At 61.5% G+C, this 57,259-nt stretch carries 50 protein-coding genes and 1 pseudogene (1 of these 51 cut by a window edge); 25 read left to right on the top strand and 26 right to left on the bottom strand.

The features are described from left to right. Together VC35_RS05380 and VC35_RS05375 are read right to left on the bottom strand one after the other, a co-directional pair. On the bottom strand, positions 1–629 hold the 5' portion of the coding sequence (locus VC35_RS05380) for a hypothetical protein (protein ID WP_046038255.1). 25 nt of this gene lie to the left of the window's left edge; the window shows 629 of its 654 coding nt (coding positions 1–629); it begins with the start codon at positions 627–629; the stop codon falls past the left edge of the window. Between the two features lie 276 nt (positions 630–905). Beyond that, on the bottom strand, positions 906–1,184 hold the full coding sequence (locus VC35_RS05375; RefSeq protein ID WP_008001371.1) for a DUF2790 domain-containing protein: 279 nt from the start codon (positions 1,182–1,184) through the stop codon (positions 906–908). 817 nt (positions 1,185–2,001) lie between these two features. On the opposite strand from VC35_RS05375, the gene VC35_RS05370 reads away from it, so the two are divergent. The 5 genes from VC35_RS05370 (at position 2,002) to VC35_RS05350 (ending at position 8,035) form a co-directional block, all read left to right on the top strand. Then, a complete protein-coding gene (locus VC35_RS05370) occupies positions 2,002–3,252 on the top strand; it encodes an OprD family outer membrane porin (protein ID WP_046038253.1) in 1,251 nt (416 codons plus the stop codon). A gap of 160 nt (positions 3,253–3,412) precedes the next feature. Continuing rightward, positions 3,413–4,774: a spinster family MFS transporter gene (locus VC35_RS05365; RefSeq protein ID WP_046038251.1), complete on the top strand. Its 1,362-nt coding sequence runs from the start codon at positions 3,413–3,415 to the stop codon at positions 4,772–4,774. An 85-nt stretch (positions 4,775–4,859) separates the two neighbouring features. Continuing rightward, positions 4,860–5,834: an AraC family transcriptional regulator gene (locus VC35_RS05360; protein ID WP_046038250.1), complete on the top strand. Its 975-nt coding sequence runs from the start codon at positions 4,860–4,862 to the stop codon at positions 5,832–5,834. A 96-nt stretch (positions 5,835–5,930) separates the two neighbouring features. Further along, the gene (locus tag VC35_RS05355) at positions 5,931–7,037 is read left to right on the top strand and encodes an NAD/NADP-dependent octopine/nopaline dehydrogenase family protein (protein WP_046038248.1); all 1,107 of its coding nucleotides are present in this window, start codon (positions 5,931–5,933) and stop codon (positions 7,035–7,037) included. Further along, positions 7,037–8,035: a 3-hydroxybutyryl-CoA dehydrogenase gene (locus tag VC35_RS05350; protein ID WP_046038247.1), complete on the top strand. Its 999-nt coding sequence runs from the start codon at positions 7,037–7,039 to the stop codon at positions 8,033–8,035. The genes VC35_RS05355 and VC35_RS05350 overlap by 1 nt, the downstream gene beginning before the upstream one ends. 57 nt (positions 8,036–8,092) lie before the next feature. Here VC35_RS05350 and VC35_RS05345 read toward each other — a convergent pair whose 3' ends face one another. After that, positions 8,093–8,794 (bottom strand): EthD domain-containing protein, encoded by a 702-nt coding sequence (locus tag VC35_RS05345; protein WP_046038246.1) that lies wholly within the window; start codon positions 8,792–8,794, stop codon positions 8,093–8,095. A gap of 515 nt (positions 8,795–9,309) precedes the next feature. Here VC35_RS05345 and crcB point away from each other — a divergent pair. Together crcB and VC35_RS28665 are read left to right on the top strand one after the other, a co-directional pair. Next, positions 9,310–9,690, top strand: coding sequence for a fluoride efflux transporter CrcB (crcB, locus tag VC35_RS05340; protein WP_046038245.1), 381 nt, complete (start codon positions 9,310–9,312; stop codon positions 9,688–9,690). Between the two features lie 14 nt (positions 9,691–9,704). After that, complete coding sequence (locus tag VC35_RS28665) at positions 9,705–10,046, top strand: DUF190 domain-containing protein (protein ID WP_080925270.1); 342 nt, start codon at positions 9,705–9,707, stop codon at positions 10,044–10,046. Between the two features lie 114 nt (positions 10,047–10,160). Here VC35_RS28665 and VC35_RS29900 read toward each other — a convergent pair. After that, a pseudogene (locus VC35_RS29900) lies at positions 10,161–10,253 on the bottom strand (GNAT family N-acetyltransferase); the annotation flags it as partial. Positions 10,254–10,377: 124 nt separating this feature from the next. Between VC35_RS29900 and VC35_RS28660 the strand changes: the two are divergent. Beyond that, entirely contained in the window at positions 10,378–10,743 is a 366-nt protein-coding gene (locus tag VC35_RS28660; RefSeq protein WP_080925269.1) for an NIPSNAP family protein, read from the top strand. 216 nt (positions 10,744–10,959) lie between these two features. Here the strand turns inward: VC35_RS28660 and VC35_RS05330 are convergent, their stop codons facing one another. The 4 genes from VC35_RS05330 to VC35_RS05315 form a co-directional block, all read right to left on the bottom strand. Continuing rightward, on the bottom strand, positions 10,960–11,991 hold the full coding sequence (locus tag VC35_RS05330; RefSeq protein WP_046038241.1) for a flavin reductase: 1,032 nt from the start codon (positions 11,989–11,991) through the stop codon (positions 10,960–10,962). A gap of 292 nt (positions 11,992–12,283) precedes the next feature. Then, positions 12,284–13,318, bottom strand: coding sequence for a 4-hydroxy-2-oxovalerate aldolase (gene dmpG, locus VC35_RS05325; protein ID WP_046038239.1), 1,035 nt, complete (start codon positions 13,316–13,318; stop codon positions 12,284–12,286). Between the two features lie 22 nt (positions 13,319–13,340). Then, complete coding sequence (locus VC35_RS05320) at positions 13,341–14,228, bottom strand: acetaldehyde dehydrogenase (acetylating) (RefSeq protein WP_046038238.1); 888 nt, start codon at positions 14,226–14,228, stop codon at positions 13,341–13,343. A gap of 32 nt (positions 14,229–14,260) precedes the next feature. Next, complete coding sequence (locus tag VC35_RS05315) at positions 14,261–15,088, bottom strand: fumarylacetoacetate hydrolase family protein (protein WP_080925268.1); 828 nt, start codon at positions 15,086–15,088, stop codon at positions 14,261–14,263. A gap of 271 nt (positions 15,089–15,359) precedes the next feature. On the opposite strand from VC35_RS05315, the gene VC35_RS05310 reads away from it, so the two are divergent. Beyond that, on the top strand, positions 15,360–16,157 hold the full coding sequence (locus tag VC35_RS05310) for a DODA-type extradiol aromatic ring-opening family dioxygenase (protein ID WP_046038236.1): 798 nt from the start codon (positions 15,360–15,362) through the stop codon (positions 16,155–16,157). Here VC35_RS05310 and VC35_RS05305 read toward each other — a convergent pair. The 13 genes from VC35_RS05305 to VC35_RS05245 all read right to left on the bottom strand — a co-directional run bounded on the left by VC35_RS05305 (position 16,154) and on the right by VC35_RS05245 (position 28,995). Further along, positions 16,154–16,537, bottom strand: coding sequence for a nuclear transport factor 2 family protein (locus tag VC35_RS05305; RefSeq protein WP_223465059.1), 384 nt, complete (start codon positions 16,535–16,537; stop codon positions 16,154–16,156). The genes VC35_RS05310 and VC35_RS05305 overlap by 4 nt on opposite strands. A 196-nt stretch (positions 16,538–16,733) precedes the next feature. Continuing rightward, entirely contained in the window at positions 16,734–17,942 is a 1,209-nt protein-coding gene (locus VC35_RS05300; protein WP_185754742.1) for an MFS transporter, read from the bottom strand. 7 nt (positions 17,943–17,949) lie between these two features. After that, entirely contained in the window at positions 17,950–18,702 is a 753-nt protein-coding gene (locus VC35_RS05295; RefSeq protein WP_259674426.1) for an enoyl-CoA hydratase/isomerase family protein, read from the bottom strand. Between the two features lie 79 nt (positions 18,703–18,781). After that, positions 18,782–19,549, bottom strand: coding sequence for an enoyl-CoA hydratase/isomerase family protein (locus VC35_RS05290; RefSeq protein WP_046038230.1), 768 nt, complete (start codon positions 19,547–19,549; stop codon positions 18,782–18,784). Then, positions 19,546–20,718 carry an acetyl-CoA acetyltransferase gene (locus VC35_RS05285; protein ID WP_046038229.1) on the bottom strand — a complete coding sequence of 391 codons (1,173 nt, stop codon included), beginning with the start codon at positions 20,716–20,718 and terminating at the stop codon, positions 19,546–19,548. Before VC35_RS05285 ends, VC35_RS05290 begins: the two co-directional genes overlap by 4 nt. Then, the gene (locus tag VC35_RS05280) at positions 20,715–21,095 is read right to left on the bottom strand and encodes a Zn-ribbon domain-containing OB-fold protein (RefSeq protein WP_046038227.1); all 381 of its coding nucleotides are present in this window, start codon (positions 21,093–21,095) and stop codon (positions 20,715–20,717) included. Before VC35_RS05280 ends, VC35_RS05285 begins: the two co-directional genes overlap by 4 nt. Beyond that, entirely contained in the window at positions 21,088–21,555 is a 468-nt protein-coding gene (locus VC35_RS05275) for a MaoC/PaaZ C-terminal domain-containing protein (protein ID WP_046038225.1), read from the bottom strand. The genes VC35_RS05280 and VC35_RS05275 overlap by 8 nt, the downstream gene beginning before the upstream one ends. Continuing rightward, positions 21,552–22,031 (bottom strand): FAS1-like dehydratase domain-containing protein, encoded by a 480-nt coding sequence (locus VC35_RS05270; protein WP_046038224.1) that lies wholly within the window; start codon positions 22,029–22,031, stop codon positions 21,552–21,554. Before VC35_RS05270 ends, VC35_RS05275 begins: the two co-directional genes overlap by 4 nt. Positions 22,032–22,044: 13 nt before the next feature. After that, positions 22,045–24,162, bottom strand: a complete 2,118-nt coding sequence (locus VC35_RS05265; protein WP_046038222.1) for an acetate--CoA ligase family protein — start codon at positions 24,160–24,162, stop codon at positions 22,045–22,047. A gap of 33 nt (positions 24,163–24,195) precedes the next feature. Beyond that, positions 24,196–24,954 (bottom strand): SDR family NAD(P)-dependent oxidoreductase, encoded by a 759-nt coding sequence (locus tag VC35_RS05260; RefSeq protein WP_046038221.1) that lies wholly within the window; start codon positions 24,952–24,954, stop codon positions 24,196–24,198. Positions 24,955–24,971: 17 nt separating this feature from the next. Beyond that, positions 24,972–26,102, bottom strand: coding sequence for an acyl-CoA dehydrogenase family protein (locus VC35_RS05255; RefSeq protein ID WP_046038219.1), 1,131 nt, complete (start codon positions 26,100–26,102; stop codon positions 24,972–24,974). Beyond that, the gene (locus VC35_RS05250) at positions 26,103–27,131 is read right to left on the bottom strand and encodes an acyl-CoA dehydrogenase family protein (RefSeq protein WP_052960541.1); all 1,029 of its coding nucleotides are present in this window, start codon (positions 27,129–27,131) and stop codon (positions 26,103–26,105) included. Positions 27,132–27,249: 118 nt separating this feature from the next. After that, positions 27,250–28,995, bottom strand: coding sequence for an FAD-dependent oxidoreductase (locus VC35_RS05245; RefSeq protein ID WP_046038218.1), 1,746 nt, complete (start codon positions 28,993–28,995; stop codon positions 27,250–27,252). A 340-nt stretch (positions 28,996–29,335) separates the two neighbouring features. On the opposite strand from VC35_RS05245, the gene VC35_RS05240 reads away from it, so the two are divergent. The 13 genes from VC35_RS05240 to VC35_RS05180 all read left to right on the top strand — a co-directional run bounded on the left by VC35_RS05240 (position 29,336) and on the right by VC35_RS05180 (position 47,572). Then, positions 29,336–30,979 carry a DUF1302 domain-containing protein gene (locus tag VC35_RS05240; RefSeq protein ID WP_046038216.1) on the top strand — a complete coding sequence of 548 codons (1,644 nt, stop codon included), beginning with the start codon at positions 29,336–29,338 and terminating at the stop codon, positions 30,977–30,979. A gap of 70 nt (positions 30,980–31,049) precedes the next feature. After that, entirely contained in the window at positions 31,050–32,399 is a 1,350-nt protein-coding gene (locus VC35_RS05235; protein ID WP_046038214.1) for a DUF1329 domain-containing protein, read from the top strand. Between the two features lie 323 nt (positions 32,400–32,722). Then, positions 32,723–33,835, top strand: coding sequence for a WD40/YVTN/BNR-like repeat-containing protein (locus tag VC35_RS05230; protein WP_080925267.1), 1,113 nt, complete (start codon positions 32,723–32,725; stop codon positions 33,833–33,835). A 57-nt stretch (positions 33,836–33,892) separates the two neighbouring features. Further along, positions 33,893–36,418 carry an efflux RND transporter permease subunit gene (locus tag VC35_RS05225; RefSeq protein WP_046038212.1) on the top strand — a complete coding sequence of 842 codons (2,526 nt, stop codon included), beginning with the start codon at positions 33,893–33,895 and terminating at the stop codon, positions 36,416–36,418. A 71-nt stretch (positions 36,419–36,489) separates the two neighbouring features. Beyond that, complete coding sequence (locus VC35_RS05220; RefSeq protein ID WP_046038211.1) at positions 36,490–37,263, top strand: SDR family NAD(P)-dependent oxidoreductase; 774 nt, start codon at positions 36,490–36,492, stop codon at positions 37,261–37,263. Positions 37,264–37,267: 4 nt separating this feature from the next. Next, positions 37,268–38,512, top strand: coding sequence for an NADH:flavin oxidoreductase (locus tag VC35_RS05215; protein WP_185754741.1), 1,245 nt, complete (start codon positions 37,268–37,270; stop codon positions 38,510–38,512). Between the two features lie 160 nt (positions 38,513–38,672). Continuing rightward, positions 38,673–39,824: a helix-turn-helix transcriptional regulator gene (locus VC35_RS05210; RefSeq protein WP_185754740.1), complete on the top strand. Its 1,152-nt coding sequence runs from the start codon at positions 38,673–38,675 to the stop codon at positions 39,822–39,824. Positions 39,825–40,154: 330 nt separating this feature from the next. Continuing rightward, positions 40,155–41,006 carry an alpha/beta fold hydrolase gene (locus VC35_RS05205; RefSeq protein WP_046038208.1) on the top strand — a complete coding sequence of 284 codons (852 nt, stop codon included), beginning with the start codon at positions 40,155–40,157 and terminating at the stop codon, positions 41,004–41,006. A 71-nt stretch (positions 41,007–41,077) separates the two neighbouring features. Beyond that, complete coding sequence (locus VC35_RS05200) at positions 41,078–42,109, top strand: ferredoxin--NADP reductase (protein WP_046038206.1); 1,032 nt, start codon at positions 41,078–41,080, stop codon at positions 42,107–42,109. A gap of 41 nt (positions 42,110–42,150) precedes the next feature. Next, positions 42,151–43,038 carry a VOC family protein gene (locus tag VC35_RS05195; protein ID WP_046038204.1) on the top strand — a complete coding sequence of 296 codons (888 nt, stop codon included), beginning with the start codon at positions 42,151–42,153 and terminating at the stop codon, positions 43,036–43,038. 114 nt (positions 43,039–43,152) lie between these two features. Beyond that, on the top strand, positions 43,153–44,355 hold the full coding sequence (locus VC35_RS05190; protein ID WP_080925265.1) for a flavin-dependent monooxygenase: 1,203 nt from the start codon (positions 43,153–43,155) through the stop codon (positions 44,353–44,355). Between the two features lie 124 nt (positions 44,356–44,479). After that, complete coding sequence (locus tag VC35_RS05185; RefSeq protein WP_046038201.1) at positions 44,480–45,670, top strand: 3-ketosteroid-9-alpha-monooxygenase, oxygenase component; 1,191 nt, start codon at positions 44,480–44,482, stop codon at positions 45,668–45,670. A gap of 135 nt (positions 45,671–45,805) precedes the next feature. Then, the gene (locus VC35_RS05180) at positions 45,806–47,572 is read left to right on the top strand and encodes an FAD-binding protein (protein WP_046038372.1); all 1,767 of its coding nucleotides are present in this window, start codon (positions 45,806–45,808) and stop codon (positions 47,570–47,572) included. A gap of 255 nt (positions 47,573–47,827) precedes the next feature. On the opposite strand, the gene speB is transcribed toward VC35_RS05180, so the two are convergent. The 4 genes from speB to VC35_RS05160 all read right to left on the bottom strand — a co-directional run bounded on the left by speB (position 47,828) and on the right by VC35_RS05160 (position 53,571). Further along, positions 47,828–48,784, bottom strand: a complete 957-nt coding sequence (speB, locus tag VC35_RS05175; protein WP_046038200.1) for an agmatinase — start codon at positions 48,782–48,784, stop codon at positions 47,828–47,830. 146 nt (positions 48,785–48,930) lie between these two features. Next, positions 48,931–50,640: an amidase gene (locus VC35_RS05170; RefSeq protein ID WP_046038198.1), complete on the bottom strand. Its 1,710-nt coding sequence runs from the start codon at positions 50,638–50,640 to the stop codon at positions 48,931–48,933. A 118-nt stretch (positions 50,641–50,758) separates the two neighbouring features. Further along, complete coding sequence (locus tag VC35_RS05165) at positions 50,759–52,048, bottom strand: polyamine ABC transporter substrate-binding protein (protein ID WP_259674425.1); 1,290 nt, start codon at positions 52,046–52,048, stop codon at positions 50,759–50,761. Between the two features lie 323 nt (positions 52,049–52,371). Next, positions 52,372–53,571: an agmatine deiminase family protein gene (locus VC35_RS05160; protein ID WP_223514614.1), complete on the bottom strand. Its 1,200-nt coding sequence runs from the start codon at positions 53,569–53,571 to the stop codon at positions 52,372–52,374. Positions 53,572–53,707: 136 nt separating this feature from the next. Between VC35_RS05160 and VC35_RS05155 the strand changes: the two genes are divergently transcribed. Next, on the top strand, positions 53,708–54,610 hold the full coding sequence (locus VC35_RS05155) for a LysR substrate-binding domain-containing protein (RefSeq protein WP_046038197.1): 903 nt from the start codon (positions 53,708–53,710) through the stop codon (positions 54,608–54,610). 184 nt (positions 54,611–54,794) lie between these two features. Here the strand turns inward: VC35_RS05155 and VC35_RS05150 are convergent, their stop codons facing one another. Then, positions 54,795–55,460 carry a LuxR C-terminal-related transcriptional regulator gene (locus tag VC35_RS05150; protein WP_046038196.1) on the bottom strand — a complete coding sequence of 222 codons (666 nt, stop codon included), beginning with the start codon at positions 55,458–55,460 and terminating at the stop codon, positions 54,795–54,797. A gap of 201 nt (positions 55,461–55,661) precedes the next feature. Between VC35_RS05150 and VC35_RS05145 the strand changes: the two genes are divergently transcribed. Continuing rightward, positions 55,662–55,949 (top strand): PilZ domain-containing protein, encoded by a 288-nt coding sequence (locus VC35_RS05145; RefSeq protein WP_046038195.1) that lies wholly within the window; start codon positions 55,662–55,664, stop codon positions 55,947–55,949. Positions 55,950–56,038: 89 nt separating this feature from the next. Then, positions 56,039–57,259 (top strand): VCBS domain-containing protein (locus VC35_RS05140; RefSeq protein WP_221174475.1); only part of this gene is annotated, 1,221 nt, incomplete at its 3' end.

The following is a 57,259-nucleotide window of genomic DNA, read 5'->3' as shown; positions in this document are numbered from 1 at the left end:
CCTGCTGACCAGGTGCCTTGCTCCTTACGCGCTTCGGTGTCTCTGTCTTTTGCCCAGGCAGTGAGCAGTACCATCGCCCCAAAGCCGCCGACGATGAGAACCGGATAGGCTGCCAGCAACTCCACCAGCGAGTACTTCCAGGCCAGCGGACGACCAACACCCAGCATGGCGGCATAGAACCACGACACGCCAGAGAGGGCGCCGGAGAACAGCGCCAGCATGCGCAGGCTGAAGGAGAGTTTGAGTAACGAACCGGCTTTTTTCAGCGCCGGCAATACAGCGCTATGCAACAGGTAGCCGTTAAAGGTCAGCAGCACAACGATGCCAATCTTGGCTTGCAATTTTGGATTGAGGAAATACTCCATCCCCTTGCCGGCATAATCGATCCCGACAATGCCAATGCCCGTAATCCAAAGCGCTACCAGTGCAAGCGATACGGTTTTTTGAAGGCTTTCCATGTGCGCGTCATCTTGGTGACCTGACGCATCCCCCTTCAGGAGTTGCTTGACCATTGCAATATCACTGGTCAAAACCAGCCCGATTGCAACGCAGCAGGCGATAAGATGAAAATATACAACGCCCAAACGCACATATTCCACGGTGGACGAAGAGAACATACTAAGTTCCATGGTGACCTCTTGGCTTCAATAGTGAATCAACTTGGCTTTCGGCACGGCTTGATTGGGATTTACCGTTGCTGACTGCCATTTAGATCCAGCAATTGTTATCAGTTAATCTTGCGACATTATGCCGTCAAGATAATAGTGAGTTTCGCGAATGAACTATTAGTCATTCGATCATGTCCATTTTCAGGTAACAAAAAACATCATCCGCACTAAGTGCATATGAGGTTTAACTTCCGCTTCTGGGGGGCTGAGAGGCCCGGAACCCGATCGACTGGTTGATCAGGCAATGCTGGTTGGGTCGGCGGGGCTTCCACCCCATTCGAGGAAACGGATCTTGTGAACCTCGCCTTCGCTGTCTTCGTAGACCAGGGTCACCGGTACCACGCCGGTCTTGTCGGATGTATCGGTGCGCTGCAATACCCGCTTCACATCGATCTCCATTCCGTAGTGGTATTCGACGGCGGAGACATGCGCGCCGGGTTCTTGCAGGCTGTTCTGGTCGAAGACACTGGGTGCGAGACTGGAAATCACTGCACTGACGATTGTGGCCATGCTCATAAGGCTGTACCTCCACTGACGTTTGCTTGACAAGGACCTAATGTGACACGTGGTGAAAGTGAAGTTCATTTCACCGCGACGAACGTGCCCGCCTGAAAAGCCTGTAGTGGCTGCAAACTCCCGGCAATTCCCCGCGCTTGACGCCTCTCGACCATTCGTCCTTTAACCCCCGTATTTGTTGGTCAAAGTCCGTTTCTGAAGGAGGTCATGACATGTCATGACTGATTTTCACGCAAGGTGAATCATGCTTTCAGGCAGGGCACCAGGCTGTAGTTGGCTTGTACTTCGACGATACGCAGTTTGCACCGTGGCGGCAGTGCTCAGGCTGTCTGCATCAGGCTGCGCAATTGGAGAATCGCCTGCGCAATCGGGGAGGTTGGCGGGCAGTGCAATCGCTAGTTTAGGGCCCATCCAACAACAAGACCTCGCTGAAGGAAGGCTTATGCAATACAGGCTTGCCATCTCCCACTGTGTGCCCTGCGCTTTTGAGTCGACTAAGGGAAACCTTTAGCCGGGTTGAAGTTTTCCCCCCTACGGATGCTGTTCATCTCGATATCGGCGCGGCGCCTGCTGGCTTACCTTGGGTAGACAGGAGGCGTGTCGTCGTGGCGGACTGTTCCATTGAGCCCGCCTGGCGTTTTACCCCATAACAACAATAGGCCTGACAATGCTCGAACCCATCGTCCTTTATATCCCTGATGCAATCCGCCTTCCTGCGCAAGAAGGCTCGGTGTTCGGCTGCCGGCATTTTTAGTTTTTAGTTCAAATCTGCTCCTATAAATACAGTGCCCAGCACATACAGATGTGGAGAAGTTAGATGTTTCAGGTAAAACAATCTTGCCGTGGGCTCGGTATTGCCAGCGTGTTGGGAATTATCTGTTCGCCATTGGCAGCCTATGCCGATGTTGTTGATGACAGTCACTTGAAGGTGGATACGCGCAACTTCTACTTGCACCGTAACTACACCAATACCAATGCGCCGTTTTCGCAAGTGCATAGTTGGTCTCAGGGTTTCGATGCGCAGTTTACTTCCGGTTACACCGATACGGCCCTGGCGATCGGTCTTGATGTGGATGCGCAATACGCCGTGCGCCTGGATTCGTCGGGCAACGACGGGTCGCTGCCCTTCAGCGTCCACGACCAGCAGACGGCCGATGATTACAGTCGCGCCGGTGCAACCTTCAAGATGCGCTACAGCAAGACCGAGTTGAAGGTGGGTGACCTTCGCCCACAATTGCCGGTGGCGTACGATGACACCAGTCGGCAACTGGATACGATCTATCAAGGGGCGGTGGTCGAGTCCAAGGAAGTCGATGGGTTGACAATGACCGGTGGCCGGTTCTGGTCTGCCGTGACACGGGAATCTTCCAACCACGAGAAACTGTACAAGTTTGGCTCCACCGATAATCTCGACAGTGACGGCCTGGACTTCGGCGGCGCAACTTACGACATTACCAAGAGCCTGCAAGCCAGTTATTTTTATGGCGTGTTGCACGATATTTATCAGCAACACTATTTCGGCCTGATGCATATGGCTGACTTGGGTAATGGCTACAAACTTAAAACCGACTTGCGCTACTTCAATAACAATGAAGATGGCAATGCCTTGAACGGTGAGATCGACAACCGTTCCTACGGTGGCTTGTTCACCTTGCTCAAAGGCGCCCACATGTTTGGCCTCAGTTACCAGCGCATGCTCGGTGACAGCGTGTTCCCGACGATGAACGGTTTTATCCCGCAACCTTACCTGGTGCACTGGTCGTCCCTGGGGTTTGTCCGCCCGGGTGAAAAGTCCTGGGGCGCGCGCTACAGCTATGACTTTGCCGGGATGGGCATGCCGGGGCTGAAGCTCTACACCCGCTACATCAAGGGTACCAACTGGAACCGTGGCAACAACCTGAGCGACAACCAGGAAAGCGAACGTTTTCTGGGGCTCAGCTACGTGGTACAGAGCGGGGCGCTGCAAGGCCTGGGGCTGGACCTGCGCAACATCGATGTGAAACAGAAGTACGGCTACGACTACAACGAATTCCGTGTCGCCACGACCTACACCTGGAAGTTCTGGTAAGCCCGGTCCATTCAGAGTTTGACCCCATAACAATAAGAGGCCTGACCATGTTCGAACCCTTTGTCCTTTACATCTGCCCCGCAACTTCCCAGTCGGTGTGCTGTGCACCGTCACCCGGCGCGCTGCGCGCATGAGCGGATTCCAAGAGGAGCAAACACTAGTGAATATCCAGGTCGATAACGCGGTCCTGCAACGGCAGAAGAAGAAAACCTACATTTACGAGTGGTACGTGGTCGGCTTGTGCATGATCGCCTACATCTTTTCATTTGTGGATCGGCAGATTCTGGCGCTGATGATCGAACCGATCAAAGCCGACCTGCAGATCAGCGACACCCAGTTCAGCTTGCTGCACGGGCTGGCCTTTTCGTTGTTCTACGCCTTCATGGGCATGCCCATCGCCTACCTGGCGGACCGCTTTTCCCGGCCGAAGATCATCGCCGTCGGCGTGGTGTTCTGGAGCCTGGCGACTGCCGCCTGCGGCATGAGCAAGAACTTCCTGCACATGTTCCTCGCCCGCATTGGCGTCGGCGTCGGCGAAGCGGCCCTGTCGCCTTCGGCCTACTCGATGTTCAGCGACATGTTCCCCAAGGAAAAACTCGGCCGCGCAGTGGGCATCTACTCGATCGGCTCGTTCGTCGGTGGTGGCCTGGCCTTCCTGGTGGGCGGCTATGTGATCGCGATGCTCAAGGACATGAACACCATCGAGGTCGCCTTTCTCGGTGCGATGAAGGCCTGGCAGCTGGCGTTCTTCATCGTCGGCTTGCCCGGTCTCGTGGTCGGCCTGTTGATCTGGCTCACCGTGCGCGACCCGGCGCGCAAGGGGCTGCAGGTCGATGCGCAGGGGCGGGCGAAGAAGGTCGCGATGAGCGATGGCTTGCGTTTTCTCGGCCGCCACCGTGCCACCTTCACCTGTCACTATCTGGGCTTTTCGTTCTACGCCATGGCCCTGTTCTGCTTGATGAGCTGGAGCCCGGCGCTGTACATCCGCAAGTTCGGCCTGTCACCGATGGAGGCGGGCTACATGCTCGGCACCGTGCTGTTGGTGGCCAACACCGCCGGGGTACTGTTCGGTGGATGGCTCACCGATTATCTGGCCAAGAAAGGTCATCAGGACGCTGCCATGCGCACTGGCGTCATTGGTGCCCTCGGCATGGCGGTGCCGGCCGTGCTGTTCCCGCAAGTCGATCAACTGTGGCTGTCGGTGACCCTGTTGGTGCCAGCGATGTTCTTCGCCTCGTTCCCGATGCCAGCGTCCACGGCGGCGATGCAGATCCTCGCGCCGAACCAGGTGCGCGCACAGGTCTCGGCCGTGTTCCTGCTGATCAGCAATCTGCTGGGTCTGGGCCTGGGCACTACGCTGGTGGCGCTGCTGACCGACCGCTACTTCGGCTCGCCCGCGGCGGTGGGGTCGTCGATGTCGCTGGTGATCTGTGGCGCATCGGCGTTGACCGTACTTCTACTATGGCGTGGTTGCCGTCATTTCCGCGAAAGCTATGCCCGTGAGCACCCAACCCGGGCTTGATTGGTCATAGTCCACGATCGGCGCCCCGGCCTCGCTCCTGTTAAAGGGAGCGGGGCCGAGGTGCTCCAGGTCAGGAGAACCCTTGATGTTGAATGATGTACACCTGTTGGAACGGCACAGCCTGCTCAGCTCGGCCGATTACCGCGAGATCAAGGATAAGGTCAGCCAATACCTGTGCCCGCACAGCTTCAACGTGCTGCGTGACGAGCCCATTTACACTCGGCTCAACGGCGTATTCTTCGGCGATTCGGCGCTGCTCGACCTGCGCTATGGCGCACCGGTGGAGATCACCATCGGCGACATTGCCGATCAGTACCTGTTTCGCATTACCTTGCAGGGGCATTGCGAGGTTGCCCATGGGCGGCGCAGCGCGGCGATGCAGTCGGGCTATCTGAGCGTTTCCTCGCCGTTCGCGCAAAGCCGCATCGTCACCGATGGCGAGTGCCGCAACCTGATCCTGCGCGTCGACCGTGATGCCCTGGAGACCCAACTGCAACGCCTGCTCGGCCGCAGCCTGCGGCAGTCGGTGATCTTTGATGTCAGCGTCGACCACCTGGGGGCCGGCGTCGTCAGCCTCTATCACACCCTGGACTACATTTGCCGGTTGTACGGCAGCGGCGTGGACGGTTCGCGCCTCGCCAGCGGCCTGTCCGAATACCTGATGCAACTGCTGCTCACACAGTTGCCGCACAACTACTCGGCGGATCTGTTGATCGATTCGCGCGCGCCGCTGCCGCACCACGTGAAGAAGGCCCGTGACTACATCGAGGAACACCTCGACGAACCGATCAGCCTGATGACCTTGAGCGAGCTGTGTGGCGTCTCCGTGCGCACCTTGCAGAACGGTTTTAACCAGTTTCTCCAGCAGGCGCCGGTCGAGTACATCCGCGACCGGCGCCTGGCGGTGATCCACGAGTCGCTCAAACAGGGCAGGGCCGGTGAAACCGTCACCGATATCCTGTTGCGACACGGCATCAACAGCTTCGGGCATTTCTCCAGCGCCTATCGGCATCGCTATGGCTGTCTGCCGTCGGACACACTGCGGCGGCAGAAGCACTGAGACTCCTGCGCAATCCGTCATTCGGCTGCGCAATCGGATGAGTCTGTGGCGGTGCGGCTCGATAGGATCGAGTCTCTAACAAAAAGGAGTATCTGCATGAATATTACTGTGCTGGGTGGTGGTCACGGCTGTTACGCCGCTGCTGTCGAAATGGCTGAAAAGGGGCACCAGACCCGCCTGTGGCGTAGAGACTCCGCCGCGCTCAAGGAACTGCTGGCCATCGGCAGCCTGACCATCAAGGACTACAAGGGCACTCGCAAATTGTCCGTCGGAAAGCAGGGCGACAAGCTGTCGTTCACCGACGACCTGGCCGAAGCCCTGGGCGATGCGCAACTGGTGATCATCCCGCTGCCGTCGACCTCCCACGAAGACCTGGCCAAACACGTGGCGCCGCACCTGCACGACGGTCAGGTGGTGTTCCTGCCGCCGGGCACTTTCGGCAGCTTCGTGTTTGCCAAGGCCATGGCCGATGCGGGCAACCGGAGCAAGGTTGCCTTCGCTGAAACCGGCACGCTGCCGTACCTGGTACGCAAACACGGCGCCAGCGACCTGGTGATCAGCGGCTACGCCACCCGCCTGCCGACCGGCGTATTCCCCAGCAATCTGTCCGAGCATGCTTTTGCGGTGCTGCGTGAAGCCTACCCGAGCGTCGAGCCGATTGAAGATGCCCTGAGTGGTGCGCTCATGAACGCCGGCCCCATCATCCACCCGCCGCTGATCATGATGAACGCAGGTCCCCTGGAGCATTTCGAGGCCTGGGACATTCACAACGAAGGCACCCAACCGTCGATTCGTCGCGTGACCAACCAACTGGATGCCGAGCGCATGGCCGTGCGCGAAGCACTGACCTACGGCGCGCCGCACTTCCCGCTGGCCGATCACTACAACACCACCGAAGGCGATGAGTGGATGTACGGTCGCGGTGCCCACGGCAAGCTGACCGACAGCGGTGACTGGCGCGAAGACATCGACCTGCAGAAACATCGCTACATGCTCGAAGATACCCGCCTGGGCCTGTCCTTCCTGGTGTCCGTCGGCCGCTGGGCCGGTGTGCCGACTCCGGTGGCGCAGGGCTTGCTGAGCATTGCCTCGGTCGTCGCGGGTCGTGATCTCTACGCCGAGGGCCGCACCCTGGAAAACCTCGGTCTGGCCACGCTGAACCGGGCGCAGATGACCGAACTGCTGACCAAGGGCTACAACTGATGAACGCCGCGCTGCCCCAAGTCAGCGTGGTCGGCGCTGGCCGGATGGGCGAGGGCATTGCCCTGGCGTTCATCCATGCGGGCCTGCCGGTGACCCTCATCGATATCAAGGATCGCGCCGAGGAAGAGCGGCACGGCTACTTCGAGCGTGTGCGCAACAACATCCGCAGCGAATTGCAGATGCTGGTAAGACTCGGCGTGCTCCAACTGGAACAGGCGGACATCGCATTGTCCCGGTTGACGCTGCAATCCAGATCAGAGGCCGTAGAAGCTTTGCGCCAGTGCGACCTGGTGTTCGAAGCGGTACCGGAAGTCATCGCGGTCAAGCAGCAGACCTTCGCCTGGGTCAGCGAGCATGTCCCGGCATCGACCATCATCGCGTCGACCACCTCGACGTTTCTGGTCACCGAGTTGAGCGAAATGGTCAGTGAGCCGCAGCGCTTTGTGAACGCGCACTGGCTCAATCCGGCGTACCTGATGCCGCTGGTGGAAGTCAGCCGCAGCGAAGCGACCTGCCCGCAGGTGGTCGAACGGTTGCTGCAACTGCTCAAGCGTATCGGCAAGGTGCCCGTGGTGTGCAATCCGGTGGCTGGCTACATCGTGCCGCGCATCCAGGCATTGGTGATGAACGAAGCCGCACGGATGGTGGAAGAGGGCGTGGCCAGCGCAGAAGATATCGACACGGCGGTACGCGTCGGGTTTGGTTTGCGCTTCTCGGTGCTGGGCCTGCTTGAGTTCATCGACTGGGGCGGCGGCGACATTTTGTACTACGCCTCGCGTTACCTGAGTGGAGCGCTGTCACCGCGCTTCGAGTCGCCACAGGTGATCGCCGACAACATGCAAAACGGCCGCAATGGCTTGCGCGATGGCCAGGGTTTCTACGACTACCGAGACATGGACGTGGACGCCTACAAGCAGCAGCGCCTCGGCGACTTTGTGCGCAAGCTGGAGTTGTCGGGATTGACGCCAGCGTTCGATGGCGCCTTGAAGCAGGTTTGAGCATCAGGGCCCGGAGGCTGGGCCCTGACACGCTTCACGCATGACGATTTCCCGCTCCTACAGACAGTACTGGCTGGTGGGCAGCACGTCGATCTTGTCGAAATCGATGAAGTGGCTGCAGCTGTCCATCATCGCCGCCAGGTTGCGCTGGAATTTTGCTTCGTCTCCCGCCGCATCGAAAAAGGCCATGGGATCGGTCATGGCCGCTGGCGGAAAACACTCTTCGACGATGGCATCGATCCGTGGGGCGCCGTGGGTCAGTGCCGACACCACCAGGTTTTGCACGTACTGGAAGTTGGCTTGCGTGTCCACGGCCACTGCCGTGTGATGGTTGCGCCAGATGTCCAGCCAGGCCTCTGGGGTCAGGCGTGGAGGGCGGGTCAGCAGGGCCAGTTGGGCAAACCCGTGGGTACGCTCACCGGGTGTTGCAGGGAAGCGAGTATTGGCGATGGCGACCGACTCGCAGACCAGGTAGGCGGCCATGCGCGCGGTTGCCGCGCTGATCAATTGGTCGAACGGGAGACGAGCCGGCCCGTTGGCACTGTCCAGCCACAGCGACAGGCTACCATCGGGCAATGGCCGGTTGTTTTCCTGGCGCAGGCCGGCGGCTGGCTGCACATCGGCATCGGCCAGGTTCAATTGCACACCACGGGCACCGAGTGCCTGCAATTGCCCGGCGACCTCACTGCGCAGGCGACGGGCGAAGGTATCAGGACTGACTTGAGTATCACGCCACAGCAGATAGATGACTTTTTCCACAGCTATCAAGCTCCTCGTTGCGGTTGATGGATGGCGCAGCGGTCGTGCTGCCTGGTGCATCCGGATGACCGAAAATCCTCGGCGTCATAGTCAATCAAGGGCAGCCCCGGGTAATACCTCAAACAGACTATTGACCCGCAATATGAGGGCAATGGCTGAGGCTTCAGGTTCGGGCTCGACGCCGGGCAGCCCTGGAGAACAGCAGCTAAGCTCTCTTGCGCCGGGGCGACAGTGGAAGTATTGCCTCGGGATGTCTATTTCCGGCAAGGGGGCCACCCGTCATGAGTGCCGAACAGCGTCATTACAGTCCGCCGACCCTGCTGGTGGTCGATGACACGCCTGATAGCCTGATGCTGATGATGCCTACGTGAACCCTGGACAGGGTGCGTAGGTATGTCGCCCTGTCCTCCAACTTAGGACAGGATCGTGATTTCAATCTCCCCGTTCATCCCCCATCTGTTCATCCAGTTGTCAGAGATTTCTCGCCTGTTCATGCCGATAGGAGACGCGCAGCTATGCTGAAGTCATTGCTCGTTATCGCTATCGGCGCATCACTTGGAGCCTGGTTACGCTGGTTGCTGGGTATCAAACTCAATGCCCTGTTCCCAACTGTTCCGCCGGGCACCCTGATTGCCAACATGGTTGGGGGATACATCATCGGTTTAGCGATTGCCTTCCTGGCAGCAACGCCATCGCTGAGTCCCGAATGGCGACTACTGATCATCACCGGCTTCTGTGGGGGGCTGACAACCTTCTCTACGTTCTCAGCTGAAACTGTCACCTTGATTCAGGAGGGCAGATTGTTTTGGGCGATTGGTGCCATATCGCTCCACGTCGCTGGCTCACTGGTGATGACTGCCGCAGGGCTTCTCTCGTTTCAATTTGGCACACGCTAAAGAGGTGATCAGTCATGAAAGGGTTTCTGGTGATTTTCTTTACCCAACAGAACCGCCGTCATCATGGAAAAATGCTCGGTGACTGGCTTGTCGATCTGGCCAAAGAAATGGGGCTGCGTGGAGCCACTCTGGCAACCGGTATTGAAGGCTTCGGACATTCGGGAAAACTGCATTCCTCGCATTTTTTTGAGCTGGCTGATCAGCCAACCGAGATCCGTCTGGCAATTACTGAAGAAGAGTTCACTCGCTTGTTTGAGCGCCTTGAGGCCGAGGAAATTTCCTTGTTCTACATAAAAGCCCCAATTGAATTTGGAGCCGTTGGCATGCGGGCTGATCCAGACGATCGCGCAGGTTGAAATGTGAGCATATGGATTGCTGCAAGGAGATGCCTGCTTTTGGCCGATTTCTGCCTGCCACGACCGGCTGAAACCGACCCGTTGCGGTCGCTCATATGAAGGGAATCCCCCCTGCACGCGCATTCCCATCTCGAGTGCACGTGTCTCAAACCCCAACTCTGTGTACAGGCGCGTGGCTCGTGCATTGAACGTCCACACAGACAGCCTTCGATTGCCGACGCAGCGGGCGAGTGAGATTACGCAGCTGCTGCCGCACAACTGGACTCCAGCCAAATAACGTAAGCTGGGATGTACGGATGCTCACGTTGAAACTCCACATGGAAGACTTGGAATGACTCGAATTATTGAAATCCTGATGTACACCTTGAAGCCAGGATCGGGATTGGATTTTCATCGAATAATGCAGAATGTAAGTGTTCCGCTTCACCTGGAAGCTGGCATAGATGTCGTTTCTTATGGCGGCTCATTACATGATTGTGACAGCTATCACCTGATTCGCTCCTATGAAAGCGAGAGCCATCGCCTAGCATCTCAAGATATTTTTTATGCAAGCGCTGCCTGGAAACAGGGCCCGCGAGCAGACATTATCAGTCGGATTGAAGTCAGTACAACGACAGTTATGGCGCTCACTCGAGACGTAATTGATGCCGTCAGAGCTTCCGTAGTTCTATCTAAAACCGATGCTCAATCAGCGTAGCCATCGGCAAAAGTATCAGGACGGTAGCCTCTCGGCGGTCAGTGCTGGTGAAGCAGTGTGCCGGCATCCGAGCTGAGCGATGCGCTCAAGCAGATTCGTGAATTGCAGCGGATGCTGGGCATTCAGTACCAGGTTCATACAAAGACTCAGTGTTGCGAGCTCCAGCGATGTGAACCGTGAGATCAAGGTTTCTTTCGCAGAGCTAGCGGGACAGCCTCAGAACCAGCGATAGGGGATAAGCGGACTGTGGATCCTCACGAAGCGACTCAGTAGGGTACGTAGCGCAATGGTCTCGGGGACTCCGAGCTGTCGCATCATCGTTTCCTCCACCTGCTGACTCTGGCTGATGATGCGAGCGACGACTTTCTTGCCTTCAGGTGTCAGGAAAATTTGCGCGTGGTCCTCATCGTCCGGTGAGGTGCGTTCGTCATCGATGCGAATCAACCCTCTCGCTGCCAGGTCGTTTAACGATTCAGGGCCGACTTCCCGTCCGGTGTACGCGGCGAGGGAAATCAACTCGTGGTAGGTGCGTCCTTCCCGCGTACCCAGTGCACTGAGGACCAGGTACTCGATGTTGTTGAGTTTGAGCTCAGAGGCATGTTCCTGCGTCCTGGCGGAGAAGTGCAGGTATGCGCTGGCCAGCAAATAGCCAAGGGGGCTGGCTTCGCTGACGTTACGAGGGTCCTCGTCAGGAGGTGGCATGATGGTTTGCGCGGTGCTGGTGGCGATGGCGTAGTTGCCACTCTGGAATACCAGCGGAGGGGTATCGGACTTGTCGAACTTGAGTACTTCGCCCACCAGGATGATGTGGTCGCCGCCATCGTAGATATGGGCCGTGCGGCACTGCAGCCGAGTGGTGCAGCCGGCCAGCAGCGGCGCCGAGCCCAGGCCGCCCTCGTACTCGATTCCGTCGAACTTCTCCGGCCCGGAGACGCTACGGGCGAAACGCGCCGAGAGTTCGCCCTGGTCGTGGGCGAGGATATGCACAGCCCAGTGGCTGGCGTTTTCGAAGGTGGCGAGGCTCTGTGATTTGCGAGCCAGGCTCCAGAGCACCAGTGGAGGGTCCAGGGACACAGAGTTGAAACTATTGGCCGTTACGCCGACGGGGGCATCGTCCTGGTCGCGAGCTGTAATGATGGTGACACCCGTGGTGAACGTCCCCAGAGCGTGGCGAAACTCCCGGGGATCCAGTGTGGTACTGCCATGTTTCAGCTGGCCGGCTTGTGAGCGTTGTGCGTTGTCATTCATGCCCGTTTTCCTCTGGTACTGGGAGCCGTATCTGTGGCTTGAATTGTCTAACGTGCAGCACTTTCCAGCATGGTCAGAACGGACGATGTTTGTTGATATCGAGGTGATTTCAAAACTGCGTGAGGGCCAAGGAAAGCGGGCATGGACGAGACTTTTGTGGCTCAGGCTGGATGTCGATTGAAATGGACCTGATCTGCGCGATTTCGTGTGCGCTGGACATTGATTTCATGGGAAAAAAAGCCCCCGTAAGGGGGCAGGGGTAAACGATGTCTGATGTCGGGACCTGACAGCGTCAGTGGCTGATTGCGCGTTCACGCGCCATGTCCAGTGCCAGGTCCTCGATCATGTCCTCCTGGCCGCCGACAGTCTTGCGTCGGCCCAGTTCCAACAGGATCTCGTGGGAGGGCACGCCGTACTTCTTTGCGGCACGTTTGGCGAACAGCAGGAACGAGGAGTAGACGCCAGCGTACCCTAGCATCAGCGAGTCACGGTCGACCCGGACGATGTGCTCCATCATCGGGAACACCTTCTCTTCGGCGACATCAGCGAGCTTGAACACGTCCACGCCCGTAATGATGCCCAAGCGATCGCAGACCGCATTGAAGACTTCCAGCGGCGTGTTGCCGGCACCGGCACCTAGGCCGGCGGCGGAGCCGTCGATGCGATTGGCACCGGCTTCAATGGCTGCCAGCGAGTTGGCTATGCCCATGCCGAGGTTGTGGTGGCCGTGGAAGCCCAGTTCGGTTTCCGGTTTCAGCGCCTGGCGAACCGCGTCGATGCGTACGCGAACGTCTTCGGGCAGCATGTACCCGGCCGAGTCCGTGATGTAGAGACAGTTGGCGCCATAACTTTCCATCAATTTGGCCTGTTTCACCAAGCCGTCGGCGTCGAGCATGTGTGCCATCATCAGGAAACCGACCGTATCCATGTCCAACTTGCGGCCGTACTGGATGTGCTGCTCGGAAACGTCGGCCTCGGTGCAATGGGTTGCCACGCGAATGGTGTGTACGCCGCAGTCATGTGCCATCTGCAGGTGATCGACGGTGCCGATACCGGGCAGCAGCAGGGCCGATACCTTGGCCTGTTTCATTTGCGCGATGACCGCCCGCAGGTACTCCTCGTCGCTGTGTGCCGCAAAGCCGTAATTGACGGAGGCGCCGCCCAGGCCATCGCCGTGGGTGACTTCGATCAGTTGAACACCGGCTGCGTCCAGGCCGGTGGCCACATCCACCATCTCCTGCAGGGTGATCTGGTGGCGCTTTGGGTGCATGCCGTCGCGCAATGACATGTCGTGCAGTTTGATTTGCTTGCCGCGTAAAGAGGTCATGGCAATTTCCATTCGAGAGTGGTTAGGCGTTCAGCATGTCTTCGGCAAACATTTCCGCGGTACGGGCGGCGGCCGCGGTCATGATGTCCAGATTGCCGGCGTACTTGGGCAGGTAGTCGCCCAGGCCCTCCACCTCCATGAAAATCGACACGCGATTGCCATCGAATACCGGTCCGTTTTTCAACGTGTAGCCGGGCACATACTTCTGTACTTCCTTGATCATTGCGTGCACCGATTGGGTGATAGCCTCGCGATCCGGTTCGCTTTCGGTCAGGCAGTGAATGGTGTCGCGCATGATCAGCGCAGGTTCGGCCGGGTTGATCACGATGATCGCCTTGCCTTCCCTGGCTCCACCGACCTTGACCACCGCGCCGGCAGTGGTGCGGGTGAACTCGTCGATATTCTTGCGGGTGCCGGGGCCGACCGAACGCGACGACACCGTCGCCACGATCTCGCCATAGGCAACGGGCTGCACACGTGACACCGCGTGGACCATGGGAATGGTCGCTTGTCCCCCGCAGGTCACCATGTTGACGTTCAGCACCTGCTTGCCCAAGTGATCGGCCAGGTTTACCGGTGGCACGCAGTACGGGCCGATGGCCGCAGGCGTGAGGTCGATCATCAGCACGCCCAGTTCATTGAGCTTGCGCGAGTTCTCGGCATGTACGTAGGCGGAGGTCGCGTCAAAGGCGATCCGGATGTCGTCGGCCTTGACGTGGGGCAGGAGCCCATCGACGCCTTCGCAGGTGACGTTCAGGCCCATTTCCCGGGCGCGCTTCAAACCGTCGGATTCGGGGTCGATCCCGACCATCCAGACCGGCTCCAGCACTTTGCTGCGTTGCAGTTTGTAGAGCAGGTCGGTACCGATGTTGCCGGGTCCGATCAGGGCGCATCTGATTTTGCGTGTCATGGCCAGTTCTCTCGCATCTAGGGAGGGCAGAGTCAGTCGGTGAAGCGAATCGAGGCGCAACCGATACCCGTAATGGTCAGCTCGAAGTGGTCGCCAGCTTTTACGGGTACCAGGGGAACCAGCGATCCCGACAGGATGATTTCGCCAGCGAGCAGGGGCATGCCGAAGGTACCCAAGGTATTGGCCAGCCAGGCCACGGCCTCGGCTGGGTGCCCTTGCACGGCCGAGCCAAGCCCACTGGAGTGTGGCTCTCCGTTGCGCTTCATATCCAGGCGGACATTGGCGAGGTCGAGGCCGGCAGGGGAGACGCGCGGGCTACCCAGGACGAAGACACCGCAGGAGGCGTTGTCGGCAATGGTGTCCTGTATGGATATCTTCCAGTCGCAGATGCGCGAATCGACGATCTCAAAGCAGGCCATGACCGAGTCAGTGGCTTGCAGCACATCCCCCAGGGTGACGCCGGGGCCCATCAGGTCGTGCTTGAGGATGAAGGCGATTTCACCTTCTGCACGGGGCTGGATGAGGTTGGCCTGGCTAAGGCTGACGCAGGCATCGTTATCGAAATGCATGCGGTCGGTGAGGAAGCCGAAGTCCGGTTGGTGGACGCCGAGCATTTCCTGCACGGCTTTGCTCGTCACTCCGATTTTCTTGCCGATGACCTGCTCGCCGTCGGCTTTACGCTGTTCCAGAATGGCCAGTGAGATGTGGTACGCATCTTCGATATCCAGCGAATCGGTGGTGGTCAGCGGCTCGATCGTCTCGCCATTGCGTAGCGCCCTGTAGAGACGTTCGGCAAGTCGCTGGCGCAGTCGCGTTTTTTCCTGCGAGGCACTGGAGGTGGGTTCGATTACGGGGGGCATTGGACTGTCCTCTTGTCGGGCTTGTCCAAATCATGCCGGATGTGTCGGCGCGTGCCCTCACCCGCATGCAGTAGTTTCAGCACTCTTTCTGCATCACTGCATTACTACGGAGTCGTGGTAATCAATCTGGACGAGGCGTCCGGGGTTGAGAAGACCGCACACTGGCGACAAATTACAGGTGGCCAACCAACCCGTTACTGGCGTGCGTCCTGAGCCTGGCGCTCTCTCTGCCAGCAGCGTCATCAATCCTGTTCCTGAGGTTGCATCTTCAATGAGCCTTCCGAGTCTGTTCATTCCTCATGGGGCGGGTCCCTGCTTCTTCATGCGCTGGGACTTCGGCCCGGCCGAGATGTGGCATTCACTGGGGGCATGGCTGCAGGGCCTGGCGTCGAGCCTGCCGGAACGGCCGAAGGCCATCCTGGTCGTTTCCGCTCACTGGGAGGCAGAGCGCTTCACGCTGACGTCCAGTCCGGCCCCTGACCTGATCTACGACTACAGCGGATTCCCGGCGCACACCTATCGACTGCAATACCCGGTCGCCGGCGCACCCTGGCTGGCCAGGGATGTGTGCGAACGCTTGCGCGGCGCAGGGCTACCGGCAACGCTCGACGACACACGTGGACTGGATCACGGTGCGTTCATCCCGTTCAAACTGATCTATCCGCAGGCGGATATCCCGATGCTGCAGCTGTCACTGCGCAGCGATCTGGACCCGGCAGCGCACCAGACTGCCGGGGCGGCGCTGGCGGGTTTGCGAGAGGAGGGGGTGTTGATCGTGGGCAGCGGCATGTCTTTCCACAATATCCGTGCATCTGCAGAGGACCTGGCTGCGCGGGCGCAGGCATTCGATGACTGGTTGCTCGATACGCTGATGGGGACGCCGGAGGAACGCAGTCAACGCCTGTGCCATTGGGTCGAGGCACCGCAGGCGCGTTTCGCCCATCCGCGCGAGGAACACTTGCTTCCGTTGCTGGTGGCTTGCGCTGCAGCAGGTGACCAGCCCGCGCGGCGCGTTTACGCCGAGCGGCTGGGGGGCCTCGTCGCGGTCTCGGCTTATCGCTTTGGCTAGTCGTTGCGGCTGTCGGAGGGGGCCTTGATCTCGATGTCGCCTGGGCCGAAATAGGCGCGCATGGAGGTGATGAGCCCGGCTTCGTCGAAGGTCATCACATCGATGACCCGCACCCGCGCTTCGCCCTGGGGTAGCTTCACCACGGCATCGAAAGCCATTGCGCCAGCATCGCCGTGAGAGGCGCGGACCGGTGCGCAGAGCTGCAGGGTGGCACCGTTGGCCATGGCGCTGCGGTAGAACTCGACGATTTGCGTCTTGCCCTCGCGCGGCGACGAGCCGTACGGGTCTTCCACCGTTGCGTCGTCGTGGTAGAGGGCGGTGATGGCTTCCAGGTCATTGCGGTTGAAGGCGTCGATGTAGGCCTGAAGGGCGCTTTTCATTTGGATTTCCGTTGGCATGTCTACTCCTTGCTCAGGCGATTGCCTGCTGGTTTATGGCGGATGTGGTTTGCGTAAGCGGTTGGAACTCCACCCTGGTCAGATGCACCGAGGCTTCCCACAACCCGGCCGCCACCTCTTCGCAACTCACGGGAGAACTGCAGGTTGGCGCGGATCAAGGCCGATTGGCTGCGCTCGCTCATGGGGTGCTCCCCAGGTTCTTGTCGTGGGGGATGGCCAGTGTCGTCAAGGCGGCCAGTGCCAGCAGAGCGGCGGTGCAGCCGAGAGCGAGGGCGTAGGAGTGCCGCTCGGCGAGCACCCCGATGAGAATGGGGCCGATGACCATGCCGAGGTCGGCGGCCATCTGGTAGCCGGCTATCACCGTACCCCCACGGCCATCGGCGGCGTCACCGGCGACTGCGGCTGCGGCAGTGGTGCAGAAGGCGGTTCCGAGCCCCATCAGTGCGAGCCCGCCCAGGTAGGTTGCCAGCGATTGCCCGCCCTGGATGAGCAGGAAACTGCTCAGTACCAGGGACATGCCCACCATCAGGCTTGGCTTGCGGCCCCAGGTGTCCACCCATCGGCCAGCCTTGGGCAGTAGCAGTGTCTGGGTCAGAGCACCGACAGTCAGACCGATGCCGATCCATTTCGCCGGCTGGTTGAGCACCGTCAGCAGGAACAGCGGCAGGACGGAAACCCTGACCCCGTAAACGGCAAAGCCGATCGCGAAATTGCTGGCGATCGCGGATCGGTAAGAGGCCAGGCGTAGCGCCTGGCCAAAGCTGACCGCCGCTTGTCCGGAGTCGCTCGCCGCGCTGTGACCGTGGCGCAGGTGGCGCAGCAGCAGTGCCGCGACCAGGGCCGCCGTTCCCGTTCCGGCTCCGTAGAGGAAGAACGGCAGGCGCACAGACATGTCCACGAACAGGCTGCCGATGGCGGGACCGGCGACCGTCCCGACGTAATAGGCACCCATGAACAGCCCCGCCGCCCGCCCCCGGTGGCTGGGGGCGGTGGTGCGCAGCATGAGGCTCATGGCCGATACGCTGTAAAGGATCGAGCCCATTCCGCACAGACCGCGCCATGCCAGCAGCTGCTCGGCGGAAGTGGAAAAGCCGGCGGCAACGCTGCCCAGCGCCAGGAGCCCAAGACCGCCGCACAGCAACCGGTACTCGCCCCAGCGATTGACCAGCCTGCCGCCTGGCCAAGCCATCAGCAGGCGGGCGAAGGGGAAGGCCGCAATGATCATGCCGATCATGCTGCTGCCCACCCCTAGCGCCTGGCCGAACAGCGGAATGGCCGGTGACTGGATGCCGAAGCCCACGGCGGAGATAAAGCTGATAACGCACAGGCAGCGCACTTCCGTGGAAATGCCGCCGAGCCAGCCGGTGTCTCCAGCGCCTCTGGACATGCTGTGCTCAGCGCCCATGAAAGACCGGCTGGCGCTTTTGCGCGAAGGCGCTGGAGGCTTCCTTGTGATCTGCGCTGAGGAAGGTCGCCGCTTCCAGCTGCAGCCCGAAGTCGGTCACCAACTGGCTGCGCTGGCGCAGGATCTGGTTCAGCGCGCGCTTGGTGCCCTGCAGCGCGAGAGGAGGGAGGGCGGCCATGCGCTCCGCCATCTGCAGCGCCTGATCATGCAGCTCCGTGGCCGGCATGGCCCGTAAGGCCAGACCCAGCCGGGCGGCTTCGCTGCCACTGAGTCGCTCGCCGGTCATCAGGTAGTACTTGGCGGCACCGAGGGGCATGCCCAGGGGCCAGGCCAGCGCGCCACCATCGCCTGCGACCAGGCCCATGGGCACATGGGTGTCGGCGATCTGGGCGTCGTCGGCGATAAGCACCACATCGCAGAGCAAGGCCAGTGTCGCCCCCAGCCCCATGGCGTAGCCCTGCACCGCGGCGATAATCGGCTGTGGCACATCGAGGAAGCGCTCGATCAGGTTCCCGGCGCCGCGGGTGACCAGGGCCATGGTTTCGCATGGGGTCTGCTCGATGGCCGGCGTCTCGGCAAACGCCTTGACGTCGCCACCGACACAGAAGGCCCGTCCTGCACCCTGCAGCACCACGGCCCGGACGCTGGTGTCGTGGCGCAGGTCGGCAAGGATGGCTTCGAGGCCTTCATGCATATCGGCTCCTACGGCGTTGAGGCGTTCGGGGCGATTGAGGGTCAGCACCAGGACATGGTCCCGGAGTTCGGCGAGGATACTGTTAAAACGTCCGTAATCGGTCATGGGGAAACTCCGTTTTTGTTGTCTATGGGATTGAGCGGCGCCCGAGCTTTTCCAGCATCGCCGCGCGGGCTCGCGCCCGATCGGGATCAAGGACTGCAAGGTTCTGCAGCGTGACTTCGGCCTCCAGTTGCTCAGCCAGGCTGTTGCGTGCGGCCTGGGCCAGGAGGCGCTTGGTCAGCCCAACTGCGAGTCCGGGCTTGGTGGCCAGTTGCTCGGCCATCTCCAACGCGTGTCCCAGCAGCCGTTCCGGGGCCAGCACCTCGCTCACCAGGCCCCACTCGCGGGCCTCTTCGGCGCCCAGCCGGCGATTGCTGGCCAGCCAGGAAAAGGCCCGGGCGTAACCCAGCAGCCGGGTGATGAACCAGCTGCCACCGGCATCCGGGACCAGCCCTATGTCGACGAACGCCGGTACGAACTTGGCGCCGCTGGACGCGATCCGGATATCGGCGGCGCAAGCCAGCGAGAGTCCGGCACCCGCTGCGGCGCCGTTGACGGCGGCGATGACAGGCTTGTCCAGCGCGGCCATTGCCAGGGTGTTCGCATTCAGTGCGTGGCGCAGCGTGCTATGACCCAGTGCCCCGGAGGCGGGTGGCGCGTTGAGGTCGGCACCCGCACAGAAGCCGCGTCCGGAACCGGTCAGCACCACCGCGCGAATCTGTGAATCACCGGCCTCGTGCCAGGCATCGCTGAGCTCGCGGTGCAGCTCGGCATTGAACGCGTTCAACGCCTCAGGGCGGTTGAGTGTCACCAGCAGCACCGCGCCCTGGCGTTCGCGCAAGACAGTGCTCATAACGCTGCTCCCGTGCCGAGGATGGCGGTGACCTGGCTGGAGAACTGACCGCCGTTGCCGTGGGCCAGCGCCAGCTCCACGCCGGCCTGCTGCCGTGCTCCGGCCTCACCGCGCAACTGCCGCGTGGCTTCGATGAGGGCGAAGATGCCGTACATGCCCGGATGGCAGTAGGACAGGCCGCCGCCGTTGGTGTTGACCGGCAGTACGCCTCCCGGGGCGATGCGGCCATCGGCGACGAAGGCACCGCCTTCGCCCTTGGCGCAGAAGCCCAAGTCCTCCAGGAACATGATGGTGTTGATGGTGAAGGCGTCGTAGAGCTGTAGCACGCCGATGTCCGCCGGTCTGACCCCGGCCATGGCGTAGGCTCTGGCAGAGGACTCGACTGCACAGGTGGTGGTCAGATCAGGCATCTGGGAAATGCTGCGGTGCGAGTGCGCTTCGCCCGCGCCGAGCAGGTAGACCGGCGGCCTTGGCAGGTCACGTGCGCGATCGGCACGGGTAACCACCAGGGCACCGCCGCCATCGGTGACCAGGCAGCAATCGCGGATGCTGAGTGGGCTGCAGACCATTTTGCTGTCCAGCACGTCGGTAATACCGAGCGGCCCTTTGTCATGGCAGAATGCGACGGGGTTGAGTTGCGCCCAGGCGCGCGCGGCGACGGCCACCGCGGCCAACTGCTCGCGGGTCGTGCCGTACTGATGCATGTGCCGGGCGGTGGCCAGGGCGTAGCCGGACACCGGGTGGCGCGGCTTGTAGGGGGCTTCGTAGCTCGGCATCTCCAGTGGCCCGCTCAGCGGCTGCCGACGTTGGGCATCCGCGCGCGGGGTACTGCCATAGACGATCAACGCCGTGTCGCAGAGCCCGGCCTTGAGGGCCGCCGCCGCGTGGAACAGGTAGGACAGGAACGAGCTGCCGCCGATATTGCCGCTATCGCTGTAACGGGGGCGGATACCCAGGTATTCACCCAGGTCCAGGTTCGACATGAAACGGCCGGCGACACAGCCGAACAGGCCATCGACGTCCCGGGTGCGCAGGCCCGCGTCATTCAACGCGCGAACCGCCGCCTGGGCGGCCAGTTCGATGGGGTAGCGCTGTGGCCCGACGTCACCCAGGTCTGATTCGGCGACCCCGACGATAGCGGCAGCGCCGCGCAGATCATGGTGAGTCATGGTCGTTCTCCTTCGTTGAGGTCGAACACCACGCGCGGCTCCTGGCCATCGAGGCGTTCCACCCGCGCCCGGACCCGGGCGCCGATGGGCGGTGCATCGCAACCGGCAACAGTGCTCATCATGCGGAAGCCTTCGTCGAGGTCCACCAGCACGAGGTTGTAGTTGTGTTCCTTGTCGTAGACCACGCTGGACGAATAGAGCGTGCCCAGCCCTTGGCTGTCGCGCAGGTCCAGTTCCACCGAGCCGCAATGAGGGCAGCAGGGGCGCAGGTAGAAGACCGCCTGATCGCAGTCGTGGCAGTGCTGATAAGCCAGGGCACCCCGTGCCAGGCCTTCGAGATAGCGCTGGTACGGCGCCGGTTCACGGACATCATTCATGCAGGCTTCCTCCGGGGGTGTCGTAGGTGGCGACGGCGATTGCCGTCAGGACGTCCTGGCGCTGACCGTTGGCTGCTTCGCGCTGCACCAGCAGTTCACAGTTCACCTGCATGCAGTCGGGGCCTTCGGGGTCGATGGCGGTAACCCGGCCGCTGAGGATCAGGGTGTCGCCTGGCCAGACCTGGGAGACGTAGCGCACCGAGTACCTGCGCAGCGCCGCCAGGCCCAGCCAGGAAGTCGCGTAGGCCGAGAGGATGCCAGCCGTCAGCAGGCCATGGCCGAATACGCTGCGGTAGCCGGCGCGGTGGGCAAAGGTCTCGTCGTGGTGGATGGGATTGAAGTCACCACCGGCGCCGGCGTAGCGAACGATGTCGGTTCGGGTGATCGGCCCGACACGGCGCACGGGGGCGGTGTCTCCGATCTGGAAACGAGGCGAAACGTCGTGATTTGTGCTGTTCATGTGGGCAGTACCTCGTGCTCGTCCATGGGCGGCGGTGGGGGCAGTTCGATGATGGTGCTGCGGGCGATCAGCGCCAGTTGATCCTGTTTGTCGTAGAAACCCGTCTCGCGCACGATCAGGGTCATCTCGCCCTTGGCGCCGCGCTTGCAGGTCACGTCGGCGATATGCGAGCGGACGGTGAACTCCTCGCCGGCCAGCACCGGTCGCAGGTATTCCCATTCATTGCCACCGGCCAGTACGCGCTTGAGGTCGAGGTTGAGCGGGTTGCCTTCCTGCGGGGGGTGCCAGTGCATGGAGACGGTGCTGAAGGTCGGCGGTGCCGGCAGGGCGCAGAAGCCCTGCCGACGCGCCGCCTCGGGGTCGAAGTAACAGGCATCGGTACAGAGGATCGCCTTGGCAAACTCGGCGATCTTGCCTTCCTCGACCTTGAAGCGGAACGAGGGGAACTGGTAACCGACCAGGGATTGATCTGCCATCGCGTTCACTCCTTCAGTGCGCCGGCCCGGATGACCCGGCCAGCACCACCAGAGCGTCGGCGGCGAAGACCTTGCCGTCGTCGACCCGGATCGGGTTGATGTCGATTTCGCTGACCTCCTCGAGCTCCAGGGCCAGGTTGCCGATGCCAATCATGATGGCGGCGATCTGCGTCTGTTCCTCGGCGCTGAGGCCACGCCGCCCCTGGACCAGGCGACCCTGGAGCAGTTTTCCGAGCGCGACGCGGGCGGTGTCGAGCCCGAACGGCGGGCGCAACAGCGTGGTTTCCGCCAGCTGCTCGATCAGCACGCCACCCAGGCCCACCGCCACCATGGGGCCGAACACCGGGTCGCGCTGCAAGCCACAGGTCAGTTCCATGCGTGCGGGTACCATCTCCTGCACCAGCACGCCGTCGAGGACGGCATGGGGCGCCCGGCGTCGCACTTCGTCGAGCATATTTCTATAGGCTTCACGCACCGCGTCCGGCCCCTGCAGACCGAGGCGGATGGCGCCCACGTCGGACTTGTGCGGCAGCTGATAGGACATGACCTTGAGCACCACCTTGCCGCCGATGCGCGTCGCCGCCGCGATGGCGTCTTCCTCGCTGTGTACCCACTCTTCGCGGGTGATGGGGATGCCGTACTCGGCGAACAGGCGCTTACCCTGGGCCTCCATCAGCACCAGCTCTCCCTGTGGCAACTGCAGGTGCTGTCGCGCGCGCCGGGCACGTTCGGCATCGGGTTCCCGGGCGTGGTCCGCCGCGAGGGACGGTCGCGAGGAGAAACGCTGCAGGGCGGCGAGCGAGCGGGCGATCCTCTGCGGATCGGTGTAGGTCGGCACGCCAGCCTGCTTCAAGGGCTCCACAAGGTCGGTGGACAGCACAGCCATGGGTTTGTCGGTGCGCTGGTAGAGCGCGGCCAGTTCCCTGGCTGCCTCGGTGGCGCGAGCCCAGGTGACCGTGGTGAGCATGTCGACCGAAGGGCTCTGGGCGACCAGGTTCTGCAGTGCGAAAAGAGACTCCTGCTTCACCGCTGCGGTGGTGTCGATGGGGTTGGCCACGCTGCCGAAGAAGGGCGTATGCAGCACACTGAGCATCTGTGCCTGTTCCGCTTCGGGGAAGGTCGGGATATCCAGGCCGTTGAGACTGGCTTCGTCGGCCAGCAATACGCCGGTGCCGCCGGAGGCAGTCATGATCGCCAGGCGTTTGCCGGACGCCCGGCGACCGTCCTGGAAGATCATGCCCAGATCGAGCATCTCCTCCAGGCTGTGAGCCACGATCACGCCGTACTGACGGCAGACTGCATCGAATACATCGACGGCACCGACCACCGACGCGGTGTGGCTCATGGCGGCCTTGGCCGCAGCTTCGGAGCGCCCCGCCTTGAGGACCACCAGTGGCTTGTCGAGCGCCTGGGCGCGCCGGGCCGCTTCTATGAATACCTCCGGGTCACGCAGGGTCTCACTGAACGCCAGCAGCACACGAACTTCCGGCCGCTCCACGAGGTAGCGCAAAACGGCCGCGACGTTCACGTCCAGCTCGTTGCCGGTACTGACGAACCAGCCAAGGCGCAGGCCGGTGAGCAGTCCCTTGGTGGTCAGGTAGGAGCCAAAGCCACCGCTCTGGGAAACCAGCGCCACACCGCCACCCGGCGGCAAAGGTTCGTCCGGGGTCAGGGCGAAGTTGGCCATGACGCCCCCGGCGATGTTCAGGTAGCCGATGCAGTTCGGACCAATCACCCGTACGCCGCCAGCCTTGGCCAGCTCTGCGATGCGCTGCTGCAGGGCGGTCCCTTCGGCGCCGGTCTCGGCGAAGCCGGAAGAGAGCAGCGCGACGCCACCCACGCCCTTGGCCACGGCCTGTTCCATGATGCCTTCGACGGCCTGGCAGGCCACCGCGATGACCACCAGGTCCACGGTTCCCGGTACATCGTGCAGGCTGGCGTAGGCAGGGCTGCCCTGGACGCTGTCGTCCTTGGGATGGATCGGGTAGAGCGCGCCGCCGAAGGAGCGCTTGAGGTTGGCGAACAGCAGGCCGCCGATGCTGTAGAGGTTGTTGGAGGCGCCAACCATGGCGATGGAGCGAGGTGCCAGCAGGCGATCGAGATCGGGAGCTGCGGTGTCGATACGAGTCATTGTCGTTGTCCTGTTCCGTGGCGGTTCGCGCGCTTAGCGCACCATCATCGAGCCGCCATCCACCGACAGAATCTGACCGGTGACGTAGGAGGATTCTTCGCTGACGAGATAGAGGAAGGCCGGGGCTATTTCCTCAGGCTCCGCCGAGCGCCGCAGCGGGTGCTGTTTGAGCGCTGCCGCATGGGCTTCGGCGAATTTCGGGTCGTTCATGATGGTCTTGGTCATCTCGGTGGCCGCCGCCGGAGCGATGGCATTGACCAGGATGTTGTACTTGCCCAGCTCGCGGGCGGCGGTGCGCACCATGCCGAGCATCGCGGACTTGGCCGCGGCGTAGTTGATCTGGCCGATGGAGCCGTTCTGTGCAGTGGAGGAAGTGACGAAGACGATGCGCCCCCACTGGCGTTCGATCATGTCGTGGACCACCGCCTGCAGCCAGTAGAAGGAGCCGTGCATGTGCACATCGATCACCTGGTGCCACTCGGCGCCGGTCATCTTGTGCAGCATGGCCGGACGGGTGATGCCAGCGTTGTTCACCAGGATATCGATGGGGCCGAGCTCGGCCTTGATGATGGCGGCGGCGGCGTTGACGTCGACCTGGTTGGCAATGTCGCAGCGCACGAACAGGGCTTTGCCGCCCTCGGCATGGATCAGCGCGGCGGTTTCTTCACCGCCACTGACGTTGATGTCGACTATGGCCACGCTGGCGCCTTGCGCCGCATAGCAGCGGGCCACGGCGCGACCGATTCCTTGTGAAGCGCCGGTGATTACGGCGACGCGATTGTTCAAGCGCATGATGGGGCTCCTTGTGGTCAGCGCGGCATGTCGAGCATGCGGGCGAGGATGTTCTTCTGGATTTGCGAGGACCCGCCGTAGACGCTGACCGGGCGCGAGGTGAAGTACTCGGCCAGCCAGCGGGGGGCATTGCCGGTCAGGGCGTCGGCGCCAAGTACGTCGAGCGCGACATGCATGGTGTACTGGGCGGCCTTGGACCAGAGCAGCTTGCCCACTGAGCCTTCCGGCCCGGGATCGCGTCCGGCCAGGCGCAGCGACAGTTGCTGCGCCACGTTCAGGCTCAGCGCTTCGATGTCCACATGGGCGCGCGCCAGCTTATGGCGGGTGCTGGTATCGGCGAGCAGGCCGCGCTCGGCGGCGATCTGTTCGATCTCGCGCAGTTGGCGACGCAGTGCTGAAATGGAGCCGGTGTCCGAAGCGCCACGTTCGTAGGACACCGTCGTCATCGCGATGCGCCAGCCGTCGCCCGGCGCGCTGATGCGCTGGCTCGCGGGAATGCGCACATCATCGAAGAACACTTCGGCGGTTTCCGGTTCGCCGCTGTGCAATACGATCGGCTTGACGGTGATGCCGGGTGCATCGAGCGGGGTCAGCAGGCAGGAGATGCCCTTGTGCTTGGCCGCGTTGCTGTCGGTGCGTGCCAGCAGCAGGCACCAGTCGGCCTGCAGTGCACCGCTGGTCCACATTTTCTGGCCGTTGACGACGTAGTGGTCGCCGTCCTGCTCGGCGCGGGTGCGCAGCGAGGCCAGGTCGGAGCCGGCACCGGGTTCGCTGAAGCCCTGGCACCACTGCACCTCACCACTGAGCAGGGTGGGCAGAAAGTGTTGCTTCTGCTCTTCGGTACCGTAGGTGAAGATCGCCCGCCCAAGGTAGTTCACCATCGCCGGCAGGCGAGGGGAATCGGCGCGGCCCGCTTCGTCATTGAGAATGGCGTCGAAAGTTGCGGACAGCCCCTGGCCACCGTACTCCTTCGGCCAGTTCAGGCCGATGTAGCCGCTGGCGTAGAGTGCCTTGTGCCAGCTCTTGCTCAGCGCGCGCAGGCCTTGCGGGTCGGTGACTTCGCGCCAGTTGGCGGGAGTGTTGTGCTTGAACCATTCGCGCAGTTCGAGGCGGAATCCGGCCTCTTCGGGGGTATCTCGGTAGTCCATTCAGCGTGCTCCCAGTCGGGCGTCGGCGATTTGCTGCAATTGATGGGACTCGCCGCCGAATAGTCGGGCGTCGAGCAGGGCGCGGCGGGTGTAGACGTGGGCGATGTGCTCCCAGGTCTGGCCGATGCCGCCGTAGACCTGCATCACCGCTTCGGTCACCGGCAGTGCTACGGAAGAGGCGTAGGCCTTGGCGGTGCGTGCGGCCAGCAGTGCCTCGTCGGCGTCCAGTTGGTCCACCGCCCAGGCGGCGTAGCAGGTAATGCTGTGGGCGGCCTGGGCCTGGACGAGCATTTCCGCGCACAGGTGCTGGATGGCCTGGAAGCTGCCGATCAGTGCCCCGTACTGCACGCGCTCCTTGGTGTAGGCCACTGCACCGGCATGGGCGCCGTTGAGTGCGCCGACGATGTCCGCCGCCACGGTGGTCAGGGCCAGGGCGTACCAGCGTTTGAGGGCGTCGGCGTCTATCGGTTGGCCGAGCACCTGCGCTGCGCCATGCGCAGTGCGAAGGTGCAATACGGCGCGGGTCAGGTCGGCCGGGTCGTGGCCCGCAGCAAAACCCTGTTGCAGGCTGATACGCACGAGGCGGCCATCGGCCAGGCCCAGGGCATAGTCGGCGCCTTCGCAATCCCAGGCGATGCAGCCGACTTCGTCGGGGGCGGCCAGACGCTCCAGAGTGCGGTCCAGCAGCAGCGCATAGCGGGTTTCACCGGCGGCGAGTTCTTCGATCAGTTCGTACGGGGCGTCTGCCTGGGCGAGCAGCTCGCTGGCCAGTACGGCGGAGGCGAAGGGTTGGGGAACCAGGGTTTCGCCCAAGGCCTGGGCGGCGATCATGACTTCCACACCGGAGGCGAGTGGCGTGCCGTTGTCACGCAAGCGCAGGCCGAGCAGGCCCACTTCGGTGAGTTTCTGCCAGTCCCGTTGGGCGTCGCGGGTCTGGAGATCATGCGGGTTGGCGATGCCAATGGACTGCGCCAGGCGTTTGGCCGAGTTTTCAAACATCTGCTGTTCGTCGTTGAATAGCGCGAGCACGGGTGGGCTCCTTCTTTGAGTCGTGAATGGGTCGACTGCGAGGTATCTGGTACTTGTTGCCCATGCCGGACTCATTTTTCATGAGCCCCGGCCTGGGTGTCATGCCGCAAACGCAGTACTAGACGCGGGCCACGGACGGCGTGGCGGCTGCAAGCTGCGTGGAGCGGGCAATGTGGTTGGCCGCGCGGTAGCCGAATGTGAGCGCAGGGCCGAGTGTGCCGCCCGCGCCGGGGTAGGAGTCCGCCGTCACCGCGCCCGAGGCGTTGCCGATGGCGTAGAGGCCGGGGATCGGCTGACCCTCGACGTCCAGTACGTTGGCGTCGCGATCGACTTTCAGGCCACCCTTGGTGCCGAGGTCGCCGAGGTCGACGCGAATCGCGTAATAGGGCGCCCGGTCGAGCGCGCCCAAGCTCGGATTCGGCTGGTGCCGGGGGTCGCAGTAGAAGCGGTCGAAGCTGTGGTGACCGCGATTGAAATCGAGGTCGACGCCGGTTTTGGTGTAATCGTTGAAGACCGACACTGTATTTTCCAGGGTGGCGGGATCGATAGCGATCTTGAGGGCCAGTTCGCCAATGGAACCGGCGCGGTAGAGCACACTGTCCCACCACTCGGGAGGCAGGCTTGCGTCCGGCATGATCGAGCCGGGCATGATCCGGCCGAGGATGTTCTTCTTGCGATAGTTGGCATCGAAGATGAACCAGCAGGGTGTGTTTGCGCCGGTGCTGGCGCCGTCCTTGATCATCGCGTGGCCGAAGTCGTTATAGGACATGGCCTCGTTGGCGAAGCGCCTGCCCAGGCGATTGACGCAGAGGCTGTGGGCATAGCTGCGTTCGATGAAAAGCGCGCTGCGCATGTTCACGTTCGGCGTGTCCGCCGCCGGGATGCGTACGGTCGGCGCCCACCAGGCTTCGTGGAGGAACTCGGTGTCCGCGCCGATGTTCTGGCCGGCAATCAGCGCATCGCCGGTGTTGTTGTGCATGGGCGTCACGCTCCACTCCACCTGTGTCTGGACCGGCAGGTGGGCGGTGCGCAGCGGCTGGCTCTGTTCGAAACCGCCGGATGCGACGATCACCGCCTGGTTGGCAAGGATGCGGTACTCGTTGCAGTCCTGGCTGACGACCGCTCCCTGGACGAAACCATTGTCGACAATGAAATGCTCCAGGCGGGTGTTGAGCAGCAGCTCAACCCCGCGTTCCTGCAGACCGATGCGCAGACCGGCGATGAGGGCGCTGCCCATGGTGACGCGTCGGTCACGGCGGGTCTTCAGGCGCCAGCCGATGTCCGACCAGTAGTTCCAGATCAGCGAGAAGATCTTGCGCTTCCAGCCCGTGGCGCGGGCGCCCAGCAATTGGCCGTCGTAGTAGTCCAGAGCGATGCGACCGAACAGTTTGGCGCCCATGTCGGCTTCACGCAGGGCGAAGAAGTCATCTCCCAGCACTCCGGCATCCACCGGCTCGACGAACATGGTGCGGCCGTTGTCCGAGGCGCCCGGCAGGTGCTGACAGTAATCGGCGTAGCCGGTGACGGCGTTGTACTTCACCCCGATCTGCTGACGCATGTACTCGACCATTTCCGGTGCCGAGTCGAGATAGGCACGAAGTTTCCCTTCCGGGACCCGGCCCTTGGTGCAGGCCCTGAAGTAGGTCAGCGCCTGTTCGTAGTTGTCCAGCCCCTGGATTCCTGAGTTGTTGGGGATCCAGATGCCGCCGCCGGACAACGCGGAGGTACCGCCGTAGCGATCACTCTTCTCAATGACGATGACCTTAAGTCCGAGGTCATGGGCACGGTTGGCGGCGAGCAGGGCGCCCGCCCCGGAACCGACCACCAGGACCGCGCAGTGCTTGTCCTCGATGAATGCATTCATGGCATGCGATCTCCGTTGTCACGCGCCAGCGGGGGCGCTTTCCTGTTCTGGGGAGCGAAGGCCGCCGCCGGTTTTCGGTGGCGCTGCTTCGATGCACATAGGTTGATCGCGATGCCTCTACGTAATCATCAACCGTATGCAGTAGATGAGCTCATTCGTTGAGCACGATGCAGACATGAGGGGAGGATTTATTTTATTGGCTACTGCAAACGGTTGATGTTGGCACTGGGTCGTTGTGTTGAAACTGGTTCCGAAGTCGCGGCCCGGGGAACCGGCCAGGGCTGTCATCAGGACAAGTTGAACAAAAAACAAAACCAGACTTGGACTTGCGGAGCACAACATGCACAAGACAGAGAAGGCTGCGACCCAGGGTGGTCGCAGGCTATTGGCGCCGATGCTGTTGCTCGGTGCAGTGGTCAGCCCCTTGGCCCATGCCATATCCATCGATACCGGCAATCCCGACCTGCAGATCAACTGGACCACGGACTTGCGTCTTGGGCTTGGGTGGCGCGCGGAGTCGATCGACTCGCATCTGGGCGACGATCCCAACAACCAACAGTCCGAGTACTCCACCCACAGCGGCGAGATGTGGAAGCGGCGCCTCGATGTGCTGACCGAGATGGACGTCATCTACAAGGACGATTATGGCGTTCGCGTCAGTGCCACGGGTTGGTACGACAACGCTTACGACGATCATGACCTGAAGGGCAACCCCGACCTGCAAGGAATCTCCGATAACGCCGACGGCAAGCTTTCGCGGCAGGCGCAGCGATACTACAACGGCCCGTCTGGCGAGATTCTCGACGCATTCGTGTTCGGTGCCTTCAATATGGGCAGCATCCCTGTGTCGGTGAAGGCAGGCCAGTACGCGCTGATTTGGGGTGTATCCCAGGTCAATGGCAGTGACGCGATTTCCTGGAGCCAGCAGCCCGCCAACTTCCAGAAGGGGGCGGAGATCCCCGGAGCTTCGCCGAAGGAGCTGGCTTTGCCGCTGCCGCAGCTGTCTTTCCAGAGCCAACTGAGTGACACGGTCTCCCTGTCCGGCTACTACCACCTGGATTGGAAGCCGAACCGGCAGAGCGAGGGCGGTACCTTCCTGGGCGGACCAGACTTTTTGTATAGCGACGATGGCCGGATTTTTGCGGCTGCCGTGCCCGGCTTCGGCAATATCTACATCAACCAGGGCAACATCATCGAACCTGATGACAAGCAGAAGGGCAACTTTGGCATGCAGTTGAGCCTGAGTCCGGACTGGTACGGCGGCACCGTCGGTCTGGTGTATCGCCACCTGGATGAGATGCAGCCGTGGCCGGTCAATTTCGCGGTTGACCCAAGTGAAATCACTGGCCTGCGCTTCCATCAGGTGTACAACCGTGGTGTCGACCTTTTCGGCGCCTTCACCAACTTCAGTTGGCAGGACATCAGCTGGGGGGCAGAGGTTTCCTATCGCCGTGGCACTGCGCTGGATAGCACCGGGGGGCCGCTGCCAAATGGCAGCCTCGACGGTGCGACCGGCAATACCTGGCATGCCCTGTTCAATACCCAGGCGTCGATGCCCGTCTTGCCGCTGTACGACACCGGGGTCGTGGTTGCGGAGCTCTCCTACACCTATCTGGACAAGGTGACGCACAATAAATCTGTCTTCAACGAGTGTGCCGACGACCTGGACGGCCCTGGCTGCGGCAGTCGCAACGCCAGCAGCTTCTCGTTGATCCTGCTGCCAACCTGGTTGCAGGTACTGCCCGGCGTCGACCTGACCGGCAACCTGACCTTGGCCGGCTATGGCCTGCATGGCAATTCACCGGTCCCGACAGGGTCTGCGGAGCGCGCGTATGCCTGGTCGACCGGCGTCACTGCCGACATCAACATGCGGTACAAGGTTGGCCTCCTCTATTCGGATGCCGGAGATGCCCAAGAGCGCCTCGGTGCGATGGGCAGTACGGACCGCGGTCGTATCACCCTGACTTTCCAAACCAGTCTGTAAGGTCCTTGCGCCCCGACGGGGCGGGAGGGGTTGCGCGTGCTCGTGGGGCGCGCCCAAAGAGGAGAAAAAGATGAAAATCAGTCAAATCGCCTTGTCACTTGCGTTGTCCCTGCCGCTGTCGATGTCCGCTCTGGCCACTGTTTCCACCGAAGAAGCCGCGCAGCTCGGTGGTGACAAACTGACCGGTATCGGTGCCGAGCGGGCGGGAAGTGCCGATGGCAGCATTCCAGTCTGGACGCCGAACTGGAAGGGGCCGGACATGCCCCAGGAGGGCGGGATCTACCCCGATCCCTTTCCCGGCGAAAAACCGCAGTACAGCATCAGTGCGGCCAACATGGCGCAGTATGCGGACAAGCTCAGCGAGGGCACCAAGGTGCTGCTCTCCCGCTGGCCGGACTTCAAGGTCGAGGTCTATAAGAGTCATCGGGTAGTCGACTTCCCCGATTGGCTGAAGGAAGACACCGCCAAAAACGCCACCCGCGTGCAGAACACGAGCGACGGCTCCGATCTGAACGGTGCCATGGGGGGGTATCCGTTCCCGATTCCCAAGAGCGGCGCCGAGGTGATCTGGAATCACAATCTGCGCTACTACGGACCGGCATATCGCTCCACGTTCTCGGGTTATCTGATCGATTCGTCGGGTAATCGCGTCATGACCCATGAGTTGGAGAACTATACGGAGTCGCCTTATCACGAGCACCCGGATGAGCCTGCCCAGTACTTTCAGCGCCGTCTGAGCACCTATATCGGTCCGCCGCGCAGCGTGGGTGAAAAGTCGCTCAACTATATGGTGACGAACTTCAAGAAGGATGGGCGCAACAAGAACTGGATCTACAACCAAGGGCAGCGTCGTGTGCGCCTGACTCCGGACTTCGGCTACGACATCCCGATGGCCATGGCCGGCGGGGCGTATTTTTTCGACGAGCTCGGGATGTGGGAGGGGCAGCTGGACCGCTTCGACTTCAAGCTGGTTGGCAAGAAAGAGATGCTGGTTCCGTACAACAACTACAAGTTCATCATGCATAGCTCGCCCGAGCAGGCCTATGGCAAGCAGTTTGCCAACCCTGATCTGGTTCGCTGGGAACCCCATCGTGTCTGGGTAGTAGAGGCGACGCTGAAGCCGGGAATGCGCCATGCACAGAGCAAGAAGGTGTTCTACGTGGATGAGGACAGTTGGTCGATCGTTCTTTACGAGGGCTACGACCAGGCCGGGAAGATGATGCGTTCAGCCCAGGGCCTCCTGACCTACGACTGGAATACCAAGTCTGTGCCTAACACGCCCATGATCATCTACGACCTGGGAAAGGGGCAGTACGGCAGCTCCATGCATCTGGCGGGTGGTACTGGTTACGTTCGTGTTCCGCGCTGGCCCAACAGCAAGATGACACCGGATTCCATGGCGGGCAGCGGCATTCGTTGAGTGCGCGGTGGCATCGATATCCGGTGCCACACCCCGTCACCTCCCTAGCGACACCGGCCGGTGTCGCTTTTTTATGTGCGCCGTCTGGCCGGGCTCATCGTATCTACCCGTACCGCGGGCCTGCGCCTGGGCGGTCTTTCCATTTTCCATGCGCACGGATGACCAATACGCGTTTTTTTTCAATGCCTACTGCAGATGGGGCATGCCGGGCAGCAGGTTTTTCCCGAGACTGAAGTCATGCCTGACCGGGCTGTCGCCGGGTCAAAGGGCAAAGCAGCAAGCTGAACAATAACAACAGCAGACTTGATCTTGCGGAGAACAACATGTGTGCAATGAGGACTGCCTTTGCCAGTTCGGGTATCACCTCAACTGGCCTGAAGCTGGCGTCAGGGGCAATGCTGGCACTGGCATTATCCCTGTCCGCTCTCTCCGTTACCGCCAAGAGCTTCGTCGATCCCCTTGATCAGCCGGCCAGTACAGTGCTCCAGGCCGCGCAGAAGCCCCTGCGGGATATCGTCAATACCGGCAAGCGCCTGATCGCGGTCGGCGACAACGGGCTGATCATTTTTTCCGACAACCAGGCAGGCACTTGGCGCCAGGCGCAGGTCCCGGTCAGCGTCGACTTCAATGCGGTGCATTTCGCCGACGAGCAGCACGGCTGGGCGGTCGGCCACGGCGCAGTCATCCTCCACAGCAGCGACGGCGGCGAGACCTGGACGAAGCAGCTCGACGGGCGCCAGCTCGAGGCCCTGGTTGTCGATTACTTCAAGAACAAGTCGGGCCTGGAGCCTGCGCAAGCCGAAAGCTACCTGTCCGCAATCCTCTCCATGAGCCGGCCAGGACCCGGCCAGTTCTTCATGGGTGTGTGGTTCGACGAGTCTGGTAGCAACGGCTTTGCCGTCGGCCCCTTCGGTCTGATCGTCGGCAGCCACGATGGCGGCAAGACCTGGCAGCCCTGGAATACCCGGATCGACAACAACGACCTGCTGCACCTGACCGCCATTGGGGAGGTGGGCGGGCGACTGTTCATCACCGGCGAGCGTGGCCATGTCTGGAGCCTGGATCCCGGCACGGGGCGCTTCAGCGCTCTGCAGACAGGTTACGAGGGCACCCTGTTCGGTATCACCGGTGCTCAGGGGGCGCTGTTGGCCTATGGGCTGCGCGGCCATGTGTTCCGCAGTGCCGATGAGGGGCACACCTGGTCCCCGGTGAAGAGTGATTTAACTACCGGGGTGGTCGCCGGTGCTGCCCTGTCTGGTCGAGGAGTGGTGCTGGTCAGCCAGTCCGCGCAGGTGGCCATGAGCCGCGATCAAGGGGGCACTTTCACGCCACTCGACATCCAGCGCCCAAGCCTGTTTTCCGGGGTGGTGGGGGTGTCCGACCACCAGTTGGCACTGGTCGGCCTGAATGGCGTCACCACCATGAATCTCAAGTAGAGCCGGGCCGGAAGGGGAGCGCGTGCTCAATCGGGCCTGACTCAGAGGAAAGACAAAATGGCCAAATCCCAGGATAACAATGCGACACCGGTAATGCAGGATCGCGCTCAGTTTGATGTCCGCTCCGGAAATTTCATCGAGCGACTGATCTTCAACAATCGCCTGTTCTTCGTGTTGCTGTGTTTCATTCTCACGGTGCTGCTGGGCTACAGGGCCACCGACCTGCGCATCAACGCGAGCTTCGAGCGAATGATGCCGAGCTCCCATGAGTTCATCCGCAACTACCTGAACAACAAGATAGATCTCGCGGCATTGGGCAACTCCGTACGCGTCATGGTGGAAAACCCGCGCGGGACCATCTATGACCCCGCCTACCTGCAGGCACTCCAGGAGATCAACGACAAGATCAACCTGGCGCCCGGGGTTGACCGCGCCTGGATGCGTTCGCTGTGGATGCCGGCGGTGCGCTGGAACGAGGTCACCGAGGTTGGCATGGAAGGCGGCCCGGTCATGCCTAATGACTACGACGGTTCGCCTGAGCAGCTGCAGCAGCTACAGATGAACGTGATGCGAGGCAACCTGATCGGCGACCTGGTGTCCCTGGACATGCGCTCCTCGGTAATCCAGGTGCCATTGATAGACAAGGATCCGGTCACCGGTGCCGCGTTTGACTACCGGCAGTTCGCGACCTTCCTGGAGAAGGAGATTCGTGGGCAGTACGAGGTGCCCGGTGCCGATGGCCAGCCCAAGGTGCGCGTCCATATCATCGGCTTCGCCAAGCTGGTGGGCGACCTGATCGACGGACTGACGCTGGTCATGGGCTTCTTTGCCGCCTCGGCCGTGATCGTGGCGCTGGTCATCTTTGGCTACACCCACTGCCTGCGCAGCACACTGCTGCTGCTGATGGCTTCGCTCAGCAGCGTGGCCTGGCTGCTCGGCCTGATGCAGCTGCTGGGTTACCAAATCGATCCTTACTCCATCCTGGTACCGTTCCTGATCTTCGCTATCGGCATGTCCCATGGCGCCCAGAAGATGAACGGAATCATGCAGGACATCGGCCGTGGCACCGACAAGTATGTGGCCGCCCGCTATACCTTCCGCCGCCTGTTCCTCGCCGGGCTGTCGGCACTGCTGGCCAACGTCTTCGGCTTCGCCGTCCTGATGGTGATCGACATCCCGGTGATCCGCGACCTGGCCATTACCACCAGCATCGGTGTCTGCGTGCTGATCTTCACGCAGCTGATCATGGTGCCTGTGATGCTCTCCTACCTGGGCGTCAGCCAGTCGGCGGCACGGCGCAGCGTACGCAACGAAGTCGAGGGCGAGCGGGCAGGCAGTGGCCGGTTCTTCGAAGCCATTGGCACGCGGCTGGTGAAATGCACCAGACCGGGACATGCCCATGTGCTGGTGCTGTTGTCGCTAATGGTGGGCATCGGCGCTTACCAGGTGCGGTCCGGGCTGCAGATCGGCGATCTGGATGCCGGGGCACCGGAGCTTCGTCCCGAGTCTGGTTACAACCGTGACGTGGCGTTCTTCAACCAGAGTTTTGGCCGCTCCACCGATCAGTTCGCCGTGATCGTCAAGACCGGACCGGGCGGCTGCTCCACCTTCGAGACCCTGACCGAGCTGGACCGCCTCGCCCAGATGTTGCGCGACGTACCCGGCGTGCAGACGGTCGCCAGCCTGGCCAGTTCCGTGCGCTTCATCAATGCCAGCTATGGCGAGGCGAACCCGAAGTGGATGAGCATCCCGCGCCAGGATGAAGTGGCGGCACAGGCCTCACAGATCGCGTCCGTGCAATCGCCGGAGCTGGCCAACTTCAGCTGTTCTGTATCGCCGGTCATCGCCTATCTGTCCGACCACCGCGCCGGGACGCTGCAGCGCGTGGTGGACGCCGTAAAAAACTTTGCAGAGAAACACAACAGCGACGACCGCCAGTTCCTGCTGGCGGCGGGTCCTGCAGGAATCGAAGCCGCGACCAATCAGGTCGTTGCCGACGCTAGCCTGAAGGTACTGCTGTTGCTCTACGCTTCAGTGGTGCTGCTCTGCCTGATCGCTTTCCGCAGCTGGCGCGCTGTGCTGGTGGCGCTGATTCCGCTGATCATCACATCGCTGCTGTGCGAAGCACTCATGGTGGTAATGGGGATCGGTGTGAAGATCGCGACCTTGCCGGTCATTGCCCTGGGGGTGGGCGCCGGCGTGGACTATGCCCTCTACCTGATCAGCGTACAGCTGACCCTGCAACGACGCGGTGCGAGTCTGGAAGAGGCCTATGCCGGCGCCCTGCGCTTTACTGGCAAGGTCGTCGCACTGGTCGGTTTGACACTGGCGACCGGTGTGCTGACCTGGGTGTTCTCGCCGATCAAGTTCCAGGCCGACATGGGTATCCTGCTGACGTTCATGTTTCTCTGGAACATGCTCGGGGTTCTCGTGCTGACTCCGGCGCTGTCGTACTTCCTGCTGCGTGGTGAGACCCGCCAGCCGGCGGTCGACAATGTTGCAGACCAGGCCGTAGCTGACGCGGAACGATCCGCACAGTCCCTCAAGGAAGCGGGGCGTCAGTCGGCCTTGACCGGCCGCTAGCAAGACGTTTCGCAACCGGTGGGCGACGTCGCTCCCCGGGCAAAGTCAACAATGACAACAAGGTACCTGTTATGACCCTTGCATCTCGCTTCCAGAACAAGAACATCATCGTTACCGGCGGGGCGTCCGGCATTGGCCGGGCGACCGTGATCCGCCTGGTGTCCGAAGGGGGCACGGTGCTTGCCGTTGACCTCGACGAGGCCGGCCTGCAGGAAACCCTGGCGCAGGCCAATGCGCTGGAGATGGGTGGCCGGGCGTTCGCGGCAAGGCTGTCGATCACCGACGAACAGGCGGTGCGCAGCACGGTGCAGAACTTCGCCCAGGAACACGGCAGTCTGGATGTGCTGGTCAACATGGCGGGGGTGCTGTGCTCCACGCATACCACCGACACCTCCTTCGAAGACTTCATGCGGGTCGTCCAGACCAACCTGGGCGGTACCTTCCTCTTCTGCCGTGAAGCCTTGCCCTTCCTTCTGGAAAGCAAGGGCAACATCGTCAACGCGGCCTCCACCTCGGCCTTCTTCGGCCATGCCTACATGGCCGCCTACTCGGCCAGCAAGGGTGGTGTGGCAGCGCTGACCCAGGCGCTCGCGCGCGAGTACATCAAGCGGGGTGTACGCGTTAACGCCGTGGCGCCAGGCGGGATTGCCACGCCGATGGTGGCGGCTCAGGCGCAGAGCTTCCCGCCGGGAGCCGATCTCTCCCTGTACATGCACCTGACTCGCCCGGATCGAAAACTGGGTGAGCCCCAGGAGGTGGCAGGTGCGATTGCCATGCTGGCGTCTGCCGACGGCGCTTTCGTCAATGGGGCGATCCTGCGAATCGATGGCGGCACCCATGGTTAATGGCATGGACAACGTGACCGGCAGGACCACGGAAATGCCGTCCCCGTTCTCGCCGTTCAAGCTGGGCCCGCTTACCTTGCGCAACCGTTTCATCAAGGCGGGCGCCAACGAGGGAATGACGCCCGATGGCATGCCTACCAAGGCCCTGGTCAAGCACCACCGGGACATCGCGGCAGGGGGCGTTGGTATGACCACCGTCGCCTATGGCGCGGTGTCGGCGCAGGGGCGAACCTTCCGCCATCAACTCCACATGACGAGAGGTGTGGTGCGCCATCTGCGGGTGCTGACCGATGCCGTCCACGCCGAGGGGGCCGCAACCTGCCTGCAGATCACTCATGGCGGCTCCTTTTCGATGTTGAAGCCGGCGCGCGGCTACCCCAGGACTGCATCTTCCGGATTCAATGCCTTTGGGTTTCTCCATGGCATCCTGTTCCAGAAGGCGATGGACGAGGCCGATATGCACCGGGTCGTCAATGAATTCGCCGAGTCGGCCATGCTGGCTCGGGAAGCCGGGTTCGACGCTGTCGAGATCCATATGGGCCACGGCTACCTGCTGAATCAGTTCCTGTCGCCCCTGAGCAATCGCCGCCGCGACCGGTATGGTGGCAGTGTTGAAGCGCGTAGCCGCTTTCCGGCCATGGTGCTGCGTCGGGTCAAGGACGCTGTCGGTGGGCGGATGGCCGTGACCTGCAAGCTCAACCAGACGGACGCGGCGCGCGGCGGTATCGATGCGGAGCAGGCGGCAGTCACGGCGAAAATCCTCGAGCGCGACGGTGCCGATATGCTGACGCTCAGTGGCGGCCACAACGTGTATAGCCCCTGGGCGCTGTTCGGCAGCCCCATGCCCATTGACGATATGCGGGCGCATGCGCGCGGGCTGTCCCGTATCGGGCCCTGGGTGCTGGGATTGCAACAGCCCAAAGACCTGTCTTTTCGTGAACTTTACTTCCTTGAGAGTGCCCGGCGGATCCGCAAGGCAGTCTCCATGCCGCTGGCGCTGGTGGGCGGGGTGAAGTCGCTATCCTCCGCCGAGCGAGTGATGGAGGAAGGCTTCGACGCCATCGCCCTTGCCAGGGCCCTCATTCACGATGCTGATTTCGTCAACAAGTTGGCCGACGGACGCCTGTTGCATTCAGGGTGCACAAGCTGCAACCGTTGCGTGATGGGCATCTATGATCCGAATGGCGTACGTTGCGTGATGAACGGGGCTAACGATCCGCTCCTCGCCAGAGCGCTCCCGGCAGATTGACCGCATGCTTTCGTTGACGTAAACACTAGTGACCTTAAAACAACAATAACCAGAGGTAATTGTGATGCATGCCAGGAAGACATCGCGCGCAGTCAACCCAAACAAACAGGGCACCCCCGACGCTTGGGAGGTTCTGCCGGCAATATTCCCCAGGCCGGGGATGCGCACATTGGAAGTGGACACCCAGGAGCTTCATGACATGGTCGGGCGGGTCGATCAGAACCGGATGACGCTCGCTATCTACCGCGGTCTGCTCGGCGATGACCCCTGGCGCGACACAGTGCGGCATCTCGCCGCCTACATGGAATCCTCCAGCGCAATCATCGTGATTCGACCTTCCACCAGTTCGGACCTGGGGTTCCTGGTATGCCAGCCGAAGAATCCGGAAGTCGAGGATGCCTATCGTGCCCATTTCTGGACCCTGGACCCCTTCCTCGAGCTGCCGATCGGCCGTGTCGTGACCATCGCTGATTATCTCGGGGTGGACAATTGGCTGGCATCGGACTTCTATCAGCGATTCATAGGGCAGGGTGGGCCTCTCTATGGCCTGGGCGCCAATATCGTTTCGGGTAATGGCACTGTCTGCCGCATCCGTATGTATCGTATGGCCAGTCAACCGGCCTTCACCGAGGACGACAAGATTCGCCTGAGCGACCTCCTCGAACACTTCAGCCAGGCGCTGAGCCTGGCCGCCCGTATCGAGCTGCAGGAGACCCAGAGCGAGCTTTATGAAGGTGCGCTCAATCGGTTGCATATCGGTGCGATCGTGCTCGACGAGAATCAAAAGGTGCTGCGCTGCAACCATGTTGCCCAGTCGCTGCTCAATGACAGCGATGGCCTGAAGCGGGCGGGAAATGGTGTGGAAGCCTATTACCGCAACGAGCGCAGCATGCTCCAGGAGCTCATCAACTCGGCGGGCCCGGCGGCGCAGGTGATGTCCATCTCCCGGGCCTCCGGCAAACGCAAGCTGGGGCTGGTGGTCAGGAGCATCCCCCTGCGCGAGGGGTCCGAAGGTAAATGCCGCCCGGCCTGGATGATCTTCGTCTGCGACCCGGATGCACAAACCACGGCGCCGCGTGAAATCATGCGCCAGGTGTTCGAGTTCACCCCCGCCGAAGCGAACCTGGCGATGGAGCTGGCCAACGGGCTGTCGCTGGACGAGGCGGCAGAGTTGCTGGGTATCCGGCGTAACACTGCGCGCACGCACCTGCGCGCGATCTTCGCCAAGGCCGGGGTGACTCGGCAGGCGGAGCTGGTCAGGCTGGTGCTCAATGGGGTGATCTGCCTTTCGACTCCCAGCCCGGCAGGCTAGCGGGTAGGGTGGCGGCGACACGGCGTCAACTTCGCCCCGCGCTCGCCTGCATACAACCACCTCGCAGTATCGGCAAGGACGCGGTGCGCGCGCTCACGCGCACCGCTGCCGTGACCAATCCCTTCATCTCGAAAATCCCGTCCCCGAAGTTATCGCCCAGCAGGGTAGGGCTTCCCTGTCCGGTTGGCAGCCGCCGTCGATGAACTGCACCTGGCACTGCCCGGTGGCTTTTCGCAGCGAACTAAATTTGAACGTCTACTGCATGCGGATCATGCGGAGCGCGCGGTTGCCGCAGCATAGTCAGGCCATAACAACATGTGGAGAACGGTTATGTCCTTGCAACCAGAAGCTTCTCGATCGCCGATTCCGGTGGGCCATTTCATCGAGGTGGGTGATTCCTATCGCGTGCATTGTCACGAAGTTGGCCAGGTCTCGGCGGAGCGCCCGACGCTGGTCTTCCTGCACGGCAGTGGTCCAGGCGCGAGCGGTTACAGCAATTTCCACCTGAACTTCCCGTTCTTCGCCGAGCAGGGCTTTCACGTGCTGATCCCGGATCTCCTGGGTTACGGGCTTTCGGACAAGCCGCAAGACATCCACTACACATCCACCTTGCAAGTGGAGCTGCTGCACGAGCTGCTGAGCAAGAAGAACGTGACCCGTGCGGTGCTGATCGGCAATTCCATGGGGGGGGCCATCGCCTTCCAGTACGGCCTGACCTACCCGGAGCAGATCAGCAAGCTCGTGGTGATGGGCCCGGGCGGGGTCGAGGAGCCTGCATTATGGGCCGCCCAGATGAGCGGGCTGCGCTGCATGGCCTCCTTGATCCAGGGGCGCAAGACCGATCGCGAGTCCTTCCGTGAGCTGCTGCATCACATTGTTGCCTCGCCACAGACGATCACTGAGGAGGTAATCGATTCGCGCCTGCCGATCTGGCTCGAACAGCCCCTGGCGGTGTACGCCACGATCAAGGTCGAGGTGCTCACCGAGCGCCTGGCCGAGCTGAAGATGCCAGTGCTGTGCCTGTGGGGGCAGAAGGACAACTTCCTGCCGGTGCGCCATGCCCTGATCGTCGCGGAGCAGGTCGAGGATGTGCGGGTGGTGATCTCCGGCCGTTCCGGGCACTGGTTCATGCTCGAGGAGCCGGACTACTTCAACCGGGAAGTCCTGGATTTCCTCGGCTGAGTCAGGGGTGCTCGCCAGTCGGGGAGCACGTGATGGAGCTCGGCTCCGTTGCTAGCGCAAGAGTTGAAGTTATGTCGACGTCCCTTTATCTCCGACTCCAGGTGGCCGAGGTCATCGAGGAAACGCACGATAGCAAGTCGATCGTGTTTGCCTCTCCCGTGGAGCCACGGGCATTCGCTTACAAGCCGGGCCAGTTCTTGACGCTGCGCATCCCTGTCCAGGGGCAGAGCGTCGCACGATGCTATTCGCTGGCGAGTGCGCCGGCGGTGGACGCTGCACTGAAGGTCACCATCAAGCGTGTACGCGATGGTCTGGGTTCCAACTGGATTTGCGACAACCTGCGCGCCGGCGACGTCTTGGAAGTATTGCCGCCAGCCGGGGTGTTCTGTCCGGCTTCTCTGGATGTCGATTTCCTGCTGTTCGCCGGCGGCAGCGGCATCACGCCGGTGATGTCGATTATCAAGTCCTGTCTGCACCAGGGCCGCGGTCGGGTTCAGCTGTTCTACGCCAACCGCGATGAGCGTTCGGTGATCTTCCGCGATGAGTTGCAGCAACTGGGGCGTGCTTACCCGCAACGCCTCACGGTCATGCACTGGCTGGAGTCAGTTCAGGGGTTGCCGACAGCGGCGCAACTGGCCGGCATCTGCCACGGGCGCCTGGATGCGCACGCCTTCGTCTGTGGCCCCGGCCCCTTCATGGATGCCGTGGAGCAGACGCTGCTTGACCTGAACGTGGAGCGCAGTCGGATTCATGTCGAGCGTTTTGTTTCGCTGAGCAGCGACCCCGGCGTCTTGGCCGATGCCCCCGCGGCGGCTGCCGACGGCCCTCGGGTTGAACTCATGGCCCAGCTCGACGGCGAGCATCACGTGCTGCCCTGGAGTCCGGATGTCGATTTGCTGGATGCCCTGCTCGGGGCGGGGGTCGGTGCGCCCTTCTCCTGTCGCGAGGGGCGCTGCAGTGCCTGCATGTGCCGGGTGGCGGAGGGCGAGGTGAGCATGCGTAGCAACGAGGTGCTGAGTGCCGTCGATCTGGCCGAGGGCTGGGTGCTGGCCTGCCAGGCTCGACCACTGAGCGACAAGGTCTCGGTCAGCTTCGACGGCTGACGTTTGGGTGAAAAACAAGAAACATCATTAGGGAGAGGCTCATGAGCATCAATCAATTCGCTTACGCGGTAGTCGAGTCCACTGATATCGAAAAGTGGCGTTTCTTTGGCAGCCAGATTATCGGCCTGGCCGAAGAGTCGGGCGAGGACGGCGCGCTGTATCTGAAGGCTGATGGTCGCCGCTATCGCATCCTGGTTTTGCCGGGGGCGAGAGACGGCCTTTATGCGGCGGGCTGGGAGACTGCCTCCGAGGAGCAGTATCTCGCGTCGAGAGAATCGCTCGTCAGGGCGGGTGTGGAGATCGTCGAGTCGACGCCGTTCGATCGACATCTTCGTTGCGTCACCGGGATGTTTTCCTTCGTGGACCCGTCCGGGAACCGGCAAGAGGTGACCTGGGGACCGATCTCGGACTTCGCACCCTTCGTTTCGCCGGTCGGCGTCGAGCGTTTCGTCACCGGTCCCATGGGTATGGGGCACGTGGTGCTGCCGTCGATGAAGTTCGAAGAAACGAAGCAGTTCTGGACCGACGTCTGCGGATTCCAGCTGTCCGACATGCTGCATGTCCAGCTCTCGCCCGAGTACCGGGCGCGCATCCACTTCCTGCACTGCAACCCCCGCCAGCACAGCCTGGCATTGGCCGAGATGCCCCAGCCCAGTGGCTGCGTGCACATCATGATGGAGGTGCCAGGGCTCGATGATGTGGGTCGCGCGCTGGACCGCATCGCCCGGCACAAGGTCCCGCTGGCGGCCACGCTTGGACGCCACGTCAACGACGATATGGTTTCGTTCTACGTCTGGACACCGGGCGGCTTCGCCCTGGAGTTCGGCTGCGGCGGCATGGTTGTGGACTGGGAGAACGATCACACGGTTTTCGAAACGACCCGTGGCAGCCATTGGGGGCACCAGTGGGCCGCTCCACCGGCCTCGTGATTTAGCGCCATCTACTCCTGATGCAGGGCGCGCCGGGGGCCTTTTGTTATGGAACATGAGCCTGTGGCCACCCTTGCGCCAAAGCGGGATTCACTACTTGGGAAGTCAAGAACAATGCAAACAGTCGAGATGAAACAGCCTGCCGCGAACATTCCCGGCAGCGAAGAGCTGATCGCCCGAGCCCGGGCCCTGGTTCCGGTGTTGCGCGAGCGAGCGGCGCTGGGCGACGAGAACCGCCGTCTGCCGCAGGAGACCATTGCCGACCTGCAGGCCGCAGGGCTGTTCCGCGTGCTGCAGCCCAAGCGCTATGGCGGCTACGAGATGAGTCCCAAGGTGTTCTATGACATCGTCATGATCCTGGCCGAAGGCGACATGTCGGTGGGCTGGGTCTACTCGGTGGTCGCGGTACATGCGTGGCAGATGGCGCTGTTCGATGACCGTGCGGCGCAGGAAGTATGGGGCGAGGACAGCAATGTCCGGATCTCTTCTTCCTATATGCCCACGGGTCGTGCCAAGCCTGTCGAGGGCGGCTTCCTGTTCAGCGGGCGCTGGGGCTATTCCAGTGGTTGCGACCACTGCGACTGGGTGTTCCTCGGTGGCCTGGTGGAAACTGCCGAGGGGCAACCTATTGATGCGCGCACCTGGCTGATTCCACGCAAGGACTACGAAATCGTCGATACCTGGCATACCGCGGGCCTGAAGGGGACCGGTAGCAAGGATATCGTCATCAAGGATGCCTTTGTGCCGGAGTACCGCACGCACAAGATGATCGACGGCTTTACCTGCAACAGCCCCGGCAACCAGCTGAATACCGCGGCGCTGTATCGCATGCCATTCGGCCAGGTATTCAGCCGGGCGGTGTCCACGGCCTCGATCGGGGCGTTGCGCGGCATGGTCGACAGCTTCGTGGAGACCGCCAAGACCCGTGTCAACGTCGTGGGCGCCAAAACCAGCGACGACTCGGTAGCGCAGCTGGCGATCGCTGAAGCGATCAACACCATCGACGAGCTGACTCTGGTGCTCAAGCGCAACTTCGAGGCGCTCGAAGGTTATGCCGAGCGGGGCGAGGTTCCGCCGATCGAGGAGCGGGTGAAGTATCGCTTCCAGGCCAGCTACCCGCCAGAGCGCGTCGCGGAGCTGGCTTCGCGCCTGTTCAAGGCAGCCGGCGGTGCGGCGGTCTACACCCGAAACCCGTATGGGCGCTTTCTTGCCGACATCAATGTCTGTCGCCAGCATGCCGCCAATCAGTTCCAGATGTTCGGCACGAACTGGGCCAAGGTGCAGTTGGGCCAGCAGAGCCTGGATTTTTTCCTGTAACGCCCCGGGGTCGGGGACATACCCCCGACCCACTGGTATTCCCGGGATAGACAGAGGGTGGACACGGGTCTCGCGACAACCACTGTCTTTAGCCTGCAAACAATAAAAACGACTGGAGTTCTTTATGAGCAACCTGGCCAACGAGAAACCGCACATCATCGTGAGCGACCAGTGCGAACGTTTTGCCCGCGGTTGGCACTGCCTGGGGCTGAGTGAACAGTTCCGTGATGGCAAACCGCATACCTTCGAGGCATTCGGCCTCAAGCTGGTAGTGTTCGAGGGCGAACACAACAAGAAGCTCAATGTCATCAACGCCTTCTGCCCGCACCTGGGCGGTAACCTGGGCGAGGGCACCATCAAGGGCGACACCATCGCCTGCCCCTTCCATGACTGGCGCTGGGCCGGTGACGGCAAGTGCGCGGCCATCCCCTATGCCAAGCGCGTGCCGCCGCGCGCGCGCACGCAGAGTTTCATTACCTGCGAGGAAAACAAGCAGCTGTTCGTCTGGCACGACCCCGAGGGCAATCCGCCACCGCCGGATGTGATCATTCCCCACCTGAAAGGCGCTTTCAGCGATGACTGGAGCAACTGGTCCTGGTCAACCCATGAGGTCGATACCAACAGTCGGGAGCTGGTCGACAATCTGGTCGATGTCGCGCATTTCTTCTACGTGCATGGCGAGGGCATGGGTGGCGGCAGCACCTACTTCAAGAACGTCTTCGAGGACCATTTCGCCACCCAGTACCTGGAGATGGGGCCGCAACCAGAGCAACCCGGCTATCAGAAGGATGCCGCCTATACCGGTGATCTGAGCAAGCTGGATGGCTTTTCACGTGGAGAAACGACCTACCATGGTCCCTCCTATCTGGTGTCGCGCTTGCTGACCAATATTCCGGGCAACGAGCCGATAGAGACCTATGAAATCCTCGCGCACTACCCGGTTCATGCGAACAAGTTCGTACTGCACATGGGCTTTATCACCCGCAATAGCCCGATGCTGCCGCCCGAGCACAATGCCGCTCGCGCCGCTGCCGTAGCCGAGGCGTATCGCGTGGGCACCCTGCAGGACGTGGCGATCTGGCGTACCAAGACCCGCATCGACAATCCGCTGCTCTGCGACAGCGACGGTCCGTTGTACCAACTGCGTCGCTGGTACCAGCAGTTCTTCGAGGACATTGCCGATATCAAGCCGGAAATGGTCAACCGCTTCGAGGCCGAAACCGACACCCGCCACGCACAACCCGTGTGGGACCAGCAGGCTGCCGAAAAGCTCGCTCAGTACGCACCTCCGGCGGCAGCCAAGTCGCAAGACTGATGTACGAGGGGCACCGCACTGGAGCGGTGCCCCGATTTCCTGTTTCCGGCTGGCCTTCGGTGCGGGGCACTGCAGCGCAGCCGGTCATCCTCACACCAGCCTCTTCGATAGAGAGGCAGCATCATGGAGTACGCCATGTCGTCCGATTTTGGCCCGCACTCGCCTCAATGGTTCAGTCGTATCGAGGCGCCGGAACGGGTGGAGAGCCCTGACCAGGTCGCATGGGATGTCACCACCGACTTCGCCGTGGTCGGCTATGGCGGCGCAGGCATCAGCGCGGCCTTGCAGGCGGCGGAAAAAGGTCTGAAAGTGCTGGCGGTCGATGCCTTTGGTGGCGGCGGGGCGACGGCGATGAACGGCGGCATTTTTTATGCCGGGGGCGGCACACCGATTCAGCGTGCGGCAGGCGTTACGGACAGTGTCGAGGCTATGTACCGTTACTTGAACCTTGAGGTACAGGACGTGGTCAGCCCGCAAACACTCCGCCGCTTCTGCGAAGGTAGTGTGGCCGATCTGGAATGGCTGCAGGGGCATGGGGTACGGTTCGACAGCACCTACTACACGAAGAAGACTTTCTATCCGCCTTCCGGCTATTTTCTCTACCACTCCGACAGCTCGCTGGCCGAGTCCTGTGCGGCAGTTGCCAAGCCTGCGCCACGGGGACACAAGTACTGGCATCCGCCGATCAATCAGGCGGTAGGCTTCGGTGTTCATCTGACCGAGCCCCTGCAGCAACGGGCGCGAGCCCAGGGGGTGGAGTTCTGGCCACGAACCGAAGCTCGCCGTCTGGTGCTTTGCGCAAGAGGGGAGGTGGTTGGGCTGGTGGTCATCCGGATGCCACCCGACTCGCCGCATACCCAGGCGTACATGGATGCGCAGGAGATGGCCCGGCAACTGCTGCAGAAGCTCCCCTCATCGATGCCGGGATTCGCCCGTCTGGAGCGCAAGGCCGAACGTTACTGGCGCAAGGCCGACGAGCTGCAGCGCCAGCATGGCGTCGTCCAGCGTATCCGGGCTTCGCGCGGGGTGTGCTTGAGTGCCGGCGGGTTCATCTGGAACCGGCAGATGCTTGCCGCCCATTCTCCCAAGTACATCTCCAATATGGCGATGGGTTCCCCTGGCGGGGACAACGGTAGTGGCATCCGCCTGGGCCAGAGTGTGGGGGGAGAGGCTGCGCTGATGGAGCGGGTGAGCAGCTGGCGCTTCATAAACCCACCCTCTCAGTGGCCCAAGGGCATTCTCGTCAACAGCCAGGGGCAGCGCTTCGTAAACGAGGAACTCTATGGCGCGGCTATCGGCCTCAAGATGAACGAGCATCAGCAGGGCCGGGGCTACATCATCCTCGACCGGACGCTTTACCGCGGTGCCTGGAAGTCTGCAGTGCTGGAGAACCTGTTTCCCTTCATGCGTCTGCCCCTGGTGCTGGCGCTGCTCTTCCAGACCCGCAAGGCGAGCACTCTGGAAGGTCTGGCCGAAAAGCTCGGGATGCCGGCGGCCAACCTTCGGGAGGCCGCGGCCCGCTACAACCGGGCAGCCCAAGGGCTGGAACCAGACGAGTTCGGCAAGAGTCGCTCGGAATGCCACGCTCTTAGCGAAGGACCGTTCTATGCCGTGGATGTTTCGGCCTCGAGCAAGCTCTTCCCATGTTCTGCCATGACGGTAGGCGGCCTGCGGGTTGATGAGGACAGCGGTCAGGTGTTGCGCGAGGACCGCACCCGGATCACCGGCTTGTATGCAGCCGGTCGTACGGCAATCGGACTTCCATCGAACCTGTATGTGAGTGGACTGTCTGCCGCGGATTGTGTGTTTTCCGGGCGCCGTGCGGCCAGGCATGCCAGCAACCAGGCGACCAGGGAGCCCTGTCTGACTAAACCCCAGTATTTGCCTTTAGATTTGACTTAGGGTTGCCGTACGCGCACTGGCGTTTAAGTGGATTCGGATTCTGTACCGGGTCTGGCAGACTAGGACGCTCTACGATGAAACCACCTATTTGAATGCCTTGAGGAAGTGTGGTTCATCGCTCCTGAAGAACCTCGATTTTGGTTGACTGACTTCCTCAGGGCGTGAAGTTGACGGTGGCGACAGGCAGAAATCGGCCAAGTTGCCGTCATGAGAGCAACTGGTCGAAAAATGTTTGTAGCTGTCCAGACCACTGGGTTACAGCTTATGCCGCGCGGCATACAGACAGATCATCTCCATCGCTATCGCGGCCCCCGCAAGCGCAGTAATCTCCGCGTGGTCATAGGGCGGTGCTACCTCCACCACGTCCATGCCGATCAGGTTGATACCGCGCAGGCCTCGCAGAATCGCCAAGGCCTGATGGCTCGATAGTCCACCGCAGACCGGCGTCCCCGTGCCTGGGGCAAATGCCGGGTCGAGGCAGTCGATATCGAAGGTGAGATAGACCGGATGCTCGCCAACGCGCGCCCGGATAATCTCCGCCAGTTCCCTGGTAGAGCGATCATGCACCTCGCTGGCATTCAGCACCTGAAAGCCCATGACGTCGTCATTGGTTGTGCGCTGGCCAATCTGGATGGATCGTGCAGGATCAACCAGCCCTTCGCGGACGGCGTGATAGAACATCGAACCGTGGTCGATGCGCTTGTCCTCGCCGTCGAACTCCAGGTCGTGGTGCGCATCGAAATGGATCAAGGAAAGTGGACCATACTTGGCCGCGTGCGCTTGCAGCAGCGGATAGCTGATGAAGTGATCGCCGCCCAGGGTCAGCATCGCAGTACCCGCCGCCAGAATCCGCTCGGCATGGGCCCTGATCGCCGCAGGGGTCTGCTCCGGGGTGCCGTAATCGAAATAGCAATCGCCATAATCGACACAAGCGAGTAGATCGAACGGGTCAAATTCCCAAGGCCAGTGACGCGCCCAGGCGGACTGTACCGATGCCTCGCGGATGGCCCTCGGTCCGAAGCGGCTGCCCGATCGATTGCTGGTCGCGGTATCGAACGGGATGCCGCTAATGGCGATATCCACGCCACGCAAATCGCGGGTGTAGCGACGCCGCATAAAGCTGGTGATACCACCGTAGGTCGGTTCACCATGGGTGCCATACAGGCTGTCACGCGTCATCGCCTGATCGATTATCGAATTGTCATTTAGCATGGGATTCTCAATGCGAGTTACTGAAGCTGACCCAGGCATGCATACGCTCACGCGGTGCTCGCTGGGGTAGAGGTTGATTTTTGTTGCTCGGGCTTGCCGTGACCGGGCTGGATTGGCGCTTTATCGCGCCAAACCCATTGCGGTTTTCAGCCGCCTGGCAAGGGTGGGGTTCGCACCGGGATCAAGCGCTTCGATCCGGTGGCCTCAAATGCCGACGCCAGGCGCAGCAGCGCTGAGTCGTCGTAGGCGCGACCGGCAAACGTCAGGCCGACGGGCATGCCGATGTCCGGCACCACGCCCATCGGCACGGTGACCGTTGGCACGCCGAGGTGACGGATGGCGAGGTTGCCATTGGCGACCCAGACGCCGTTGCTCCAGGCGATATCCGCCGATTGCGGATCGACATCGGCATTCGCCGGGCCCACGTCGGCGACCGCCGGGAAAATCACCGCGTCGAGCCCCAGCCGATCCATCCACTCCTCAAGATCGATACGCCGGGTCTGCTCCAGCCCGCGTAGGCCATCAGACAGCGTGGCGATCTGATCCCACGGGGCGATGCCACGCTCCGCTATGCGCACGTATTCGTCCATGCCAATGGCCGGGCCATCTTCGCGGTCAGGCAGAGCGCCTGGGGCGTGCGGAAAAATCTGCGGGCCGTCGACGTCCGCCAGACGGTTTAGTTTGGGATCGTCGTTGGCCTGCAGGAAGTCATCGAATGCCCAGGCGGTCAGGTCCCACAGTTCGTGATGGAGGAATTCCTTGGACACCAGGCCGCGGGTGAACACTGTCGGCGCCCCAGGTCGATCGCCCTCGCAATTGGAGACCAGCGGGAAGTCCGTCTCGACCACTTCGGCACCGGCCGCTTCCAGAGTCTTTCGCGCGTTTTCCCAGAGGGCGATCACCGAGGGACGGGTGTTGATCCGCTGGCCTGTCGCCCACCCGATACCCGGCGCTTTGCTGGTGCCCGCGTCGGGGTCGGCGTTGATGTACATGCGCGGTACGCCCAAGCGCTTGCCGGCGAGTGCGGCGGGCCTTGCAGCCAGTTCCAGGTAGGAAGCGGGGCGCACCGAAGCGACGCCGGGGATCGGCACCCAAGGCTGCAAGCGCCACAGGTCCCCACGTTTGTCGGCGTCTTCGGCCACCACCACGTCGAGTACTTCGAGCAGGTCGGCCATGGTCCTGGCATAGGGCACGACTACATCCATGGTTGGCGTCAGTGGCCAGTTGCCGCGCACCGAGATCACCCCGCGCGACGGTGTATAGGCGCACAGACCATTGTTTGAGGCAGGTCCGCGACCGCTCGACCAGGTTTCCTCAGCAAGGCCGAAGGCGGCGAAACTGGCGGCGGTGGCCGTGCCTGCGCCGTTGGATGAGCCCGACGCGAAGGGCGCAGTTAGGTAGTCCGCGTTGTACGGGCTCTCGGCACGGCCATACACGCCGCGCTGCATGCCGCCATTGGCCATGGGCGGCATATTGGTCTTGCCCAGGCAGATCGCACCGGCGCCGCGCAAGCGCTCGATGGTGAACGCATCGCGATAGGCGACCAGGTCCTTGAAGGCCGGGCTGCCGGACGCCGCGGTCAGGCCTTTGATCAGGTAGCTGTCCTTGGCTGTATAGGGAATACCATCGAGCGGGCCGAGGGTCTCGCCACGGGCACGACGGACGTCGGAGGCCTGCGCTTCTTCAAGCGCATTCGGGTTGCGCACCACCACCGCGTTGAGGGCGGTGGGCGTGTTGGGGCCGTCGTAGGCATCGATCCTTGAGAGATAGGCCTGGACCAGCTCAACTGCCGTGGTTCGGCCAGCTTCGAGGGCTGCGCGCAGCTCGGCAATGGAAACTTCGGTTACTTCAATCATGCTGTTACCACTGGCTACTGGGTCTGCAAGGTGACTTGATTGGCGCCGCGTGCCAGCGAAACCGCATCGGCCATGTGCCTGGTTCCGTTGGGCCTCACTGACGCAGCGCTATTTACTGTCAGGTTCCCGACTTGAGCTTGGTCCATGCACGGGTGCGAGCGCGTTCTGCACTGGACGGCAGTGGCACCAGCGCGAATAGAGAAGTCTGGATCTCGGCGGAGGGGTAGAGATTGGGGTTGTTGCGGATTTCCGGGCTGACCAGGGCAGTGGCGTCCTTGTTCGGGTTGGGATAACCGACGAAGTCGCTGATCGGGGCAATCACCTGCGGCTGCAGCAGGTAGTTGATAAAGGCATGGGCATCATCCGGGTTCTTCGCATCCTTGGGGATGGCCAGCACGTCAAACCAGACCGGAGCGCCTTCCTTGGGCAAGCGCATGTCCACCACCACGCCGTTGCCGGCCTCCTTGGCACGATTGGCCGCCTGGGAGAAGCTGCCGGAGTAACCCACGGCCACGCAGATGTCACCATTGGCGATATCGGTCATGTATTTTGAGGAATGGAAGTAGGCGACGTTGGGGCGGATCTTTTTCAGCAGTTCTTCGGCCTTCTCGTAGTCCTTGGCCTGAGTGCTGTTGGGTGGCAGGCCCAGGTAGTGGAGGGCGATGGGGATCATATCCGTCGGCGAATCGAGAAGGGCCACGCCGCACTGCTTGAGCTTGGCAATGTTCTCTTCCTTGAAGATCAGATCCCAGCTGTCCACCGGCGCGTTCTCGCCGAGCGCAGCCTTGACCTTGGCCGGGTTGAACCCGATCAGCACGGTTCCGTACATATAAGGCACGGCGAAGCGGTTACCCGGATCGTTGGCTTCGATCAGCTTCATCAGTTGCGGGTCCAGGTGCTTCCAGTTGGGTAGCTTGCTGCGGTCGAGTGGTTGGAAAGCGTCGGCCTGAATCTGCTTGGCGAGGAAACTGTCGGACGGCACCACCACGTCATAGCCGGAGTTGCCGGTGAGTAGTTTGGCCTCCAGGGTTTCGTTGCTGTCGAAGATGTCGTAGACCAGCTTTGCGCCATTCTCCTTCTTGAAGTTGTCCAGGGTCTGCGGGGCGACGTAGTCGAACCAGTTGTAGACACGCAGGGTGCGCTCTTGCGCATGAGCGTTAGCGGTCAGCAGGCCGAGGCTGCAGATCGTAGCGAGGAGCGAACGGGGGAGTTGATGCTTGATCAATTTCTCACAGCTTTGGGAGATGGTGCCCACTCGTTCGGCTGCCAGCGCCGGGCCAGCAAGCATCGTCAGAGCTTTCAGCAGGACGGCACGCAGGCTGCCGACTCCAACGCGGGCGGCGCGCCAGGATACCGAGTCCGCTCCAATATCGATTTTTTGCCACGGCTGTTGCTGCTTGTACTTCATAGGACCACCTTTTGAATTATTGTCTTTGGCCTAGCTCCGGATGAATTGTTGCGGTTGCTCTAATCACAATCAATCTATATAAATTGCAAGAAATTAAAGCAAAAAAACTAAACGATAAGGTCTCAAACCGATGTCTCCTGCGCTTCGTGCAGACGCTGACGGGATGCACCAGGCAGCGACATGCACAAACGCGGGCACGTCATCTTCTTGGAGTTGGGCAGTGATTCCCCTCGCAGGGCTGGATCAGCCGAACTGGACCAACCCTGCGAGGGAAAGTACTCTGGCTATTGCTTGCGCCTCATAGGGAGCAATTCTTTTCAGAACTAACCGACACCAGGAATGTGTTGGGTGATGCAATGCACACCACCGCCATTGTTGGCAAGGATGGTGCCATCGACACCCACGACTGGCCGTCCCGGAAAAATCTCCCGGAAGAGATTCAAGGCAATCTCATCTGCAGGAGTGCTTGAAGTAGGAACCACGATGCCGACGTTGGATTTGTAGAAGTTGATGTAGCTGAAGTTCTCCACCGTCAGGCCTGACACCTTGAATGTTGGCTGGACGGGCATCTTGGTAATCCTGAAGGGACGGCCCCTTGCATCGGTGCTTTGTTGCAGCACTGTCAGGTTTGCCGCCATCCTGGGCACGTTGGGGTTGTTTGGGTCCGACGGGTAATTCAATAGCAGATGGGCTGGCTCGATGTAGGCAGCAACCAGGTCGACATGCCCATCGGTAGCGGCAGCGCCGTCGTCGCCGTACACCCCATACGGCAGCCAGATCATTTTGGTCGCGTTGTAGGCACGCAGCAGCGCGGTCTCGATTTGTGCCTTCGTCATGCTCGGATTCCGATTGGGATTGAGCAGGCACTGTTCGGTGGTAATGAGCGTGCCCTGCCCATCGGTAATCACGGCGCCACCTTCAAAGACCATGTTGACTGTTGATTTAGGTACGTTAAGGGTGGAGCACACGCCGGTGGGCAATTGATCATCCAGGGTAGCCGCCCACCTGTTGCCCCAGCCGTTGAAAATGAAATCTCGTCCCAGCATGTCGCGTCCTGATGGGCTCAGCGCGAAAACTGGCGCGGTATCACGGGTCCAGCAATCGTTGTATGGATTCTCGATAACAGTAACGTTAGGGCCGCAGCGCTTGCGTACAACCTCGGTATAGCCGGTCATCGCCATCATCAAGACTGGCTCGAACTGCGCAATGGCATTCGCTACGTTGATGACAGAATCCTGCATGGGTTTCAGCTGGTCCTTGTAGCTCTTGTCATAGGGGTACGCCATCAACACGCTCTGGTGTGGCTCCCACTCTGCGGGCACCCGATAGCCATCGGAGGCAGGGTTGGACTCCGCCGCTCGGGCCAGGCGTCCAAGCACTGATGTACCGATGGCAGTTGCAGTAATAGCCACTAACGCGCCCATATTGAACCGGCGCCTTCCCGGATTCGTAGGCCCCTCCATCGCGGCTTGATTTGCCATCAACTGCTCTGTTGCCAACTGAATGTCTTGTTCTTTATCCATGTAACGAGTCCCCCAGGTTATCCAGCCAGATATCTCATTTACCAAGCCTTCGCTGAATCTTTGCGGTTGCTCAAGGCGCAATCAATCTATATAAATTGCCGATAAAACAGGTATAAAAACTAAACGGTAGACCCGCATGCCCTTACCTCCGCTCCATGCGTTTCGCGTATTTGAATGTGTTGCAAGGCTGGGCCATGTCGGTGCGGCCGCCGCTGAGCTGCATGTCACCGCCGGGGCTGTCAGCCAGCAGATAAGAGCGTTACAGCGCTCACTCGGCATCGATCTTTTCTACAAGCAGGGCCGCTTCCTGGTGCTGACCGAACGAGGCCTGGCGCTACAACGCTCGGTAGCCCGCGGCATCGGCGAGATCACCGAAGGGGTGCGACAGATTTCCGAGGCGTACTTCCAGGAACCGGCGACGAAAGTCCTGACCATTTCCACGGAACCGATTTTTGGCGCGGCCTGGCTGATGCCGAAGTTGTTCGCCTTTCGTGCAGAACATCCGCACATTCACCTACGCGTCATTACTGCCGACGACATCAGTGAGGTGGACTGGCGCAGGGCCGATATCGCCGTGCTCTACGACGCTCCGACGTGGGAGGGTTTCTGGTGGCGGCCACTGCAAAGCCTGCATATGTTTCCCGTCTGCTGCCCGCAACTGCTGCGCGGCCCGCGCGCGCTCAAGCAGCCGTCCGACCTTATTCACCACCGCCTCTTGCATGAGGATGACGGCGCTCAATGGCGGCGCTGGCTGCTTGAGGCGCGCTTGCCTTACCCAGGAGATGCCGATGTCCATCTAGAAGATTTCGGCATTGCCCTGCAGGCGGCGCGAGATGGCTATGGCGTTGCACTCAGCGACGAGATCAACTCGTTGCGCGATCTGGATGAGGGACGCCTGGTGCAGCCCTTTGCACTGAAGGTGCCGACGGGGATGGATTATTTCTGTATCTGCAACGAGGAGAGTCGCGATATCCCTGAGATAGCTTTGCTCATCGATTGGCTGATAGAGCAGGCAAAGGTCGTCCCGGCCTACCCGTAGGCGTTGTTGGGGGGTAACGTTCACGTGGCTCAGCACAAAGCTGAATGACCTCTGGATTTTTAGGAGTCTTGAGCGGCTGCTTTTGGCCCAGAGTGTGTAAACACCGATTTGAATGAAGTGGTGCCTCCCACTGTGGCCCTATGTTGGAGAGGGGTGGGGTAGATCGGGCGTGTTGCCGCCGCCCTCAGTCGTCTGTAGAAAGCCCATGCTTGTGTGCGTAGGCGTAGAGATCTACGCGGTTCGTCAGGCCCAGCTTGCTGTAGATCGATGTCAAATGGTTGCGCAGCGTGTGCTCGCTGATGTGCAGTTTCTCGGCCACCAACTTGCCAGGGGCTGAGGGGTCGCTGGCCAGCGATGCAATGGTTTGCTGCTCGCGGCGCGTCAGCTTGGCGATTTTGTGTTGCTCCGGGTCAATATCGCGCTCGGTTTTCTTGCGCGCCAGTTCAAGGAAGATACGGCTGGTCGCATTGCGGTCAATCCAGAGTTCGCCTTCATGCACTTTTTCTATGGCTTTGAGCAATGTTGATGCGGATGCCGACTCCCGCTTATCCACCACGCCTCGTGCGCCCGCCAGCACCGCACTGTCATGCAGTGCCAAGTCACTCGACCCTGACACAACCAGAATCTTGGCTTTGGTCCGGCTGTGCAGGTCGGCCAGCGACTCGATACAGTCCTCGCTGTCCAGGTCCAATACCACCACATCTGGTGTGTATAGGTGCAGCGATAGCAGGTATTGCGCCACCGACGCCGTGGAACCCGCCAATGCCAACCTCGGTTGAGCGCTTTCCACCAGACGCTCAAGGCCCCAGGCCACGAGCGGTAGAGCTACTAACAGGACTTGAATTGGCATGCGGCTCGCTGCCTCTTTAGGCGGTTGTGTTAGCTGATCATGATAGCAATCGTTGCAGCCCGTAGCTTTTTTCTATAGCGCTTCAGCTCCCCCTCCCATGACATTTGTCCCATAAAACACTGTTTTTATGGGTGATTGACTCCCAGAAAAAAGGGATGACGCGCTCATGTAAAACACAGCGGTCGTTTTTAGACTGCGGTCATGAAAGACACACACCGAATTGAGCCCCGTGAACAAGTCACCTTATCGCTGCAACTGATCGGTGGGGGCAACGGTGTCACCCGTGACATCAGCGCCTCCGGTTTGTATTTCGAAACCGATAGCGAGCAGCAGGTGGGTAGCTTGATTGACTTCGAGATCGAGCTCGACACTCCCGGCGGCCCCATGACGTTCAAGGCGCAAGGACAAATCGTGCGTATTGAGCCGCAGGGCGGCAGGGCGGGGGTGGGTGTGAAGCTACTGGCCAGCCGGCTGGTACCGGTGGAGTGAAGTGTTCGTGGGTTGGGGAAGAATCGGCTTGTGGCTGTTAGCGGCCCACAGCGGTTTTTTGCTCAGGGTGACTTCTTAGGGAGAAAGACATGGCTAGCACTACAACTACCAGCGGCGGAACCGTTACCTCGTTTTCCAACACGCCGCAGGCGAAGGATGACGTCTTCACCACCAATGAAAATCTGCAGGGAGTCATGTATTGGGACGTCATGTCCAATGACCTCGGCGGTAACGCGAAGACACTCTGGTCACTCGACAATGCGGTGAGCGATCCTACTGCCACCAAGGCTTATGCTCCGGCCGACCTCCTGGTCCAGGATACGGCGAGGGCTGAGGCGATGAGTTCTGACACCAGTTTGAATGGTGCAAAGATCTGGATCACCTCCGACGGTAAGGTCGGCTACGATGCCACTACTTTCACTACTGCGTTCAAGGAGCAACTCCAGGCGCTTTCTGCTGGCGAGTTCCTGACGGACAGCTTTACCTATGCGATGCGTCTGGGCAACGGAACGCTCAGTTGGGCCACCGCGACAGTGCAGTTCTCGGGCGTGAATGATGGTGTGACGATCAGCCTCGGCGTGCAGGCCGGCATGGTGACCGAAGACGCCGACACCACTGCGAGCACGACCGACTCGCTGACGGCCAGCGGCACAATTAACTTCAATGACGTCGACCTGAGTGACACGCACATGGCGACGTCCGCGCCGGCGGAGGGCAATGCTACTCATCTTGGTACGTTCGTGCTCTCGGAGGTAAGCGAAGCAGCGAACGCGGCCAACGGTTCGGTGCAATGGACATACAACCTGAGCACTGCGGCGGCGCAGTACCTGGCCCAGGGACAGACAGTAACCGAAACTTACCTGGTCACCATCAGCGATGGTCATGGTTCGTTGGTAACGCAGAATGTGACCGTCACCATCACCGGCACCAATGACGCGCCAACGGTGACGGCGGCCGAGGTCGAAAGCGCAGCGGTGGCCGAAGACGGCACCACGGTGACCAGCGGCAGCTTCGCCTTCGGCGACGTGGACCTGGCCGATCACGCCCATGTGACCAGCGTGAGCGCGCCGGCCGGTGCACTGGGTACGCTGGTGGCCAATGTCAGCGACGAGAGCACGAACGACGCGGCGGGCAGCGTGGGCTGGAGCTATACGCTGGACAACAGCGCGGCGCAGTACCTGGCCGCGGGTCAGACCAAGACCGAAGTGTTCACGGTGACGCTGACCGACGACTTCGGGGCGACGGTGACCAAGAACGTGACCATCACCATTACCGGCAGCAACGACGCCGCCGTGCTGTCCGCCGACATC

The sequence above is a fragment of the Pseudomonas fluorescens genome (genome assembly GCF_000967965.1).
Taxonomy (GTDB): domain Bacteria; phylum Pseudomonadota; class Gammaproteobacteria; order Pseudomonadales; family Pseudomonadaceae; genus Aquipseudomonas; species Aquipseudomonas grandcourensis.
The sequence above is the reverse complement of the archived record's forward strand: the minus strand, read 5'-3'. Positions and strand labels throughout refer to the sequence as shown.

Excerpts from the sequence above, each read along its gene's own strand:
- VC35_RS05375 (WP_008001371.1), bottom strand. The coding sequence starts at position 1,184 with ATGAGCATGGCCACAATCGTCAGTGCAGTGATTTCCAGTCTCGCACCC.
- VC35_RS05370 (WP_046038253.1), top strand. The coding sequence starts at position 2,002 with ATGTTTCAGGTAAAACAATCTTGCCGTGGGCTCGGTATTGCCAGCGTG.
- VC35_RS05360 (WP_046038250.1), top strand. The coding sequence starts at position 4,860 with ATGTTGAATGATGTACACCTGTTGGAACGGCACAGCCTGCTCAGCTCG.
- VC35_RS05355 (WP_046038248.1), top strand. The coding sequence starts at position 5,931 with ATGAATATTACTGTGCTGGGTGGTGGTCACGGCTGTTACGCCGCTGCT.
- VC35_RS05350 (WP_046038247.1), top strand. The coding sequence starts at position 7,037 with ATGAACGCCGCGCTGCCCCAAGTCAGCGTGGTCGGCGCTGGCCGGATG.
- crcB (WP_046038245.1), top strand. The coding sequence starts at position 9,310 with ATGCTGAAGTCATTGCTCGTTATCGCTATCGGCGCATCACTTGGAGCC.
- VC35_RS28665 (WP_080925270.1), top strand. The coding sequence starts at position 9,705 with ATGAAAGGGTTTCTGGTGATTTTCTTTACCCAACAGAACCGCCGTCAT.
- VC35_RS28660 (WP_080925269.1), top strand. The coding sequence starts at position 10,378 with ATGACTCGAATTATTGAAATCCTGATGTACACCTTGAAGCCAGGATCG.
- VC35_RS05330 (WP_046038241.1), bottom strand. The coding sequence starts at position 11,991 with ATGAATGACAACGCACAACGCTCACAAGCCGGCCAGCTGAAACATGGC.
- dmpG (WP_046038239.1), bottom strand. The coding sequence starts at position 13,318 with ATGACCTCTTTACGCGGCAAGCAAATCAAACTGCACGACATGTCATTG.
- VC35_RS05320 (WP_046038238.1), bottom strand. The coding sequence starts at position 14,228 with ATGACACGCAAAATCAGATGCGCCCTGATCGGACCCGGCAACATCGGT.
- VC35_RS05315 (WP_080925268.1), bottom strand. The coding sequence starts at position 15,088 with ATGCCCCCCGTAATCGAACCCACCTCCAGTGCCTCGCAGGAAAAAACG.
- VC35_RS05310 (WP_046038236.1), top strand. The coding sequence starts at position 15,360 with ATGAGCCTTCCGAGTCTGTTCATTCCTCATGGGGCGGGTCCCTGCTTC.
- VC35_RS05305 (WP_223465059.1), bottom strand. The coding sequence starts at position 16,537 with ATGAAAAGCGCCCTTCAGGCCTACATCGACGCCTTCAACCGCAATGAC.
- VC35_RS05300 (WP_185754742.1), bottom strand. The coding sequence starts at position 17,942 with ATGTCCAGAGGCGCTGGAGACACCGGCTGGCTCGGCGGCATTTCCACG.
- VC35_RS05290 (WP_046038230.1), bottom strand. The coding sequence starts at position 19,549 with ATGAGCACTGTCTTGCGCGAACGCCAGGGCGCGGTGCTGCTGGTGACA.
- VC35_RS05285 (WP_046038229.1), bottom strand. The coding sequence starts at position 20,718 with ATGACTCACCATGATCTGCGCGGCGCTGCCGCTATCGTCGGGGTCGCC.
- VC35_RS05280 (WP_046038227.1), bottom strand. The coding sequence starts at position 21,095 with ATGAATGATGTCCGTGAACCGGCGCCGTACCAGCGCTATCTCGAAGGC.
- VC35_RS05275 (WP_046038225.1), bottom strand. The coding sequence starts at position 21,555 with ATGAACAGCACAAATCACGACGTTTCGCCTCGTTTCCAGATCGGAGAC.
- VC35_RS05270 (WP_046038224.1), bottom strand. The coding sequence starts at position 22,031 with ATGGCAGATCAATCCCTGGTCGGTTACCAGTTCCCCTCGTTCCGCTTC.
- VC35_RS05265 (WP_046038222.1), bottom strand. The coding sequence starts at position 24,162 with ATGACTCGTATCGACACCGCAGCTCCCGATCTCGATCGCCTGCTGGCA.
- VC35_RS05260 (WP_046038221.1), bottom strand. The coding sequence starts at position 24,954 with ATGCGCTTGAACAATCGCGTCGCCGTAATCACCGGCGCTTCACAAGGA.
- VC35_RS05255 (WP_046038219.1), bottom strand. The coding sequence starts at position 26,102 with ATGGACTACCGAGATACCCCCGAAGAGGCCGGATTCCGCCTCGAACTG.
- VC35_RS05245 (WP_046038218.1), bottom strand. The coding sequence starts at position 28,995 with ATGAATGCATTCATCGAGGACAAGCACTGCGCGGTCCTGGTGGTCGGT.
- VC35_RS05240 (WP_046038216.1), top strand. The coding sequence starts at position 29,336 with ATGCACAAGACAGAGAAGGCTGCGACCCAGGGTGGTCGCAGGCTATTG.
- VC35_RS05235 (WP_046038214.1), top strand. The coding sequence starts at position 31,050 with ATGAAAATCAGTCAAATCGCCTTGTCACTTGCGTTGTCCCTGCCGCTG.
- VC35_RS05230 (WP_080925267.1), top strand. The coding sequence starts at position 32,723 with ATGTGTGCAATGAGGACTGCCTTTGCCAGTTCGGGTATCACCTCAACT.
- VC35_RS05225 (WP_046038212.1), top strand. The coding sequence starts at position 33,893 with ATGGCCAAATCCCAGGATAACAATGCGACACCGGTAATGCAGGATCGC.
- VC35_RS05220 (WP_046038211.1), top strand. The coding sequence starts at position 36,490 with ATGACCCTTGCATCTCGCTTCCAGAACAAGAACATCATCGTTACCGGC.
- VC35_RS05215 (WP_185754741.1), top strand. The coding sequence starts at position 37,268 with ATGGACAACGTGACCGGCAGGACCACGGAAATGCCGTCCCCGTTCTCG.
- VC35_RS05210 (WP_185754740.1), top strand. The coding sequence starts at position 38,673 with ATGCGCACATTGGAAGTGGACACCCAGGAGCTTCATGACATGGTCGGG.
- VC35_RS05205 (WP_046038208.1), top strand. The coding sequence starts at position 40,155 with ATGTCCTTGCAACCAGAAGCTTCTCGATCGCCGATTCCGGTGGGCCAT.
- VC35_RS05200 (WP_046038206.1), top strand. The coding sequence starts at position 41,078 with ATGTCGACGTCCCTTTATCTCCGACTCCAGGTGGCCGAGGTCATCGAG.
- VC35_RS05195 (WP_046038204.1), top strand. The coding sequence starts at position 42,151 with ATGAGCATCAATCAATTCGCTTACGCGGTAGTCGAGTCCACTGATATC.
- VC35_RS05190 (WP_080925265.1), top strand. The coding sequence starts at position 43,153 with ATGCAAACAGTCGAGATGAAACAGCCTGCCGCGAACATTCCCGGCAGC.
- VC35_RS05185 (WP_046038201.1), top strand. The coding sequence starts at position 44,480 with ATGAGCAACCTGGCCAACGAGAAACCGCACATCATCGTGAGCGACCAG.
- VC35_RS05180 (WP_046038372.1), top strand. The coding sequence starts at position 45,806 with ATGTCGTCCGATTTTGGCCCGCACTCGCCTCAATGGTTCAGTCGTATC.
- speB (WP_046038200.1), bottom strand. The coding sequence starts at position 48,784 with ATGCTAAATGACAATTCGATAATCGATCAGGCGATGACGCGTGACAGC.
- VC35_RS05170 (WP_046038198.1), bottom strand. The coding sequence starts at position 50,640 with ATGATTGAAGTAACCGAAGTTTCCATTGCCGAGCTGCGCGCAGCCCTC.
- VC35_RS05165 (WP_259674425.1), bottom strand. The coding sequence starts at position 52,048 with ATGAAGTACAAGCAGCAACAGCCGTGGCAAAAAATCGATATTGGAGCG.
- VC35_RS05160 (WP_223514614.1), bottom strand. The coding sequence starts at position 53,571 with ATGGATAAAGAACAAGACATTCAGTTGGCAACAGAGCAGTTGATGGCA.
- VC35_RS05155 (WP_046038197.1), top strand. The coding sequence starts at position 53,708 with ATGCCCTTACCTCCGCTCCATGCGTTTCGCGTATTTGAATGTGTTGCA.
- VC35_RS05150 (WP_046038196.1), bottom strand. The coding sequence starts at position 55,460 with ATGCCAATTCAAGTCCTGTTAGTAGCTCTACCGCTCGTGGCCTGGGGC.
- VC35_RS05145 (WP_046038195.1), top strand. The coding sequence starts at position 55,662 with ATGAAAGACACACACCGAATTGAGCCCCGTGAACAAGTCACCTTATCG.